This is a genomic window from Arsenicicoccus sp. UBA6765 (genome assembly GCF_002453335.1).
GTDB classification, from domain to species: domain Bacteria; phylum Actinomycetota; class Actinomycetes; order Actinomycetales; family Dermatophilaceae; genus Arsenicicoccus; species Arsenicicoccus bolidensis.
In genome coordinates this window covers 1-54,871 of record NZ_DKGR01000006.1, presented here as the reverse complement: position 1 = coordinate 54,871, position 54,871 = coordinate 1, and the positions used below count along the sequence as shown (strand labels likewise).

55 protein-coding genes (1 of these 55 cut by a window edge) are annotated in these 54,871 nt (G+C 72.7%); 27 read left to right on the top strand and 28 right to left on the bottom strand.

What is annotated here, in order from left to right; genetic code table 11:
* Window positions 1-1,000 carry the 5' portion of an ArsA family ATPase gene (locus tag B4K29_RS01465; RefSeq protein WP_286966251.1) on the bottom strand. 176 nt of this gene lie to the left of the window's left edge, so the window shows 1,000 of its 1,176 coding nt (coding positions 1-1,000); the start codon lies at window positions 998-1,000; the stop codon falls past the left edge of the window.
* Window positions 997-2,037 carry an ArsA-related P-loop ATPase gene (locus tag B4K29_RS01460; RefSeq protein WP_286960053.1) on the bottom strand — a complete coding sequence of 347 codons (1,041 nt, stop codon included), beginning with the start codon at window positions 2,035-2,037 and terminating at the stop codon, window positions 997-999. The genes B4K29_RS01465 and B4K29_RS01460 overlap by 4 nt, the downstream gene beginning before the upstream one ends.
* A 51-nt stretch (window positions 2,038-2,088) precedes the next feature.
* On the opposite strand from B4K29_RS01460, the gene B4K29_RS01455 reads away from it, so the two are divergent.
* From B4K29_RS01455 to B4K29_RS01440, 4 genes are read left to right on the top strand one after another with little or no spacing between them, the layout of a single operon-like run.
* Entirely contained in the window at window positions 2,089-2,244 is a 156-nt protein-coding gene (locus tag B4K29_RS01455; protein WP_286960054.1) for a hypothetical protein, read from the top strand.
* Between the two features lie 14 nt (window positions 2,245-2,258).
* Window positions 2,259-2,735 carry a RidA family protein gene (locus B4K29_RS01450; RefSeq protein WP_286960055.1) on the top strand — a complete coding sequence of 159 codons (477 nt, stop codon included), beginning with the start codon at window positions 2,259-2,261 and terminating at the stop codon, window positions 2,733-2,735.
* A gap of 7 nt (window positions 2,736-2,742) precedes the next feature.
* A complete protein-coding gene (locus B4K29_RS01445) occupies window positions 2,743-3,648 on the top strand; it encodes an NUDIX hydrolase (RefSeq protein WP_019285158.1) in 906 nt (301 codons plus the stop codon).
* Window positions 3,645-4,490, top strand: a complete 846-nt coding sequence (locus B4K29_RS01440) for an MBL fold metallo-hydrolase (RefSeq protein WP_376786868.1) — start codon at window positions 3,645-3,647, stop codon at window positions 4,488-4,490. Before B4K29_RS01445 ends, B4K29_RS01440 begins: the two co-directional genes overlap by 4 nt.
* Before the next feature lie 116 nt (window positions 4,491-4,606).
* Here the strand turns inward: B4K29_RS01440 and B4K29_RS01435 are convergent, their stop codons facing one another.
* Complete coding sequence (locus tag B4K29_RS01435) at window positions 4,607-5,284, bottom strand: Crp/Fnr family transcriptional regulator (RefSeq protein ID WP_029211765.1); 678 nt, start codon at window positions 5,282-5,284, stop codon at window positions 4,607-4,609.
* Between the two features lie 63 nt (window positions 5,285-5,347).
* Between B4K29_RS01435 and nth the strand changes: the two genes are divergently transcribed.
* From nth to B4K29_RS01420, 3 genes are read left to right on the top strand one after another with little or no spacing between them, the layout of a single operon-like run.
* A complete protein-coding gene (gene nth, locus B4K29_RS01430) occupies window positions 5,348-6,154 on the top strand; it encodes an endonuclease III (RefSeq protein ID WP_019285155.1) in 807 nt (268 codons plus the stop codon).
* Window positions 6,151-6,804, top strand: a complete 654-nt coding sequence (locus B4K29_RS01425) for an NUDIX hydrolase (protein ID WP_286960056.1) — start codon at window positions 6,151-6,153, stop codon at window positions 6,802-6,804. Before nth ends, B4K29_RS01425 begins: the two co-directional genes overlap by 4 nt.
* Window positions 6,805-6,810: 6 nt before the next feature.
* Entirely contained in the window at window positions 6,811-8,016 is a 1,206-nt protein-coding gene (locus B4K29_RS01420) for a MarP family serine protease (RefSeq protein ID WP_286960058.1), read from the top strand.
* 187 nt (window positions 8,017-8,203) lie between these two features.
* Here the strand turns inward: B4K29_RS01420 and B4K29_RS01415 are convergent, their stop codons facing one another.
* From B4K29_RS01415 to nhaA, 4 genes are all read right to left on the bottom strand, one after another.
* Window positions 8,204-9,133, bottom strand: a complete 930-nt coding sequence (locus B4K29_RS01415; RefSeq protein WP_286966250.1) for an alpha/beta fold hydrolase — start codon at window positions 9,131-9,133, stop codon at window positions 8,204-8,206.
* A gap of 152 nt (window positions 9,134-9,285) precedes the next feature.
* Window positions 9,286-9,882, bottom strand: a complete 597-nt coding sequence (locus B4K29_RS01410) for a phage holin family protein (protein WP_286966249.1) — start codon at window positions 9,880-9,882, stop codon at window positions 9,286-9,288.
* Window positions 9,883-10,074: 192 nt separating this feature from the next.
* Window positions 10,075-10,938: a YwiC-like family protein gene (locus B4K29_RS01405; RefSeq protein ID WP_286966248.1), complete on the bottom strand. Its 864-nt coding sequence runs from the start codon at window positions 10,936-10,938 to the stop codon at window positions 10,075-10,077.
* The gene (nhaA, locus tag B4K29_RS01400) at window positions 10,935-12,293 is read right to left on the bottom strand and encodes a Na+/H+ antiporter NhaA (RefSeq protein WP_239264269.1); all 1,359 of its coding nucleotides are present in this window, start codon (window positions 12,291-12,293) and stop codon (window positions 10,935-10,937) included. Before nhaA ends, B4K29_RS01405 begins: the two co-directional genes overlap by 4 nt.
* Window positions 12,294-12,544: 251 nt before the next feature.
* On the opposite strand from nhaA, the gene B4K29_RS01395 reads away from it, so the two are divergent.
* A complete protein-coding gene (locus tag B4K29_RS01395) occupies window positions 12,545-13,357 on the top strand; it encodes a glycerophosphodiester phosphodiesterase family protein (protein WP_286957415.1) in 813 nt (270 codons plus the stop codon).
* Window positions 13,358-13,430: 73 nt separating this feature from the next.
* On the top strand, window positions 13,431-15,056 hold the full coding sequence (locus B4K29_RS01390; protein WP_286957413.1) for a hypothetical protein: 1,626 nt from the start codon (window positions 13,431-13,433) through the stop codon (window positions 15,054-15,056).
* Here the strand turns inward: B4K29_RS01390 and acs are convergent, their stop codons facing one another.
* Complete coding sequence (gene acs / locus B4K29_RS01385) at window positions 15,057-16,997, bottom strand: acetate--CoA ligase (protein ID WP_376786869.1); 1,941 nt, start codon at window positions 16,995-16,997, stop codon at window positions 15,057-15,059. It abuts the gene before it with no gap.
* 233 nt (window positions 16,998-17,230) lie between these two features.
* On the opposite strand from acs, the gene B4K29_RS01380 reads away from it, so the two are divergent.
* Entirely contained in the window at window positions 17,231-18,358 is a 1,128-nt protein-coding gene (locus tag B4K29_RS01380; protein WP_286960065.1) for a toxic anion resistance protein, read from the top strand.
* Between the two features lie 13 nt (window positions 18,359-18,371).
* A complete protein-coding gene (locus B4K29_RS01375; RefSeq protein ID WP_286960066.1) occupies window positions 18,372-19,031 on the top strand; it encodes a hypothetical protein in 660 nt (219 codons plus the stop codon).
* Window positions 19,032-19,846: 815 nt separating this feature from the next.
* Here B4K29_RS01375 and B4K29_RS01370 read toward each other — a convergent pair.
* Genes B4K29_RS01370 through B4K29_RS01360 form a run of 3 tightly spaced genes read right to left on the bottom strand, consistent with a single transcriptional unit; the run spans window position 19,847 to window position 22,108 of the window.
* Window positions 19,847-21,172 (bottom strand): MFS transporter, encoded by a 1,326-nt coding sequence (locus B4K29_RS01370; RefSeq protein WP_239264280.1) that lies wholly within the window; start codon window positions 21,170-21,172, stop codon window positions 19,847-19,849.
* Window positions 21,114-21,425, bottom strand: coding sequence for an AzlD domain-containing protein (locus B4K29_RS01365; protein ID WP_029211544.1), 312 nt, complete (start codon window positions 21,423-21,425; stop codon window positions 21,114-21,116). The genes B4K29_RS01370 and B4K29_RS01365 overlap by 59 nt, the downstream gene beginning before the upstream one ends.
* Window positions 21,422-22,108: an AzlC family ABC transporter permease gene (locus B4K29_RS01360; protein WP_286958515.1), complete on the bottom strand. Its 687-nt coding sequence runs from the start codon at window positions 22,106-22,108 to the stop codon at window positions 21,422-21,424. Before B4K29_RS01360 ends, B4K29_RS01365 begins: the two co-directional genes overlap by 4 nt.
* Before the next feature lie 150 nt (window positions 22,109-22,258).
* Between B4K29_RS01360 and B4K29_RS01355 the strand changes: the two genes are divergently transcribed.
* From B4K29_RS01355 to B4K29_RS01340, 4 genes are read left to right on the top strand one after another with little or no spacing between them, the layout of a single operon-like run.
* On the top strand, window positions 22,259-23,497 hold the full coding sequence (locus B4K29_RS01355) for a helix-turn-helix domain-containing protein (RefSeq protein ID WP_286966246.1): 1,239 nt from the start codon (window positions 22,259-22,261) through the stop codon (window positions 23,495-23,497).
* A gap of 31 nt (window positions 23,498-23,528) precedes the next feature.
* Window positions 23,529-24,581 (top strand): lipoyl protein ligase domain-containing protein, encoded by a 1,053-nt coding sequence (locus B4K29_RS01350; RefSeq protein ID WP_286966253.1) that lies wholly within the window; start codon window positions 23,529-23,531, stop codon window positions 24,579-24,581.
* 47 nt (window positions 24,582-24,628) lie between these two features.
* Window positions 24,629-25,276 carry a histidine phosphatase family protein gene (locus B4K29_RS01345; protein WP_029211540.1) on the top strand — a complete coding sequence of 216 codons (648 nt, stop codon included), beginning with the start codon at window positions 24,629-24,631 and terminating at the stop codon, window positions 25,274-25,276.
* 56 nt (window positions 25,277-25,332) lie between these two features.
* Window positions 25,333-25,797, top strand: a complete 465-nt coding sequence (locus B4K29_RS01340) for a hypothetical protein (RefSeq protein ID WP_286958504.1) — start codon at window positions 25,333-25,335, stop codon at window positions 25,795-25,797.
* A gap of 93 nt (window positions 25,798-25,890) precedes the next feature.
* On the opposite strand, the gene B4K29_RS01335 is transcribed toward B4K29_RS01340, so the two are convergent.
* Both B4K29_RS01335 and B4K29_RS01330 read right to left on the bottom strand, forming a co-directional pair.
* Window positions 25,891-26,358 carry an SRPBCC family protein gene (locus B4K29_RS01335; protein WP_286961714.1) on the bottom strand — a complete coding sequence of 156 codons (468 nt, stop codon included), beginning with the start codon at window positions 26,356-26,358 and terminating at the stop codon, window positions 25,891-25,893.
* Window positions 26,355-27,320: a TolB family protein gene (locus B4K29_RS01330; protein ID WP_286958507.1), complete on the bottom strand. Its 966-nt coding sequence runs from the start codon at window positions 27,318-27,320 to the stop codon at window positions 26,355-26,357. The genes B4K29_RS01335 and B4K29_RS01330 overlap by 4 nt, the downstream gene beginning before the upstream one ends.
* Window positions 27,321-27,559: 239 nt before the next feature.
* Here B4K29_RS01330 and B4K29_RS01325 point away from each other — a divergent pair, with 239 nt between their 5' ends.
* Window positions 27,560-28,360, top strand: coding sequence for a LytR C-terminal domain-containing protein (locus B4K29_RS01325; RefSeq protein WP_286966245.1), 801 nt, complete (start codon window positions 27,560-27,562; stop codon window positions 28,358-28,360).
* Between the two features lie 2 nt (window positions 28,361-28,362).
* On the opposite strand, the gene B4K29_RS01320 is transcribed toward B4K29_RS01325, so the two are convergent.
* Together B4K29_RS01320 and B4K29_RS01315 are read right to left on the bottom strand one after the other, a co-directional pair.
* Window positions 28,363-29,202 (bottom strand): cytochrome c biogenesis CcdA family protein, encoded by an 840-nt coding sequence (locus B4K29_RS01320; protein WP_286958510.1) that lies wholly within the window; start codon window positions 29,200-29,202, stop codon window positions 28,363-28,365.
* Between the two features lie 9 nt (window positions 29,203-29,211).
* Window positions 29,212-29,985 carry a DsbA family protein gene (locus tag B4K29_RS01315; RefSeq protein WP_029211535.1) on the bottom strand — a complete coding sequence of 258 codons (774 nt, stop codon included), beginning with the start codon at window positions 29,983-29,985 and terminating at the stop codon, window positions 29,212-29,214.
* A gap of 185 nt (window positions 29,986-30,170) precedes the next feature.
* Between B4K29_RS01315 and B4K29_RS01310 the strand changes: the two genes are divergently transcribed.
* The 8 genes from B4K29_RS01310 (at window position 30,171) to B4K29_RS01275 (ending at window position 37,589) form a co-directional block, all read left to right on the top strand.
* Entirely contained in the window at window positions 30,171-31,277 is a 1,107-nt protein-coding gene (locus B4K29_RS01310; RefSeq protein WP_286958513.1) for an HpcH/HpaI aldolase/citrate lyase family protein, read from the top strand.
* Between the two features lie 6 nt (window positions 31,278-31,283).
* Complete coding sequence (locus B4K29_RS01305; protein ID WP_029211533.1) at window positions 31,284-32,165, top strand: HpcH/HpaI aldolase/citrate lyase family protein; 882 nt, start codon at window positions 31,284-31,286, stop codon at window positions 32,163-32,165.
* A gap of 56 nt (window positions 32,166-32,221) precedes the next feature.
* Window positions 32,222-34,519, top strand: a complete 2,298-nt coding sequence (locus B4K29_RS01300) for a helix-turn-helix transcriptional regulator (RefSeq protein ID WP_286961711.1) — start codon at window positions 32,222-32,224, stop codon at window positions 34,517-34,519.
* Window positions 34,504-34,974: a helix-turn-helix transcriptional regulator gene (locus tag B4K29_RS01295; protein WP_286961710.1), complete on the top strand. Its 471-nt coding sequence runs from the start codon at window positions 34,504-34,506 to the stop codon at window positions 34,972-34,974. The genes B4K29_RS01300 and B4K29_RS01295 overlap by 16 nt, the downstream gene beginning before the upstream one ends.
* Before the next feature lie 121 nt (window positions 34,975-35,095).
* Window positions 35,096-35,797 carry a hypothetical protein gene (locus tag B4K29_RS01290; protein ID WP_286966244.1) on the top strand — a complete coding sequence of 234 codons (702 nt, stop codon included), beginning with the start codon at window positions 35,096-35,098 and terminating at the stop codon, window positions 35,795-35,797.
* Complete coding sequence (locus B4K29_RS01285) at window positions 35,794-36,051, top strand: hypothetical protein (protein ID WP_286959131.1); 258 nt, start codon at window positions 35,794-35,796, stop codon at window positions 36,049-36,051. The genes B4K29_RS01290 and B4K29_RS01285 overlap by 4 nt, the downstream gene beginning before the upstream one ends.
* Window positions 36,052-36,117: 66 nt before the next feature.
* Window positions 36,118-36,744 carry a hypothetical protein gene (locus B4K29_RS01280; protein WP_286959130.1) on the top strand — a complete coding sequence of 209 codons (627 nt, stop codon included), beginning with the start codon at window positions 36,118-36,120 and terminating at the stop codon, window positions 36,742-36,744.
* 101 nt (window positions 36,745-36,845) lie between these two features.
* Window positions 36,846-37,589, top strand: coding sequence for a dienelactone hydrolase family protein (locus B4K29_RS01275; RefSeq protein ID WP_029211530.1), 744 nt, complete (start codon window positions 36,846-36,848; stop codon window positions 37,587-37,589).
* Window positions 37,590-37,593: 4 nt separating this feature from the next.
* Here B4K29_RS01275 and B4K29_RS01270 read toward each other — a convergent pair whose 3' ends face one another.
* The 4 genes from B4K29_RS01270 to B4K29_RS01255 form a co-directional block, all read right to left on the bottom strand.
* Window positions 37,594-37,992, bottom strand: coding sequence for a hypothetical protein (locus tag B4K29_RS01270; protein WP_029211529.1), 399 nt, complete (start codon window positions 37,990-37,992; stop codon window positions 37,594-37,596).
* The gene (locus B4K29_RS01265) at window positions 37,989-38,633 is read right to left on the bottom strand and encodes a nucleotidyltransferase domain-containing protein (RefSeq protein WP_029211528.1); all 645 of its coding nucleotides are present in this window, start codon (window positions 38,631-38,633) and stop codon (window positions 37,989-37,991) included. The genes B4K29_RS01270 and B4K29_RS01265 overlap by 4 nt, the downstream gene beginning before the upstream one ends.
* A 103-nt stretch (window positions 38,634-38,736) precedes the next feature.
* Window positions 38,737-40,113, bottom strand: coding sequence for an FAD-binding oxidoreductase (locus tag B4K29_RS01260; RefSeq protein ID WP_286966243.1), 1,377 nt, complete (start codon window positions 40,111-40,113; stop codon window positions 38,737-38,739).
* Window positions 40,114-40,164: 51 nt separating this feature from the next.
* Complete coding sequence (locus B4K29_RS01255; RefSeq protein WP_019285117.1) at window positions 40,165-41,184, bottom strand: 1-aminocyclopropane-1-carboxylate deaminase; 1,020 nt, start codon at window positions 41,182-41,184, stop codon at window positions 40,165-40,167.
* Between the two features lie 76 nt (window positions 41,185-41,260).
* Here B4K29_RS01255 and B4K29_RS01250 point away from each other — a divergent pair, with 76 nt between their 5' ends.
* The gene (locus tag B4K29_RS01250) at window positions 41,261-41,914 is read left to right on the top strand and encodes a GntR family transcriptional regulator (RefSeq protein WP_286966242.1); all 654 of its coding nucleotides are present in this window, start codon (window positions 41,261-41,263) and stop codon (window positions 41,912-41,914) included.
* Between the two features lie 79 nt (window positions 41,915-41,993).
* Here the strand turns inward: B4K29_RS01250 and B4K29_RS01245 are convergent, their stop codons facing one another.
* The 5 genes from B4K29_RS01245 to B4K29_RS01225 all read right to left on the bottom strand — a co-directional run bounded on the left by B4K29_RS01245 (window position 41,994) and on the right by B4K29_RS01225 (window position 47,474).
* Window positions 41,994-42,359: a biotin/lipoyl-containing protein gene (locus B4K29_RS01245; protein ID WP_019285115.1), complete on the bottom strand. Its 366-nt coding sequence runs from the start codon at window positions 42,357-42,359 to the stop codon at window positions 41,994-41,996.
* Between the two features lie 25 nt (window positions 42,360-42,384).
* Complete coding sequence (locus tag B4K29_RS01240) at window positions 42,385-42,645, bottom strand: hypothetical protein (protein ID WP_019285114.1); 261 nt, start codon at window positions 42,643-42,645, stop codon at window positions 42,385-42,387.
* A 28-nt stretch (window positions 42,646-42,673) separates the two neighbouring features.
* Complete coding sequence (locus B4K29_RS01235; RefSeq protein ID WP_286966241.1) at window positions 42,674-44,242, bottom strand: acyl-CoA carboxylase subunit beta; 1,569 nt, start codon at window positions 44,240-44,242, stop codon at window positions 42,674-42,676.
* 22 nt (window positions 44,243-44,264) lie between these two features.
* Window positions 44,265-45,773 (bottom strand): methylmalonyl-CoA carboxytransferase subunit 5S, encoded by a 1,509-nt coding sequence (locus B4K29_RS01230; RefSeq protein ID WP_286966240.1) that lies wholly within the window; start codon window positions 45,771-45,773, stop codon window positions 44,265-44,267.
* A 63-nt stretch (window positions 45,774-45,836) separates the two neighbouring features.
* Window positions 45,837-47,474 (bottom strand): GGDEF domain-containing protein, encoded by a 1,638-nt coding sequence (locus B4K29_RS01225; RefSeq protein ID WP_239264321.1) that lies wholly within the window; start codon window positions 47,472-47,474, stop codon window positions 45,837-45,839.
* A gap of 172 nt (window positions 47,475-47,646) precedes the next feature.
* On the opposite strand from B4K29_RS01225, the gene B4K29_RS01220 reads away from it, so the two are divergent.
* Entirely contained in the window at window positions 47,647-48,789 is a 1,143-nt protein-coding gene (locus B4K29_RS01220) for a glycerate kinase (protein WP_286961705.1), read from the top strand.
* 163 nt (window positions 48,790-48,952) lie between these two features.
* Here the strand turns inward: B4K29_RS01220 and B4K29_RS01215 are convergent, their stop codons facing one another.
* From B4K29_RS01215 to B4K29_RS01205, 3 genes are all read right to left on the bottom strand, one after another.
* Entirely contained in the window at window positions 48,953-49,915 is a 963-nt protein-coding gene (locus tag B4K29_RS01215) for a 2-hydroxyacid dehydrogenase (RefSeq protein WP_286966252.1), read from the bottom strand.
* Between the two features lie 14 nt (window positions 49,916-49,929).
* Window positions 49,930-51,126: a pyridoxal phosphate-dependent aminotransferase gene (locus B4K29_RS01210; RefSeq protein WP_029211518.1), complete on the bottom strand. Its 1,197-nt coding sequence runs from the start codon at window positions 51,124-51,126 to the stop codon at window positions 49,930-49,932.
* Window positions 51,127-51,251: 125 nt separating this feature from the next.
* On the bottom strand, window positions 51,252-52,097 hold the full coding sequence (locus tag B4K29_RS01205) for a thioesterase family protein (protein ID WP_019285106.1): 846 nt from the start codon (window positions 52,095-52,097) through the stop codon (window positions 51,252-51,254).
* Between the two features lie 45 nt (window positions 52,098-52,142).
* Here B4K29_RS01205 and B4K29_RS01200 point away from each other — a divergent pair, with 45 nt between their 5' ends.
* Entirely contained in the window at window positions 52,143-52,754 is a 612-nt protein-coding gene (locus B4K29_RS01200) for a GNAT family N-acetyltransferase (protein WP_286966238.1), read from the top strand.
* 38 nt (window positions 52,755-52,792) lie between these two features.
* On the opposite strand, the gene B4K29_RS01195 is transcribed toward B4K29_RS01200, so the two are convergent.
* Complete coding sequence (locus B4K29_RS01195) at window positions 52,793-54,730, bottom strand: serine/threonine-protein kinase (RefSeq protein ID WP_286966237.1); 1,938 nt, start codon at window positions 54,728-54,730, stop codon at window positions 52,793-52,795.
* Window positions 54,731-54,871 lie beyond the last annotated feature (141 nt).

The window sequence follows — 54,871 nt, the reverse complement described above, 5'->3', positions numbered from 1 at the left end:
GGGCCGCCCGGGCCGCCCCAGCCTCCTGACTCCCTCCCGTCAGGCGCTCCGCGGCCGCGTCCGCCCCTCGTGCGTCCAGCGTCCCCGTCGCTGGGCGCACGAGCCGGTTGAGGACCAGCGCGGCGGCCGGCATCCCCTCGGACCGCAGGCGCCGCAGGAAGTAGTCCGCCTCGCGCAGCGCCGTCACCTCGGGCGTCGCCACCACCACGAACGCCGTGCCCGGCTCCGAGAGCCGGGCATAGGTCTGCTCGGCGCGCTCGCGGAAGCCGCCGAACATCGTGTCCAGCGCCGTCACGAAGGTCTGCACGTCCCCGAGCAGCTGCGTCCCCAGCACCTTGGACAGCACCCCCGACACCAGCGCCATCCCGCCCCCGAGCGCCCGCACGCCGACCCGTCCCCCGAGTCGTGCGGGGGCGGTGAGCAGCCGGATCAGCCGTCCGTCGAGGAAGGACCCGAGCCGCTCGGGCGCGTCCAGGAAGTCCAGCGCGGACCGGCTCGGGGGCGTGTCGACGACGATCAGGTCCCACGTGCCGTCGCGCTCGGCCAGTGTGCGGAGCTGGCCGAGCTTCTCCATCGCCATGTACTCCTGCGTGCCCGCGAACGAGCTCGACACCGACTGGTAGAAGGGGTTGGCGAGGATCTGCTCGGCGGCCTCCGGCGTCGCGTGCGCCACGACGACCTCGTCGAAGGTCCGTTTCATGTCGAGCATCATCGCGTCCAGGCGCCCGCCCCGCGTCTCGTCGATGCCGACCACGGTCCGGGGGCGGTCGTCGAGCTCGGACAGCCCGAGCGACTGGGCGAGCCGGCGCGCCGGGTCGATGGTGAGCACGACCACGCGGCGCCCGGCCTCGGCGGCGTGCAGGGCGAGGGCCGCGGACGTCGTGGTCTTGCCCACCCCGCCCGAGCCGCAGCAGAGCACCACGCGGGTGGCCGGGTCCCGGACCAGGGCGGCGAGGTCCGAGGCCGTATGCCGGGCGCCGGGGCGGGGCGGGGTCGTCATACGAGCGCTCCGACCTGCGAGGTGAGCGCGGCCGCGAGCCGGGGGAGGGTGCGCGGACCGGCGCCGCCCTCGAGCGTGGGCAGCAGGACGGTGGGGAGCTCCAGGGCGTCGAGGATCTCCTGCTGCTCGCCCTCGGCCAGGAGTCGCTCGGCGTGACCGCGGGCGTGCTCGAGGAGCCGGCGGGCGGTCTCGTCGGGGTCGGGGACCTGCGCCGCGCGCAGCTCCTCGGCGATGGCCGTCAGGTCGACGTCGCCGTCGACCGCCGCGTGGAAGGCGTCGAGGTCGTCCTCGCCGAGCCCGTCGTCGCGGACCTGGTTGACCACGAGCAGACCCGTGCGCAGGCCCGCGGCCCGCAGCTCGGTGATCGCCTCGACGGTCTCGGTCACGGGCATCTCCTCGAGGACCGTCACGAGGTGGACCACGGTCTGGTCCGAGTGGACGACCGCCGTGACCGCGTCGGCCTGCGCCTTGATCGGCCCCACGCGCGCCAGGTCGGCGACCTCGGCGTTGGCCTCGAGGAAGCGGACCACCCGACCGGTCGGCGGCGCGTCCACGACGACCACGTCATAGCTCTCGGGCGTGCCGCGACGCCGCTGGTGGCGGGGGGTGCGGCGGGTGGCCTCGTAGAGCTTGCCCATCACCAGCACGTCCCCGAGGCCCGGCGCGATGCTGGTCGCCAGGTCGACGGCACCCACCTGGTCCAGCACCGTCCCGGCGGGGCCGAGGTGGTAGTGGACGCGGAGGTACTCCATCAGCGAGGCCCGCGCATCGACCGCCAGCGCGTGCAGCTCGCCGCCCGCCGGCGTCACGTGCACCAGGCGCTCGTGGTCGTCGAGCGGGCTGCACCCGAGCACGGGGGCCAACGCCTGACGCTGCTCGACCTCGGCCAGCAGCACCCGGCGCCCGGACTCGGCCAGCGCCGTGGCCATCGCCGCCGCCACCGTCGTCTTGCCGGTGCCGCCCTTGCCGGTGACCACGTGCAGCCGGGCCTCGCGCCAGGCGTCCGGCCAGAGGTCGGGGGTGGGCGCGGTCGGCATACGGCTGATGCTAGTGCTGTGACCCTCGGCCGTGGTCGCTAGAGTGCGGGCATGACCACCTGGGAGTACGCCACCGTGCCGTTGATCGTCCACGCCACCAAGCAGATCCTCGACCAGTGGGGGCAGGACGGGTGGGAGCTCGTCACCGTCCTGCAGTCGGGCGAGGGCAACCTCGTCGCCTACCTCAAGCGCCCCAAGCAGGACTGACGAGGAGTCGCGCCATGAGTGCAGTCGAGGATCGTCTCGCCGAGCTCGGGCTCAGCGTCCCCGACGTCGCCGCCCCCGTCGCGGCCTACGTCCCGGCGCTGCGCGACGGCCGGCGCATCCACACCTCCGGGCAGCTGCCGATGGTCCAGGGCTCGCTCGCCGAGACCGGCAAGGTCGGCGAGGGCGACGGGCTCGTGAGCCCCGAGCGCGCCAAGGAGCTCGCGCAGGTGTGCGCCCTCAACGCCATCGCCGCCGTGAAGTCGGTCGTGGGTGACCTCGACCAGGTCGCGCAGGTCGTCAAGGTGGTCGGGTTCGTCGCGAGCGACCCGTCCTTCACCGGCCAGCCCGGCGTCGTCAACGGCGCGAGCGAGCTGCTCGGGCATGCCTTCGGCGACCGCGGGGTGCACGCGCGGTCCGCGGTCGGGGTGGCCGTCCTGCCGCTCGACGCGCCGGTCGAGGTCGAGATCACCGTCGCGCTCGCCGACGACTGAGGACGTGATGGGCGACCAGGGCGGGGTCGTGCGCGACTTCCCCGCGGGCGGGCTCGGGACGCGCGCCCGCGCGTGGCTCGACGGCGACGCCGAGGTGCGTCGGCACCAGGTCCCGCGGTATGCCGCCACGGTGCAGCTGGTCCGCGACGCGTCCGTGAGCGGGGCCGCCGACGACGAGTCATCGTGCGGCGTCGAGGTGTTCATGCTGCGCCGTGTCGCCTCGATGGCGTTCGCCCCCCGCATGATGGTCTTTCCCGGCGGCGGGGTGGACCCGCGCGACGCCGACCCCGCCCTGGTCGCCGAGCACTGGGCCGGGCCCTCGCCCGCGTCCTGGGCGGCTCGGATGGACTGCCCCGACGACGTCGCCCAGCAGCTCGTCGTGGCCGCGGTGCGCGAGGTGTTCGAGGAGTGCGGGGTGCTGCTGGCGGGGCCCGACGCGACCACCGTCGTCGAGGACGTGCGCGACGCGGGGTGGCACGCCGACCGGGTCGCGCTCGAGGCCCGCGAGCTGTCGTTCACCGAGCTGCTGCGGCGCCGTGGGCTCGTGCTGCGGTCCGACCTGCTGTCCTATCGCGCTCACTGGGTGACCCCGGAGTTCGAGCCGCGGCGCTACGACACGGCGTTCTTCGCGGCGCTGCTGCCGGTCGGGCAGGTCCCCGACGACGCGACCTCCGAGGCCGACGCCGCGGGGTGGTGGCGTCCGGCGGACGTGCTCGCCGGCGCGCGTGACGGCTCGGTGCTCATGCTGCCGCCCACCCTGGTGGCTGTCGAGCAGCTGGCGGGCGCCGCGTCCTCGGCCTCGTTCGTCGCCGAGGAGCCCCTGGTCTGGTCGATCTCGCCCGACCTGGTCGAGGACGACGAGGGGCGGATCTGGATGCGCGCTCGGGTGCCCGACACCGGAGCCCGCTCGTGACCGCCCCTGGCACCCGCCTGGTGCAGCCGCCACCGACCGCCACGCCCTGGCTCGGCGGTGCCGTGACCTCGCGGGCAACCTGTGTCCTCGCCCCCAACCCCAGCCCGATGACCCTGGACGGCACCAACACGTGGGTGCTCGCGGAGCCGGGCAGCGGTGCCGTGGCGGTCGTGGACCCAGGGCCGCTGGACGAGCAGCACCTGCGCGCCGTGATCTCGCTCGTCGAGGAGCGCGGCGCCCGCGTCACCCACACCCTGCTTACCCACGGCCACGCCGACCACGCCGAGGGTGCAGGCAGGTTCGCCGAGCTCACGGGCACCCGGGTGCAGGCGATCGGGGACGGTCACCACGACCTGCGCGAGGGCTCGGTGCTGCACGTCGGTGACCTCGAGGTGGCCGTCCTGGCGACGCCGGGCCACACGTCCGACTCCGTGTCCTTCGTGCTCCCGGCCGACAACACCGTGCTGACCGGCGACACCGTGCTGGGTCGCGGCACCACGGTCGTGGCGCACCCCGACGGCGTGCTCGCCGACTACCTCGCCTCGCTGCGGCGCCTCCGGTCGCTGACCGGCAGCGGCGCCGTCACCCGGATCCTGCCCGGGCACGGGCCGACGGTCGACGCGGCGGACGAGGCCGTCGCCTACTACCTGCGGCACCGCGCCGACCGGCTCGACCAGGTGCGCGCCGCCCTCGCCGCCGGAGACACCACCGCCGACGAGGTGGTCGAGCGGGTGTATGCCGACGTGCCGCGCGAGGTCTGGCCCGCGGCCCGGCTCAGCGTGCTCGCCCAGATCGCTTACCTGCCCACCAGCCCTGATGCCGCGGCCGTCACCGACGGGTAGCGACCCGCGAGGGCACGTTGAACGATAAAAGGCCCGCTGAGACAGCGAGAAGTGACCTCTCAGGGCGCGTGGGGCCGAGTCAGGGGCGGGCCTCCGGCATACGGCCGGAGAAATCCTCAGCGGGCGCGGCGGTAGAGGCGCTCGATGTCCAGCAGCACGACCGAGCGGGCCTCGAGACGGATCCAGCCGCGGCCGGCGAAGTCGGCCAGCGACTTGTTGACCGTCTCGCGCGAGGCGCCGACGAGCTGGGCCAGCTCCTCCTGGGTGAGGTCGTGCGCGACGAGGACGCCGTCCTCGCAGGGGCGACCGAAGCGGCGGGACAGGTCGACGAGGGCCTTGGCCACGCGGCCGGGCACGTCGGTGAAGACCATGTCGGCGAGGGACTCGTTGGTGCGGCGCAGGCGACGGGCGAGCGCGGCCAGCAGGGTGAGCGAGACGTCGGGGCGGGCGCCCAGCCAGGTGCGCAGGCTGTCGTGGCCGAGGCCGACCAGGGAGGTCTCGGCGACCGCGGTGGCGGTCAGCGTGCGGGGGCCGGGGTCGAAGAGCGACAGCTCGCCGAACATCTCGGCCGGCCCGAGCACCGCGAAGAGGTTCTCGCGCCCGTCGCCGCTCGTGCGCCCGAGCTTCACCTTGCCGTCGACGATGATGTACAGGGCGTCGCCCTGGGCTCCCTCGTGGAACAGCACCTCTCCCCGCTCGAGGCTCACGGGGCTCATCGAGGCCCGCAGCGTGCTGGCTGCCTCGTCGTCGAGCGCCGCGAAGAGCGGAGACCTTCTCACCACGTCGTTGTCCACGTCGGTCATTGTGCCATCACGGACGTGCAGGGGTGTGACGGACCGCACGAGTAGCCTGATCGGGTGTCCACCCTCGATCCCGCCTCGCGTCCGACGCCCACCGGCGAGTCGCCGCTCGCGCTCAAGCGCCGCGCCCGACGGACCTATCGCGTCCTGCACGACACCTATCCCTACGCCATCGCCGAGCTGGACTTCACGACGCCGCTGGAGCTGTTGGTCGCGACCGTCCTGTCGGCGCAGACGACCGACGTGGGGGTCAACAAGGTCACCCCGGCGGTCTTCGCGCGCTACCCGGACGCGGCGGCCTACGCAGCGGCGGACCGCACCGAGCTGGAGGAGCTGGTCCGGCCGACCGGCTTCTACCGCGCCAAGACCGACGCCCTGATCAAGCTCGGGACCGCCCTCGTCGAGCGGTATGACGGGCAGGTCCCGGGCCGCCTCAAGGACCTCGTGACGCTGCCCGGCGTGGGCCGCAAGACCGCCAACGTCGTGCTCGGCAACGCGTTCGACGTCCCGGGCATCACGGTGGACACGCACTTCGGGCGCCTGGCGCGGCGCCTCGGGTGGACCGCCGAGGAGGACCCGGTCAAGGTCGAGCACGAGGTCGGCGCGCTGTTCCCCCGCAAGGAGTGGACGATGCTGTCGCACGTCCTCATCTACCACGGACGCCGCATCTGCCATGCCCGCAAGCCGGCGTGCGGGGTGTGCCCCGTGGCGGACCTCTGTCCGTCATACGGCGAGGGAGAGACCGACGCGACCAAGGCGCGCACGCTCGCCAAGTTCGAGCTCGCCCCCGGCGCACCCTGGCCGGAGCGGCTGGGAGAGGCCCCCTCGGGCCTGGCCGCCCGCTGGGCGCAGGAGGGCGTATGACGGTGGCCCGGCCCACCTGGCTGGACGAGCTCGTGGGCCAGGTGGAGACCACCCCGGCCCACTACTACTCAAGCTTCCTGCCGCCCGATCACGGAGCGGGACGGCGCGCCGGCGTGCTCGTCCTCGTCGGCCCCCGTGACGAGGATCCGGGCGACCACGACATCCTGCTCACCGAGCGCGCGCACGGGATGCGGACGCACGCGGGGCAGGTCGCCTTCCCCGGCGGATCGCTCGACCCGGAGGACCGCGACGTCATCGACGCGGCGCTGCGGGAGGCCCACGAGGAGGTGGGCCTGGACCGGTCCTCCATCGACGTGCTCGCGACCCTGCCCGAGCTCTACATGCCCCACCGCGACTTCGGGATCACCCCCGTCGTCGGGTGGTGGCGCGACCCCCACCCGCTGACGGCCGGCGACCCGCGCGAGGTCGCCTCGGTCCTGCGGGCACCCGTCTCCGAGCTCGTCGACCCCGCCAACCGGTTCACCGTGACGCATCCCAACGGCTACCGCGGGCCGGCGTTCGAGGTCGACGGGCTGCTCGTCTGGGGCTTCACGGCGGGGATCATCGCCAAGCTGCTGGACCTCGCGGGTCTCGCCGAGCCGTGGGACGACTCGCGTCACGAGGAACTTCCCGAGCGCATGTGGCGCTGAGCAGGCATGAGCCCAGTCGTCCTCGACGTGATCCTGCTCGTCGCCCTCGGCCTGCACGCCGCCGCGGGCTGGCGTCGCGGTCTGGTCATGTCCGCCTTCGCGACGGCGGGCCTGGTCGCCGGGGCCGTCCTCGGCCTGCGCGCCCTGCCGCCGCTGCTCGAGAACGCCCAGGCGCTGCGTGACTCCCTCCTGCTGCGGGCCGCGGTCCTGGCGCTCGGGGTCCTGCTGCTCGCGGTGATCGGGGAGGCCCTGCTCGGACGTCTCGGCGCGCACCTGCGGTCGCGCAACCGCCTGCGCCCCACCCAGCTGCTGGACGCCGTCACCGGGGCCGTGGCGTCGGTGCTGGTCCTGGCCACGATCTACTGGTTCGTCGGGGACACCCTGCGCACGGCCGCGCCGGGGAGCGTGGCCCGCACCGTCGCCGGGTCGCGCGTGCTCGGGGCCGTCGACGCGGTGATGCCCGCCCAGGTCGGGCGGGCGTTCGCAGACTTCCGGTCGCAGGTCGAGGCCAGCGAGTTCCCCCGCGTCTTCGAGGGGATGGGGGCCGAGCCGATCGCGCCCGCCGCCCCGCCGGACCCGCGCGTCGCCCAGACGGCCGGCGTGGTCGCCGCGCGCGACTCGATCGTCAAGGTCGTCGGGGACGCGCCCGTGTGCCGTCGCGAGCAGGACGGCAGCGGCTGGGTGATGTCGCCGCAGCGGGTCGTCACCAACGCCCACGTGGTCGCCGGCACCGAGCGGGTCCGGGTGCAGGTCGGTGGGCAGGGACGGTCGTATGCCGCCACCGTCGTCTCGTTCGACCCCCGCCTGGACGTGGCGGTGCTGCACGTCCCCGCCCTGCGGGCGCGACCGCTGCAGGTCGCCGACACGCTGCGCTCCGACGCGGACGCGGTGGTCGCGGGCTTCCCCGGCGGCGGGCCCTATCGCCTCGGCGCCGCCCGCGTCCGCTCGGTCATGTCGGCCCGTGGCGCCGACATCTACGGCAGCACGGGGGCCGTGCGCCAGGTCTACTCCCTCTATGCCACCGTCCGTCCCGGCAACTCGGGCGGCCCGCTGCTCACCACCGACGGACGCGTGGCGGGCACGATCTTCGCCCAGTCGGTCGACGACCCCAGCACGGGCTACGCCCTGACCAGCGCGGCCACCCGGCCCATCCTCGCGGAGGGTGTCTCCGACACCTCGCCCGCCGCCACGGGATCCTGCTCCGCCGCCTGACCGCGCACGACATGTCGTGAGCTGGGAGCTCAGTTCGGGTCGTGCGGGGCGCCGAAAGGAGGGGTCAGGCGACATGTCGTGAGCTGGGAGCTCAGTTCGTGTCGTCCGGGGCGCTGAAAGGAGGGGTCAGGCGACATGTCGTGAGCTGGGAGCTCAGTTCGGGTCGTGCGGGGCGCCCAGGGCGGGATCAGCGCGGCAAGGCGGCGAGCCAGGGGAGGAGCAGGGCGTCCACGCGGTCCGGGGCTTCCTCGGCGACGAAGTGGCCCGTGCCCGGCAAGAGGTGGGCGTCCAGGCCGGACGCGGCGTAGCGTGCCGAGCCGCCCATCGTGATCGGCAGCACGGCGCGGTCCTCGGCGCCGTGCAGGTGGAGGGCGGGCACGCGCATGGGGCGACGCAGCGCCGCGGCCCACTGCCGCCCGGAGATCCACAGCTGGGAGCGAGCCATCCAGCGGTAGTACTCCGCCGCGGAGTGCGCCACGAACGGCAGGGCCATCTGCTCGGCATACCGGGTGGTGATGTCGACGTCCAGCCAGGTCGCGCCGGGGGCCGACCACTCGGTGAGGATGCGCGCGACGTAGCCCGAGGCCGGGTCGCCGAGGCGGCGCTCCGGCACGAACGGCCGCTGCAGCCCGGCGAACGTGCGGCCCGCCTGGATCTGCGTGGGCAGGGTCAACGACGCCGTGCGCAGGGCGAGCGGGTGCGGGGCGCCGAGCGCGACCACCGCTCGGGTCGCCGGGGGCTGCAGGGACGGCATCGACCAGGCGATCCAGGCGCCGAGCCCCTGGCCGACGACCACGGCCGAGCGCTCGCCGAGGGAGCGCACCACGCTCGCGACGTCGGCGGCGGACGTGAAGGTGTCGTAGCCGACGGGCGGCTTGTCCGACGAGCCGAAGCCCCGCAGGTCCATCGCGGCCACGCGATAGCCGGCCTCGGCCAGCGAGACCAGCTGGTGCCGCCAGGCCCACCAGAACTGCGGGAAGTCGTGCAGCAGCAGCACGAGCGGGCCGTCCCCGGCCTCGGCGACGTGGAACCTCGCGCCGTTCGCGGACACGAACCGGTGCCGCCAGGGCCCCGGGACCAGGGTGCTGGCGGCGTCACGCATGGTGCCGTCGTTCATCGGCCCCATCCTGGCAAAGGACGGGCGGGGCGCACCAACGGCTCGCGGGTCGGCGGGGTGGGGTCATGACGCAGGGTCATGACGGAGGGTGGGGACGACAGCGGCCCCCTCCCTGGTGGGGAGGGGGCCGCTGGTCGGACAGGTGGTGGGGCTCAGGCGCGCGTGGCGCCGGCCTCGCTGCGGGTGTCCGGCGCGTCGGTCGTCGCGTAGGTCGACGTGGCCTCGCGTGACGTGGTCTCGCGGGCCGAGCCGTAGGCCGCGGTGCGCTGCTCGGTGACCGCCGGGCGGGAGGTGTTGGGCTTGAGGGCCTCGACCGTCTCCTGCGCGTTGCGGATGGTGCGCTCGGGCTTGACGTTGACGGTGCTCAGGGCCTTCTTGCCGACCATCGCGAGGATGCCGGCGACGACCAGCAGCACGATGGCGACGATCAGGAAGGACAGCCACGGGGCCAGGCCGAGGGCGATCAGGCCGTAGGCCGCGGCGATCAGCAGCAGGATCAGGGCGAGGAAGGCGAAGACGCCCGCGCCGGCGAACATGCCGATGCCCTTGCCGGCCTTGGCGACGTCGGTCTTGACCTCGGCCTTGGCGAGCTGGATCTCGTTGCGCATGATGCTCGAGACGTCCTGCGTCGCGTCGGCGACCAGCTGGCCGATGGTGCGAGCAGTGGTGTCGCTGTCGTAGTTGCGCGCCTCGCGGTCACGGTCGGCGCGGCGAGCGTCGTGCTCCTGCTCGGTGTAGGACGTGGACATGGGGGCGACTCCTCGTGGACTGTGGGATCGAGATCCCGGGACAGGGCTCGATCAGGTCATTCACACATTCACCCGAAACCATACCTACATCGCGGTGGCCGACGGGGGAGGTTCCGCGAGGCGGGCACGGCTCGCACCTCGGACGATGCGGTGGACGATCTGGTGAGCGATCTGGTGGGCCACGCGGACGGGTCAGGCCAGCAGGCAGGCGACGAGCACCGCCACGCTGAAGCCGATCTCCACGAGCCCTACCTGCAGCGGCGTGATCTGGCGCCCGCGCAGCGGGCCGAGGGCCGGCATCGCCCAGGCGCGTGCGGTCGCGAGGGCCAGCACCACGGTGGCCAGGACGAGAGCGGCCCCCGAGACACCGGTGGTCAGCGCCGGTATGCCGCCCAGCGCCGCCGCGAGCAGCACCGCCGTCACCGCCGCGTGATAGGCCAAAGAGGCCGCGAACCAGCGCCGGTCCCCGCGCTCGCGGATCATCGTCTTGACGTAGACGACCGTGCCGAAGAAGTAGGCCAGCTGCAGCAGCGTCACGAACGCCACGACCCTGACCTGGTCGGGCCGGCGCGCGGCGACGTCGGCGGCGGCGCTCATCGCGCCCAGGGGGAGACGGGCCGGCAGACCTGCGCCCCACAGGACCGGCGTGACCAGGCAGGCCGCGGTGACGGTGATCAGGCCGCTGAGGGTGGCGCGGTCCCGACGGCGCGACGCCAGGATCAGGGCCACCGCCAGGAGCGGGGCGGCCACGACGAGCCACCCCGCGAGCCCGGGTCCCAGCGCCAGGACGGCGACCCCGAGGAGGCCTGCGGCGGCGGCATACGCCCGGACCGGAGGCCAGTAGCGGGGCTTGCGACGAGCCTTGAGCCACAACGTGACCGCGTTGAGCAGGAAGTAGCCGACGATCGTGATCGCGAGCACCGGCAGGGCCACCCACCGCCAGCCGTGGTCGCGCACCAGCAGCACCGTGCCGGTCACCGCGGGGACCACGAGCATGGCCCAGGCGCCGTGCTGCTGGGGGACCCAGCCGGGGGCGCGCTTCCTGCCTCGGGTCATGAGGACAGCGTGCCATCCTCGCGACGCCCGTCCTGACGACCGTCCCCGACACCGTCGGGGGTGATGCTCCCGTGGGCCTCGTAGACGTCCGGGACACCGTCGAGGTCGAGGTCCTCGGCCTCGCGCGCCGCGATCCGGGCGTAGTGCCGGTTGCGGCTGCGCAGGACGACCGACGCGAGCACGGCCGCGACCAGCGAGCCCAGCAGGACGGCCAGCTTGACGTGGTCGTCCCGCGCGGAGCCGGCGCCGTAGGCCAGCTCGCCGACCAGCAGCGACACCGTGAACCCGATGCCAGCCAGCAGGGACAGGCCGGCGATGTCGGCCCAGGCGAGGTCGCTGTCGAGCTCGGCCTTAGTGAAGCGGGCCAGGAGCCAGGTCGCGCCGAGGATCCCGACGAACTTGCCGACGACCAGGCCGGCGACGACGCCCTGCGCGGCCGGGTCGCTGACGGCCTCGCCGAAGCCGCCACCCACGACCGTGACGCCGGCCGCGAAGAACGCGAACAGCGGCACCGCCACGCCCGCCGACACGGGGCGCACGACGTGCTCGAGTCGGTGGCCGACGTCGACCGGGGTGACCAGGCCGAGCAGGACGCCGGCGACGGTCGCGTGGATCCCGGACGCGTGGACCAGGCCCCAGGTGAGCAGCGCCAACGGGATCAGCAGCCACGGGGAGGTCCAGCCGCGCCGCGTCGCCAGGGCGAACGCCGCGAGGGGGACGAGGGCGGCGAGCAGCGCCAGGGCCTGCAGCGACTCGGTGTAGGCGACGGCGATGATCGTGATCGCGATGAGGTCGTCGACGACGGCCAGCGTCAGCAGGAAGGACCGCAGCGCGGACGGCAGGTGGGTGCCGATGACGGCGAGCACCGCGAGGGCGAACGCGATGTCGGTGGCGGTGGGGATGGCCCAGCCGCGCAGGACGTCACCGCCCCCGCCGCGCAGCATCCCGACACCCAGGAAGAGCAGGGCGGGCAGGATCACGCCGGCGCAGGCCGCCGCCACGGGGACGGTCGCCTTGCGGATGTCGGACAGGTCGCCGCGCGTGAACTCGTGCTTGAGCTCGATGCCGGCGACGAAGAAGAAGATCGCGAGCAGGCCGTCGGCCGCCCAGTGCCCGACCGAGAGATCGAGGTGCAGCGCCGATGGGCCGACGTGCAGGTCGCGGAGAGCGGCATACGACTCCCGCCAGGGCGTGTTGGCCCAGACCAGGGCGGCCAGGGCCGCGACGAGGAGGAGGGCGCCTCCGACGGTCTCGGTGCGCAGCGCCGCGGTGATGCGCTGGGTCTCGCGCCAGCTGCCGCGGGCGAAGAGTCGGGAGCTGCCGGTGGCGGAGGGGCGCGGGGAGTTCGCTGGCATGATGCCTTTCGCGGACGAGGTGGGGACCCGGTCGAGGGGTCGCGAGGGACGACGCCGACCAGACTTCCCGGCACACCAACGGGCATTCTATCGCGTCCGAGCGGTCGCTCGGGCGCTCTGGGAGCGCGAGAGGTCGCCCGGCCACCGGCGTCCGAGCAACGCATGGCCGGATCGGGAAGCCCCGGTGAACACCTCGTCGTGGACCCCGGGCACGGCCCCCAGCAGCCCGGCGAGGCCCTGACCATGGAGACATGGCCTACGGCGACGGTCCCTTCCCCCTGGCGCTCGCGCACCGCGGTGGCGCGCAGCTGGCCCCCGAGAACACCCTGGCGGCGTTCGAGCGATCGGCGGCGCTCGGGGTGCGCTACCTCGAGTCCGACGTGCGGCTCACCGCCGACGGACAGCTCGTGTGCTTCCACGACGAGACGCTCGACCGCATCACCGACGGCACCGGCCCGGTGGCAGGCCGCAGCCTGCGCGAGCTCCAGCGGCTGCGGGTGTGCGGGCAGGAGCAGGTGCCGACCCTGGTGGAGGCGCTCGAGGCCTTCCCCGACGCGTGCTTCTCGATCGACCTCAAGGACGAGTCCGCACTCGAGCCGCTGGTGCAGGTCCTGCGGATCCGGCGCTATCGCGAGCGGGTGTGCGTCGCCGGCGCGTGGGACGGCTGGCTGCGTCGGGTCCGCGAGGGTGCCCCGGGCGTGGCCACCTCCCTCGGCTGGCGCTCCCTGACCACGCTGATCGCCTGCTCGCGCGCCGGCGTGCCCGTGCCGCGCTGGATCGGCTCGGCGCCGTTCGCGCACGTGCCGATCCAGCTGGGGCGCGTCCCGATCTTCGTCGAGGAGGTGGTGCACCTGGCCCACTCCGTCGGGGTGCGGGTCATCACCTGGACGTGCAACGACCCGGTCGCGATGGACCGCCTGCTGTCGCTCGGCGTCGACGGCGTCATCTCGGACCGCCCCGACCTGCTGCGCGAGGTCCTGGTCGCCCGCGGCGACTGGGTGCCGATGCCTGGCGCGGTTCCGGCCGCCGACGAGCACGAGGTGGGGCTGCCGGGCAACCTGTGACAGGCTCGCTGCGTCCTCCGAGGAGCAGTCCTTCGAGCAGCTGGGACGTGCCGACGAGCCAGGGGGTGCCCGCATGGTCGACGACCTCGACGGTCTGGTGCGTCGCGCCGGCCCGCTCGTCTGGCGCTGGGCGCAGGCGATCGTGCCCCGGCCCGCCGCCCGTGAGGTGACCGAGGACGTGCTCGTCACCCTGGCCGGGCGGCGCGGTGAGGCCTCCCACGGCCAGGTGCGAGCCGTCGCCGAGCGCCGGATCCGGCTGGCCGCCCGCGAGCAGGACGTGCCCCAGCCCGACCACGACGACCTCGACGCCCTGTGGGGACGCGCCGCGAGCCTCGCCGGCGACGGGGTGTGCCCCGTCTCGGCCGACGACGTGCGGGCCCGTATGACGACCGCCCACCGTCGTCGCCAGGTCACCGCCCTGGCGGTGGCCGGAGCACTCGTGGTCGCCGGCGGGTGGGTCGCCGTCGACCGGCTGCGTGACGGCACGCCTTCGCCCACGACCACGCAGTCACCCACCGCGTCCCCGACCTCGAGCGGCGGTGCGGCGTCGCCCACGGCATACCCGCCCTCGTCCACGACCCCGTCGTGGACGCCGACCCAGAGCGGGTCGGCGCAGCCGACCCCCGTCCCGGAGCCGGACGTCCTGCCGCTCGAGGCCTACGAGGCCGCCCTCGGCACGGCGGCAGGCCGCCGGACGAGCGCCCTGCCCCGCGTCGAGCAGCAGGGCGCGGACCTGTGGCTGGTGCGCGGCTCGGGCACGACCCGCCTGGCGCGGTCCTCCGGCAGGCCGGACCTGGCGATGGTCACGCCGGTGGCCTTCGGACCGGACGGCGGCGCCGTCGTGGTCCTCGCCGACCAGGGCGGCCAGGGCGAGATGGGGACGGAGCTGCGGTGGTGGAAGGGACAGGGGGCGCCGGTCAGGGCGGCGGGTGGCGAGATTAGTGGCTTCGCCGTGTCCCCGGACGGGTCCCGGCTGGCCTACGTCGAGTGGGCGACCGACGGGGGTCCGGCGCCGTTCACGGTCCGGGTGATCGACGCCGCGACGGGCACCGAGGTCGCGCGTCAGGAGGTGCCGACCTCCGCGTGGGTGGCGTCCTGGACCACGCGCGGGGTCCTGATCATGCAGACCGTGATGCCCGAGACACCCACGCCGACCGGCACGGCCGGCCCGAGCGGCGACCCGACGCCGGCGGAGGGCCGGCAGGGCACGCTCCACTTCCTCTGGGAGCTGGGGCAGCGGATGCACCACCTGGACCTGCCCGACGACGCGGTCGTCACGCCGGACTCGCAAGGGGACCCGGCCTATGTCATGCGCCTGGACGACGAACGCGCGTGCACCTACCGGGTGCCGGTCAGCGACATCACGTCGACGTCGCACCCGTGCCTGCCGACGGAGGCCATGGCGCCGACGGCGACCAGCCCGGACGGGCGATACCAGGCCCGGACCGCGGGACCCGTGCAGGTCATGGACCTGCGCAGCGGGCGCTGGCGGGCCTATGGCGGCAGCAACCCCGCCATGCGGTCGCCGGCGACGATGATCTCGGGGTGGGAGGACGGGCGCACCGTGCTGCTGGCGGTGAGCCCGGGCGACGGCCGGGCGCCGGTCATGCTGCGCTGGGACGTCGAGACGGACGCCGTCGAGCGGGTGCCCGGCCCGCCGACGGTCCTCGTGCCCGCCCTCCGCACCTCCCCGAGGTAGTCAGCGCTGGGACATCCCCTGCTTGATGAAGTCCATGACCGAGGCGTCCGTGAGCGTCGTCGAGTCGCCGATCTCGCGGCCCTCGGCGACGTCCTTGAGCAGGCGCCGCATGATCTTGCCGGACCGCGTCTTGGGCAGCTCGGTGACGATCATGACCGACTTGGGCTTGGCGATCGGGCTGATCTCCTTGGCGACGTGGGACCGCAGCTCCTCGACCGTGGAGTCGCTCTGCTGCGCGCCCTCGCGCAGGATCACGAACGCGCACACGGCCTGACCGGTCGTGTCATCGGCCGCCCCGACGACGGCCGCCTCGGCCACCGACGGGTGCGACACCAGGGCCGACTCGATCTCGGCGGTGGACAGGCGGTGGCCCGAGACGTTCATGACGTCGTCGACCCGGCCGAGCAGCCAGATGTTGCCGTTCGCGTCGTACTTCGCGCCGTCGCCGGCGAAGTAGTACTTCTCGCCGAACCGGCTCCAGTAGGTGTCCTTGTAGCGCTCCGGGTCGCCCCAGATGCCGCGCAGCATCGAGGGCCACGGCTTGGTGAGCACGAGGTAGCCGACCTTCTCCGCCTCGGTGAAGGGTTCGCCCGCGTCGTCGAGGATCTCGGCGCTGATGCCCGGGATGGGCCGCTGCGCCGAGCCCGGCTCCAGCGAGGTGACGCCCGGCAGCGGGCTGATCATGATCGCGCCCGTCTCGGTCTGCCACCAGGTGTCGACGATCGGGCAGCGGTCTCCGCCGATGTTCTTGCGGTACCACAGCCACGCCTCGGGGTTGATCGGCTCGCCGACCGAGCCGAGGACGCGCAGCGAGGACAGGTCGAACTTCTGGGGGATCTCGGCGCCCCACTTCATGCAGGTGCGGATCGCGGTGGGGGCGGTGTAGAGGATCGTGACGCCGTACTTCTGGATGATCTCCCACCAGCGGCCCTGGTGCGGGTAGTCCGGGGTGCCCTCGTAGACGACCTGGGTCGCGCCGTTGGCGAGCGGCCCGTAGACGAGGTAGGAGTGCCCGGTGACCCAGCCGATGTCGGCGGTGCACCAGTAGACGTCGGTCTCGGGGTGCAGGTCGTGGACGACGGCGTTGGTGTAGGCCGCCTGCGTGAGGTAGCCGCCGGAGGTGTGCAGGATGCCCTTGGGCTTCCCGGTCGTGCCGGAGGTGTAGAGGATGTAGAGCGGGTGCTCGGCCGCCATCGGCTGCGCCTCGTGGTGGTCGCTCTGCCGGTCGACGAGGTCGTGCCACCACACGTCCTTGTCGGACCACTCGACGTCGGCCCCGGTGCGGCGCACGACGAGCACGTGCTCGATCGGGGAGTCCTCGCCCGACACGGCCTGGTCGACGGCGGCCTTGAGCGGAGCGGACTTGCCCTTGCGGTACTGCCCGTCGGCGGTGATGACCACGCGGGCCTCGGCGTCGGCGATGCGGGAGCGGATGGCGTCGGCGCTGAACCCGCCGAACACCACCGAGTGCGGGGCGCCGAGGCGGGCGCAGGCCAGCATCGACACGATCGCCTCGGGGATCATGGGCAGGTAGATCGCGACCCGGTCGCCCTTGGCCACACCCAGCTCGGTGAGGGCGTTGGCGGCCTGGCAGACGCGGCGCTGCAGCTCGGCATACGTGATCGTCTGGGTGCCGCCCTCGGCGCCCTCGAAGTGGATGGCGACCCGCTCGCCGTTGCCGGCCTCGACGTGCCGGTCGACGCAGTTGTGGGCGACGTTGAGCTCGCCGTCGGCGAACCACGTCGCGAACGGCGCGTCGCTCCAGTCCAGGACCTGGGTGAAGTCCTTGCTCCAGGAGACGTACTTCCTCGCCTGGTCGGCCCAGAAGCCCTCGAGGTCGGCGTCGGCCTGGTCGAACAGCTCGGCCTGCCCGACCGCCTGCTCGGTGAACGCGGGGTCCGGCGGGAACTCCTGCGCGGTGTGGTCAGAGAGGTCAGACAAGTCAGACACGGTCGGCTCCTCCTCGAGTCGGGAAGGTTGCCCCCCAGCCAACCTCACATCGGGCGCCCGTGCCAGGCCACCGGCCGCGCCTGAGACGGTCGTCGTCGGGTGGTCGGTGCCCGTCGCCGGGCGGTCACCGGCCGTATGCCGCAGCCGCGCCGCACGAGGGGCCACCGGCATACGGGCATGATGGGGTGGACGTCCGAGCCCACCCGCCACGACAGGAGCAGCCCATGACCGAGCCCACCCCGCTCGCGGCACCTGAGCCGTCGCCGATGCCGTCTCCACTGTCGGCGCCCCGGCCCGTCGCCGAGGTGACGCCGCAGCAGGCGGCCACCGCGGTGCCCGTCGACCCGGCCGTGGCCGACGCGCTGCGCCGCAACGCCGAGGGCTTCGTGCAGCAGCTGCTCGCCGTCGACGTGCACTCCCCGGTGCTCGACCAGCGCGTCCGCGACATCAGCACGATGGGCGACGCCGAGGTCAAGGCCTCCTCGCAGCTGTCCTCGCGGATGCTCGACCGTCGCGCCCGCTCGGGCTCGGTGGGGGCACGTCAGGGCGGCCCGGAGCAGGTGGCGGGGGAGCAGCTCGTGCGCCTGCGCCAGGAGGTCGAGGAGCTCGACCCCGCCGACCTCGACAAGCCGGCGCGCAAGCTCCTCGGGCTCGTGCCGATGGGGGACCGGGTCGCGGACTACGTCGAGCGCTACTACGCCAGCCAGGACCGCATCAACATGCTGATCCTGTCGCTGCGGACCCAGCAGGACGAGCTGCGCAAGGACAACGCGGCGGTCGCGGGCGAGCGGGCCAACCTGTGGCGGCTCATGGGCCAGCTGCAGGAGTACTCCGTGCTCGCGGGCGCCATCGACGACGAGATCGGGCGTGCGCTGCCGGGGCTCGAGGCGTCCGACCCGGCCCGCGCCCACGTGCTGCGCGACCAGGTGCAGCGCGCGGCCCGGCAGAAGCACCAGGACCTGCTGACCCACCTCGCGGTGTGCACCCAGGGCTATCTCGCGCTGGACCTCGTGCGGTCCAACAACGAGCTGCTCGTCCAGGGCATCGACCGGGCGGCGACCACGACGCTGGCGGCGCTGCGCACGGCCGTGGTCGTCTCGGGCGCGGTCAAGGGGCAGCGCCGGGTCGTCGACGGGGTGCAGGACCTGGACCGCCGCTCGGCGGAGCTGCTGGACGACTCGGCCCAGACCATGCGGGACACCGCGGGGTCCGGCTCGCCGGACGCGATCGCGCGCCTCAAGAGCGCCTTCGGCGAGGTCTACGCCGCGCTCGACGAGGCCGACGCCACGCGCACCCGCGGCGCCGCGGCCGAGGACGAGACCCGCCGCGCGCTGGACCAGCGGCGCCGATGACTAGGCTGGGGTCGTGGCTGGCAACGCTCTGACGCGCTACCTCGCGTCCACCAAGAACATCGTGGGATCCGTGCTCGGGCTCGGGGCCGCGGCCGTCACGGTGCCCACCGACCTCGCCGGGGACTGGTGGCCCGCCGCGGTCGTCGGGCTGTATGCCGTCGGCGCGGCCGTCGCCCCCGGAGCGCGCCGACGTGGGGGTCTTGCGACGGGCACCCAGGCCACGCAGGCGCTGATCGTCGACCTGCGCACCGAGCTGCAGCGTCTCGTCGACCAGACCGACAAGTCCTCCAACCGGCTCCCCGAGGAGGGCTACCTCGCGTTCCACCGCGTCGTGGCCGTGTTGCGCGACATCCTTCAGCGCGCGGAGCAGCTGGCCACCTCGCCGGACGACCTGCACGTGGTGCAGCGCACGGTGCGGGACTACCTGCCGACCTCGCTCCAGGCCTATCTCAACCTGCCGGGCAGCTATGCCCGTGACGCCCCGGGCGCGGAGGGTCGCACCCCCGCGCAGGAGCTGACCCACCAGATGCAGGTGCTCGAGCAGCGGCTGGGGTCGGTGCAGAGCGCGATCTATGCCGGCGACGCGCAGACCCTGACCGACCAGGGCCGCTTCCTCGAGGAGAAGTTCCACCACGACGGACCTACCTCAGGTAGTCACATCGACCGGCCTTAGTCCCCCAGGCTGATGTGACCAACCCCGGCGGGTCCGATCGTCCAACCGTATGCCGGAGCCCGGCCTAGGCCGGCCTGGCCTGGATGCGCTGCCGATCGGGCACGCGGGCGCTCAGGTCTGCGGGGTTCCGGCGTCCCGCGGGAACGGGTGGAGAACGCCACCCATGACGGTGGCGTTCTCCACCCGTTCGGTTTGCACCCGGAGCTCGCTGCACGAACTGATCCGTCGGGGCATGTCGGGTCGCCCTGGGCGCCATGAGAACGTTCAACCTGCCCCGTCGGGTCACTTTCAGCCGCCTGGGACGCCGTGAGGACGTTCGACCTGCCCCGTCGGGTCAGTTTCGGGCGCCAAGGTGCCGCGCGCGACTCGGCAAACCACTTCGCACGCAGCTCGCGGGTCGCCGCCATGACGAACGGGTGGAGAAGGCCACCCATGACGGTGGCGTTCTCCACCGTTGGCTCGCAAACCCGGAGCTGGCGGCACGAAGTGACCCGTCGGGGCGCGTTGGGTCGCCCCGGGCGCCGTGAGGACGTTCAACCTGCCCCGCCGGGTCGCTTTCAGCCGCCTGGGACGCCGTGAGAACGTTCAACCTGCCCTGTCGGGTCACTTTCAGCCGCCTGGGACGCCGTGAGGACGTTCAACCTGCCCGTCGGGTCACTTTCGGGCGCCAAGGTGGCGCGCGCGACTCGGCAAACCACTTCGCACGCAGCTCGCGGGTCGCCGCCATGACGAACGGGTGGAGAAGGCCACCCATGACGGTGGCGTTCTCCACCCGTTGGCCCCACCACGTTGGCCGGCGCTCACCACCCCGGCGCTCAGGCCGGCGGGGTCCCCGCAGCCTCGGGGCCGCCCGCCGCAGGTGACCCCCACAGCGACAGCGCGCGCTTCTCCGCCCGCGCCACCCGGCCACCGCCGACCAGCGCCAGCACGAACGCCACCATCGCCGCACCGCACGGCACGAGGAAGGCCCGCGACGCACCCAGCGCCTCGACCGCCGTCCCGCCGGCGAAGGACCCCAGCGACACCCCGATCAGCAGCCCCGTCATGACGATCGTCATGCCCTCGTTGATCTGCGACGGCGGCACGAGGCGTTGTGCCAGCATCGTCGCGGTGATCAGGGTGGGGGCGATGGCGCCGCCCGCGATCAGCACGACCACCGCGAAGGTCCACACGTGGTCGACCATCAGCACCGGCAGCAGCAGCACGAACATCGCGGCCGTGCCCCAGCGGAGGCGCCTGGCGATGGCCCCGGTGACGGGCAGGGCGCCATACACGAGGGACCCGATCAGCGAGCCGCCGGCGAACATGCCGAGCGCCACCCCGCCGAAAGACTTGGCGTCGTGCGCCTCCGCGAACGCCAGCGCCACGATGTCCATCGACCCGAAGATCGCGCCGGTGAGGGCCAGCGTGACGGCGAGCAGCAGCAGGCCCGGGGCCCGCCAGGCGCGTCCGGCGTGGTGCTCGTGCACCGCGTGGATCGGCGGCTCGGTGGAGGTCTGGACCGTGAGGCCGACCACGCCGACGGCATACAGCACGAGCGCGACGAGCAGCCCGGCCTCGGGGAAGGCCAGGGTGGCGAGCGCGCCCCCGAGCGCGGGGCCGAGCATGAAGCAGGACTCCTCGGCGACCTGCTCGAACGAGTTGGCGGTGTGCAGCGCGCGGGCGTCGCCGCCGAGCAGGTGCGCCCACCGGGCTCGGACTAGGGTGCCGACCTGTGGCATCACGGCGTTGCCGAGGTTGGCGAGGACCAGCAGCCAGACGGGTGCGCCGAGCCAGGTGGCCACGAGGAGTATGCCGAGCGCCCCGACCGACACGAGGCCGAGGGGCAGGGCGACCCGCCGCTGGCCGTGGCGGTCGATGAGGCGCCCGATGGACGGCCCGGCGAGGGCCATGCCGACCAGGCCGACCGAGGAGATGGCGCCGGCGAGGCCGTAGGACCCGCGGCGCGAGGAGAGCATGGCGATGATGCTGACGCCCATCATGGCCGCGCCGAAGCGGGCGAGGTAGGCGGACAGCATGAAGCGGCGCGCCCCGGGGATCCGGAAGAGGATCCCGTAGGCGGAGGTGAACGACGACAGAGGGCTACCCGATCCCGAGGTGGCGGAGGAGGGCGGCAGCGGCGGCGCCCAGGATGACGACAACGATGAAGGGTAGCCGCATCCACAGGGCCACCGCTGCCACCGCGAGCGCGCCCAGGCGGGCGTCGAGGACGATCGCCCGGCCGGTGACGACGGTGTTGGCGGCGACGAGGGCCGCGAGCAGCCCGACGGTCATGGTCGAGGCGATGCGGGCCACGAGGGGGTGCTCGAGGTGGTGGCTCGGCACGAGATAGCCCGACAGCTTGGTGAGGTAGCAGACGAGGGCGGCGAGCAGGACGGCGGCGGTGAGGGTCACGCGGCCTCCCCCTCGTCGCTCGCGTCGACGGCCCGTCGGGTCACCAGGGCGATGATCAGCGCGACGGCCGCGGCGAGGATGATCGGCAGCCCCGAGGGCAGGGCGGGTGTCGCGAGGACGGTGGCGAGCGCGCAGACGACCGCGACCGCCCGCCCGTCCCGGCGTCGCAGGCGTGGCCACAGCAGCCCGAGGAAGCCCGCCACCGCGGCCCCGTCCAGCCCGTAGGTCCCCGGGTCGCCGATCGCGTCGCCGAGCAGCGCGCCGGCCAGCGTGAAGGCGTTCCACAGGACGTAGATTCCGAGCCCGGCGGCCCAGAACCCGCGCCGCGTCTCGTCGGGGTCGCCCTCCTGGGCGACGGCCGTGGCGGTGGACTCGTCGATCGTGACGTGCGCCTGGAGGGGGCGCAGCGCCCACGGGGGCTTGAGCAGGGCATTCATCTGTATGCCGTACAGCGCGTTGCGGACACCGAGCAGGGCGGCGGTCGACAGCGCCGTCACGGTCGAGCCACCCGCACCGACCACCCCGATGAACCCGAACTGCGACCCGCCGGTGAACATCAGCAGCGACAGCGCGCACGTCTGCCAGATGCTCAGGCCCGCGCCGACGCCCAGCGCGCCGAAGGACAGGCCGTAGAGCCCGGTCGCGGCGGCGATGGACAGCCCCATGCGCACGGCGGGGGTCATCGTGGGCATGGCGGCACCCTCGCACAGCGGCACCGGCCTGGTCCCTCGGCGACCGTGTCGTGGGATGACACGGACGGCCGTTGACCTTAGTGTCAAGGAGGTTGACAGCCCTGGGCCCCGAACGGCCCATCCGCGGATCGGAGAGGTGCCATGACGGACGCCGACGAGACGTCCTTCGCGAGCCGGTTGCGACGTGCTCGGCTCGAGGCCGGGCTTTCTCAGGGCGAGCTGGCCGGGCAGGACCTCTCCATCAGCTATGTGTCCCACCTCGAGGCGGGTCGTCGCGAGCCGACGCCACGGCTCACCTCGCTGTTCGAGCGGCGGCTGGAGCTGCCCCGTGGCTACCTGGCGGGGGAGTCCTGGGGGCAGGGGCGCGACGAGGAGGTGCCCGAGGTGTCCACGGCAGATCTGGCAGCCCTCGCGTCACGGGTGGGGCGGATGCGGTCCGGCTCGTCGACGGAGGACCTCGCGGCCGAGGCCCGCCGCGCCGCGGAGCTGGCGCTGGGCCACGACCGGCCCGAGATGTGGTGGGCCATGACGATCGTCGAGGTCAGGGCCCTGATGCACATCGGTGACTACACGGCGGCGGCGGACGCGGCCACGGCCCTCACGGCCCACCCCTGGGTGCAGTCGCAGCCCGCGCTCGCGGCCGAGGCGCACACGCTGGCCAGCAAGACGAGCCGGCGGGCGGTCGACCGCACCTCGGCGACCCACCACGCGCACCGGGCGCTCGAGGCCAGCGCCGACGTCGGGGACCCCGCCCTGCGCGCCGAGGCCGTCATCGCGGCGCTGGCCACGCAGGCCCTGCCCGGCGACGGCCTGCTCGTCGAGCTCGAGACGCTGCACCACCGGCTCGCCGGCACCCACCTCGGTGGGCTCGTCGCCTGGACCATCGGCACGCACGCCTTCGAGAGCGGCGACGTGCGGGACGGGCTGCGGTGGCACAAGGTCGCCGCGACCGAGGTCAACCCCGACGTCGACCACCGCGACTGGGCGCGCTTCGTGGGCGCGACGTGCTGGATGCGGGTGAGCCGCCGCGTGGACGACGACGTGCCCGAGCTGATCACCCTGGCCCGCCAGCACCTGACCTGGCTGGGCTGCACCGACGAGCTCGCCGACCTCGCGCGCACCGAGGCGCAGTGGCACGAGCAGCACGACCGGCTCGTGGACGCGCGCCGGGTGCTCGACGACGCGCTGCGGCTCCCGGGGCTGGCCGGGCTCGCGCGGGGGCGGCTGCGGCTCGACCGGGCGCGGACCCTGCGCAGCGCCGGCGACCAGGAGGAGGTGGCGCTCGAGGCCCTGTCCGCGGCGCGCGACCTGACCCTGGCGGGCGACGCCGAGGGGGCCCGGGTGGCCTGGCAGCTCTACGACGAGGTGTCGACGACCTGAGCGCCGCGCCCGCCACGGCGTAGGGTCGAGGATCACGCGAGGCGAGTACAAGGTCCCAGGCGGCAAGCTGGTCGCGGTCGAGCTCGAGACCGTCGACGGGAGGATCAGCGAGGCCCACGTCTCCGGGGACTTCTTCCTCGAGCCCGACGAGGCCCTCGAGGACATCAACGCCGCCCTGGTGGGGCTCCCCGCCGACGCCAGGGCGGACGACGTCGCCGCGTCGATCGCGTCGCGGCTCCCCGACGACGCCCAGCTCATCGGCTTCTCGCCCGAGGCGGTCGGCATCGCGGTCCGACGCGCGCTGGGTCACGCCTCCCGCTGGGAGGACCACACCTTCGACCTCATCGCGCCCGTGACGCTGGACCCGCGCATGCACGTCGCGCTCGACGAGGTGCTGGCGGGCGAGGTGGCTCGCGGCGAGGCCGGGCCGAGCCTGCGCTTCTGGGACTGGGACCGGCCGCTGGTCGTCATGGGCAGCTTCCAGTCCTACCGCAACGAGATCGACGAGGAGGGCCGCCGACGGCACGGGATCGACGTCGTGCGGCGGATCACGGGCGGCGGCGCGATGTTCATGGAGCCGGGCAACTGCATCACCTACTCCCTCGTCGTGCCGGCCTCGCTCGTCGAGGGGCTGAGCTTCCAGCGCTCCTACGAGTTCCTCGACGACTGGGTGATGGGCGCGCTGGCCGAGCTCGGCATCCGGGCACGCTACGTGCCGATCAACGACATCGCCTCCGACCAGGGCAAGATCGCGGGCGCCGCGCAGCGCCGGCTCGCCGGAGGGGTCGTGCTGCACCACGTGACGATGGCCTACGACATCGACGCCGACAAGATGCTCGAGGTGCTGCGCATCGGTCGGGAGAAGATGTCGGACAAGGGGACTCGCTCCGCCAACAAGCGCGTCGACCCGATGCGTTCGCAGACCGGGCTGCCGCGGGAGCAGATCATCGACTCCTTCCTGCGCTCCTTCGAGAGCCGGTATGCCGTGACGCGCCGGACCTACACGCAGACCGAGCTGGACGCGGCCGCGACGCTCGTGGAGACCAAGTTCAGCACGCCGGCGTGGACGCACCGGATCCCCTGACCGGGGTCGACGCCACGACGTCACGTCGGGGCAGTACCGTGCGACCTATGCGTCTCATCCTCGTCCGCCACGGGCAGACCACGTCCAACGTCGACGGCCTGCTGGACACGGCGCGCCCCGGGGCGGACCTCACCGACCGTGGGCGCGAGCAGGCGGAGGCCGTCGTCCCCGCGCTCGCCGACGAGCCCGTCGACGCCATCTATGTCTCCAGCCTCGTGCGCACCCACCAGACCGCGGCCCCGCTGGCGGCCGCGCGGGGGATCACGCCGATCCAACTCGACGACCTGCGCGAGATCAGCGCCGGCGACGTCGAGATGCGCGGCGACCGCGAGGCGGTCCGGACCTATCTCGAGGTCCTCTACTCCTGGGCGCGCGGCGACCTCGACGCCGGGATGCCCGGTGCCGAGTCGGGTCACGAGGTCCTCGGCCGGTTCGACGCGGCGGTGGAGGAGGTGGCGGACTCCGGCGCCGAGTGCCCCGTCGTGGTCAGCCACGGGGCGGTGCTGCGGCTGTGGACCGCGATGCGCTGCGCCAACCTGACGGGCGAGTTCCTGGCCGACCGGCTCATCAGCAACACCGGCGTGATCGTGCTCGAGGGCGGGCCCGACCTCGGGTGGACCTGCCTGACCTGGGAGGGCGACCCGGCCGGGGGCGAGCAGCCCGGCGACGAGGCCAACGACGGCCCCACGGCGTGACCGGTGCGGGAGCGCCGCGCCGGAACGCACGCCTGCGGCGGGGCGTCATACGAGGTATGACGACCACCACCCGCCCTGCCGCCGCTGCCGTCGGCACGGCGCTGCTCGCGCTCGTCCTCACCGCCTGCGGCGCCGACACGGGCTCGCCGCCGGCGACGAGCGGCCCCACCAGCCGGCCGACCTCGACCAGCGCCACCACCAGCGCGACAGCGACCACCAGTGCACCGACCACCAGCCCGGGAGGCACCATGACCTCGCCCCTCGTCCCCACGACCGACGTCTCCGACAACGGCAAGCCCACCGCGACGCTCACCGTCACCGGCGCCGTCACCGAGGGCGTCGAGCCCCGCTGCCTCGTCCTGACCGACCAGGCCACCGGTGAGACCTACCAGCCGATGGGCGGCGGTCTCAAGGTCGGTGACCGGGTCACCGTCGAGGGGCACGAGGCCAAGGGCGTCATGACGACCTGCATGCAGGGCAAGCCCCTGCGGATCACCCGGGTGGTCAGCCGCGAGGGCTGAGCGCGCACCGGCCACCAGACGCAGACGATCCCGCCGCCCGAGGAGGGCGACGGGATCGTCTGCGTGCAGGATCCGCGTGCAGGATCCGCTCGGTCAGCCGCCGGAGACGGCGCTCGCGAGCTTCTCGAGGGACTCCTCGAGGTCGTGCTGCGGGACCAGCGGGAAGTGGATCTTCTGCAGGAGCTGCTTGTCGGTGACCTTGCTCCAGTCGTAGGTCAGCGTCACGAGGGTGCTGTCCTGGCCCTGGGGCTCGAGCTCCCACATCCACTCCCAGCCCTTGGGCTCGGTGCCGGCGGGGGCGGTCTGCCAGGCCACGAGCTTGTTGTCGAGGTAGCCCGTGACGTGGTTGTCGGTCTGGTAGTCGCCGCCCATGTGGTCGCCGTGCATGTTCATCGTGAACACCTGGCCGGTGGCGGTGATGCGGTCGGTCTTGGAGTCGCTGCGGACGAAGCCCGAGCCGTCGAGCTCGGCGTGCCGCGACGGCAGCGTCAGGACCTCGAAGATGTCCTTGGCCGGCGCGTCGATGGTCCGCTGGACGGTGATCTTCTTGTCGTCAGTCATGCGGTCCCCTTACCCACGGGATGGTCGACATACGCCAGGTGTCGCGAGTCCGGCGCCCAGCCGTTGACGTTGGTGGCGCCCTGCCCGCCGAAGATGTCGGCGAGGACGTGCACTGGCAGCGCGGGGGTGCCGACGCGGGGGTCGGCGAGGTCGAGGAGCCGCATCTGGGCCGGCAGGTTGGGGGGGTGCTGCTCCACCCCGGGCTCGTAGGCGAGATAGGCCAGCCAGCGACCGTCCGGCGACGGGTGCGGGAACCAGCTGACCCGCTCGTCGTGGGTGAGCTGTTCGAGGTCGGTGCCGTCGGGGCGGACGCGATAGACCTGGGAGTGGCCGGGTCGCGTGGCGCGCAGCTCGCTGTTGAACCACACCCGGTCGTCGTGGCCCTCGCCGGGCCCGCCGGGACCGAGCTCGGTGCCGTCGCAGGCCGTGGTGTCGGTGAGCAGGGTCAGCTCGCCCGAGTCGAGGTCCAGCAGCCCGACATTGGTCCGTATGACGTCCCCGCTGCCCAGCCGGCCGCTCAGCACGGTCAGCCCGAGCACCCGCCCGTCCCGGCTCTGCCCGTGCAGGTAGTAGCGCAGCGGCTCGGAGCCCGGGTCGGGGGTGAGCCGCTGCGGCTCCCCGCCCTGCCAGGGCACGCGATAGACGTGGCCGTCCGCGGTGAGCAGGTGGTGGCGGCCGTCGGGGGAGACGAGATGGTCGTTGTTGGCGTTGCGGATCGAGCCCGTGTCGACCTCGGCGAGCGGGCCGTCGGGGCGCAACGACCGGGTCAGCGGCAGCACGTGCAGGCGCCCGGCGGCGTTGACGACCAGGTGCCGCCCGTCCGGCGCGAAGCTCGGCGCCTCCAGCACGAGCTCGTCGCTCTCGAGCAGGACGCGACGAGTGTCGTCGACGACGTCGTGCAGCCACACGACGCTCCGCTGACCCGGCAGGAGCGCACGGCCGAACGGTGGAACGAACCCCACTGAAGACCCCCTAAGATTGACAGAAGGTGACGAGTTGGACACGGAATGATCACGCCGCGCCCGAGCGCCTTCCGTGGCCCCCGGACGGCAGGACAATCGACCTGTCACACCCGTCACTGTGACACCACACGACCGCTGTCCGCACAGGATGGACGAGCGGTCCCGAGGGACTCCGGGGGGTCAACGGCATGCACCAGCTGACCGATGCAGAGCGAATGCGTCGTCGTCGCCGTCGTCGCGTGACGGCCTTCGTGACCTTCCCCGCCGTGCTGATCGCCACCGCCGGCGTGGGCAGCGCCGCCGGCATGGGCTGGCTCGACGCCCCCCAGCGGGACACCTGCCAGCCGACCGTGGTGCCGGCACCCGCCCGAGCGTCCTTCGCGACCAACGTCCTCAACGCGTCGGGCAAGTCCGGCGTGGCCGGCCCGGTCCACGCCGAGCTCGGCAAGCGCGGCTTCAAGGTCGGTCGGCTGGGCAACGACACCGAGCTGCGCGCGGTGACCCCGGAGGGCGAGATCCGCTACGGGCGCAAGGGATACGACCAGGCGCTGCTCATCCAGCAGCAGGTGCCGGGGGCCCGCATGGTTGAGCTGCCCGAGCGCTTCGACACCGTCGTGGACGTCGTGATCGGCACGGACTTCCGCGGGCTGGCCCCGCGTCCGCCGCGTCCGCCGGCCCGCCCCGGCCAGTTCACGCTCAACGTCTACAACACGACCTACTACGAGAACCTCGCCACCAACACCATGAACGACATGGTGAGGCGCGGGTTCAAGCAGGGCGGCGTCTCCGCCGACCCGCAGAAGTCCTGGGTCACCGAGGTCGCGGTCATCCGCTACGGCGAGAACGGCGACCTCAACGCCAAGCTCGTGCAGCAGCACGTGCCCGGCAGCACCCTGCTGCGCGACGACCGCAAGGACGCCTCGGTCGACCTGCTGCTCGGCATGAAGTGGAAGGGCCTGACCCCGCAGGACCAGGTCCCCCCGATCCCGCCGGAGCCGCCCAAGGTCGTGCCCACGGTCTCCCGCCCCTGCGCGAGCTGAGGTCAGCGGCCGTGGTCGCCGCGGCTGCGGACCAGCCTCGTCGCGACGACCACGATCGCCGCGAGCACGACGGTGAGGAGCACGTGCAGGTCGGTGACCTGCGCCTGCCAGCCCTGGACGCGTGACTGCCACGCGAGCTGCGTGCCGCTGTCCGTGAGCGCCGGCAGCAGCGTCGTCCCGTCGCTGAGGACGAAGGTCAGGCCGATCAGCACGAAGACGCCGCCCGCCAGCAGGCTCGTCGTGTGCGTGCGCAGCGGCCCCAGCGTGACGGGGCGGCCCCGCAGCCAGCGCTGGTCGCGCAGCCCCGCCCGGTCCCACAGCAGCGCGAGGACGGCCAGGGGGATCGTCATACCGGCGGCATAGGTGGCCATGAGCAGGGCGCCGTATGCCGGGGAACCGCCCGCCATCGAGATGGTGAGGATGGACCCGAGCAGGGGACCGGAGCAGAACCCCGACAGGCCGTAGAGCGCGCCGAGCGCCAGGACCGACACGGTGGAGCCGGCCGGCCCCAGGCGCAGGCGACCCCTGGCGCGCTGGGCCGCCCCGAGCTCGAAGCCGCCGCCCGCAGCCACGAGCAGGCCGAGGGCGATGACGACGAGGCCACCGACGCGGGTGGCGGTCGTGCGGTGGACGGTGAGCAGGCTGCCCACCGCGCCGACACCAGCCCCGAGGGGTGCGAGGACGAGCACCAGCCCGAGGTAGAACGCGAGGACGCGGCGCAGCAGCACCACCGGACGCTCGAACGCGAGGGCGAAGAAGGACGGGAGCAGCAGCGCCGAGCAGGGGCTGACCAGGGACAGCAGCCCGCCCAGGAGGGCGCCCAGCAGTCCGATGCCGGTCACGGGTGAGGCTCAGCCCTGCTGGGCGGCGGCCGCGGCCTGGTCGATCACCTGGGTGAAGACCTCTGCGGGCTGCGCCCCCACCACGGGTGTGCCGTTGATCACGAAGACCGGCGTGCTCGTCGCGCCCAGCTGGCGGGCGACCTGGGTCTCGCGGCCCACCGCCTCCTCGACGGCGGAGGACGTCATGGCCTTCTGGAAGGCAGCGAGGTCGCGCACCCCCGCCGTCCTGGCGAAGCCGAGGAGCCTGTCGTCGGTGAGGTCAGGGTGACCTGAGGTGGGCGAGGCCGCGAACAGCGCGTGGTGGAACTGCCAGAACCTGCCCTGCGCGCCCGCGGCCCGCGCGGCCTGGGCCGCCCGCTGCGACTTGTCGCCGAAGATCACGAGGTCGTGCCACTCGATGCGCAGCACGCCGGCGTCGACGTACTTCTTGACCAGCTCGGGCTGGGTCTCCAGGGCGAACTTCGCGCAGAAGGGGCACGCGTAGTCGGCGTACTCGATCATCACGACCGGGGCGTCGACCTTGCCCAGGGCGAGCGGGTCGCCGGGGATGCGGCGGGCCGTGTCGGTGACCTTGCCCTGGGTGGTGGGGGAGGACGGCGTCGCCGGCCGAGAGCCGGCCTGCTGCGTGGCGCCCGGCTGGGCCGGGGCCGCTGCCTGCTGGGCCGGGGGACGCAGGAGCAGCATGCCGATGATCACGACGGCGACGACGAGCAGGACCGACAGGACGACGACCTCACGGCTGCGCGTGGCGGAGCGGCGCGGCGGGCTGGACTGGCTGGTCAAGAGGGCCTCCCGGGTGGCACAGATCCTCCACAGGATAGGCGGCGGCGCTCTGGGGGCTGCGGCGCCCCTCCTGCGGCGTCCCCGCGAGGCAGCGTGGCGTCCGTCATACCGGCCTGTCGGTCCTCGCTGCTAGCGTCCGCGATGAGACCGAGCCAGACCGACGACGCCGTCAGCCAAGGAGCGACATGCGCAGCGCCAAGGACTTCTTCGCCCCCCTCGCCGTGGGGGCGCCCGCACCCCTGCGGGAGGTGCCCGCGCGACCCTCGCGGGCGATCCACTTCTTCGACCCGAGCAACGCCAAGATGGCCGCCAAGATCCCCGCGATGGTGGGGCAGGTCGACGTCCTGCTCGGCAACCTCGAGGACGCGGTCAAGGCCGACAACAAGGAGGCCGCGCGCCAGGGCCTGGTGGACATCGGCAAGGCGACGGACTTCGGGCCGACCCAGCTGTGGACGCGCCTCAACGCCCTCGACTCGCCATGGTTCCTGGACGACATCACCACCCTCGTGGCCGAGATCGGCGACAGGCTCGACGTCGTCATGATCCCCAAGGTGCAGGGCGCCGAGGACATCCACTACGTCGACCGGCTGCTCGCCCAGCTCGAGGCCAAGGCCGGGCTGCAGCGCCCGATCCTCGTCCACGCGATCCTCGAGACCGCGCGCGGCATGGCCAACGTCGAGGAGATCTGCGGCGCCTCCCCGCGCATGCAGGGCATCTCCCTCGGCCCCGCCGACCTCGCCGCCGACCGCCGCATGAAGACGACGCGCGTCGGTGGCGGCCACCCCGGCTACCTCGTCCGGCAGGACCCGCCACGCGGCGCCGACGGCACCTCGCAGGTCGACGCCGACCGCAGCACCTACCAGCAGGACCTGTGGCACTACACGATCGCGCGCATGGTCGACGCCTGCGCGATGCACGGGATCTACGCCTACTACGGGCCGTTCGGCGACATCACCGACGTCGTCGCCTGCGAGGACCAGTTCCGCAACGCGTTCCTGCTCGGCTGCGTCGGCACCTGGACGCTGCACCCCAAGCAGATCGAGATCGCGCGGCGCGTGTTCAGCCCGTCGGTCGAGGACATCGCCCACGCCTACAAGGTCAAGGAGGCCATGGGCGACGGCACGGGCGCGGTCATGGTCGACGGCAAGATGGAGGACGACGCGTCCCTCAAGCAGTGCCTGGTCATGGTCGAGCTCGCCGAGCAGCTCGCGGCGATAGACCCCGACCTCAAGAGCGCGTACGACGAAGCCCGCGCCGCGTCCGTCGGCGGACCCGACCAGCAGGAGAAGTGAGATCCCATGGCTGACACCGTCTTCCGCCCCCGCCGGTCCGTGCTCTACATGCCCTCCTCCAACGCGCGGGCGCTGGACAAGGCCAAGACCCTGCCGTGCGACGCGCTGATCCTCGACCTGGAGGACGCCGTCGCTCCCGACGCCAAGGAGGCTGCGCGCGAGGCCGCGTGTGCCGCGGCACGCTCGGGGGAGTACGCCCGCCGCGAGCTGACCATCCGCATCAACGGCATCGGCATGCCCTGGCACGAGGATGACCTGCGCGCCGCCGCTGCTGCTGGGCCCGACGCGATCGTCGTGCCCAAGGTCGGCTCCGCCGACGAGGTCCGCACGCTCGTGGCGGCGATGGAGGACGCCGGGGCACCCGACCGCACCACGTTGTGGGCCATGGTCGAGACCCCGGGGGCCATGCTGCGCGTCGAGGAGATCGCCTCGGCGTCCGACCGGCTCAGCGTGCTCGTCATGGGCACCAACGACCTGGTCAAGGAGCTGTATGCCGAGCACGTGCCCGGACGCCAGCCGCTGCTGGCCGGTCTCGGGCTCGCGCTGCTCGGTGCACGCGCCGCGGGCAAGGCGATCCTCGACGGCGTCTACAACGACGTCAAGGACACCGAGGGCTTCCTCGCGGAGTGCGCGCAGGGTCGTCAGCTGGGCTTCGACGGCAAGACGCTCATCCACCCCGGTCAGGTCGCCGGCGCCAACGAGGCCTTCGCCCCGTCGTCGCAGGCGGTCGAGGACGCCCGCGGCATCCTGCAGGCGTGGGAGGACGGCCAGGGCTCCGGCGTCGTGACCTACAACGGCAGGATGATCGAGAACCTCCACGTCGAGTCCGCCCAGCGCGTGCTCACCATGCACGAGGCGATCACCGCCCTGGAGGCTGAGGCCTCCTAGATCCCGGCGCACCTCGGACCCCGCCGTCCCCCAACGGCCAGGCCTATGCTCGACGGGTGTCGTCCCCCGTCCTCGCGACGAAGCTGTTCGTGCCGGCGCGGCGCCCGAGGCTGGTCCCGCGCCCACGGCTGGCAGCGCGGCTGGACGGCTCTCTCGAGGGCGGTCATCGCCTGACGCTGGTGTCCGCGCCGGCGGGTTTCGGCAAGTCGAGCCTGCTCGCGGACTGGGCGGCGCAGCTGGCGCGGCGGGAGCCGCCGGTCCGGGTCGGGTGGATGAGCCTTGGCGACGAGGACGACGATCTCGCCGCCTTCCTCGCTCTGCTGGCGGCCTCGCTGGCGGGCCTGGACATCCAGGTCGACGGTTCGGCCCTGGGGCGGCACCGTGACGCGACGGCGGCGGCATCCGCCGTGATCGATGCCGTGGTCCGTGCCGACGCCCTCAGGCCGGGCGCCGTGCGGGTGCTGGTGATGGATGACGTCCACCTCGTGCGCGCCCCCGAGGTGCACCAGGCGGTCGCCTTCCTCGTGGACCACCTGCCCGCGGGGCTGCACCTGGTCCTCTCGACCCGCTCCGACCCGCCTCTCGCCCTGGCGCGGCTGCGCGCACGCGGCGAGCTCATCGAGCTGCGTGCGGCCGATCTCCGCTTCACCCGGGCCGAGGCGGAGGACTTCCTGGTCGCGGCGATGGGGCTGACCCTGGACGCCCACGACGTGGATGCCCTCGAGGGCCGGACGGAGGGCTGGATCGCCGGTCTGCAGCTGGTGTCCCTGGCCCTGGGTGGCCGGTCGGGTGGTGGCCAGGCCCACGACTTCGTCCGTGACTTCGCGGGCAGCCACCGCTTCGTCCTCGACTACCTCACCGACGAGGTGCTCGACCGTCAGCCCGCCCCGGTGCGGGAGTTCCTGCTGCGCACGGCAGTCCTGGACCGGCTGTGCGGCCCCGCGTGCGACGCACTCACGGGCCGGACCGACGGCACCGCGATGCTCGAACGGGTCTGGGCCGACAACCTGTTCCTCGTCTCCCTCGACGACGATCGCTCGTGGTACCGCTACCACCACCTGTTCGCCGACGTTCTACGCGCACGACTGAGCGCCCAGGAGCCTGACCTGGTGGCGGACCTGCACCGGCTGGCCAGCCGATGGTTCGCCGCCAACGGATACCTCGTGGAGGCCGTGGGGCAGGCGTTGGCGGGCTCGGACGACGAGCGCGCCGCCTACCTGGTCGAGGACGCCGTTCCCCTGCTGCGACGGAGCCGCCAGGACAGCCTCCTGCTCGGCTGGATCCGGGCTCTCCCACGGGCCCGCGTTCGCGTCAGCCCCGTCCTCTCTCTGGTCTGCGCGTGGTCGTTGATGCTGGAGGGCGACCTCGAGGGCGCCGACGCCCGGCTGGACGACGCTGACGCCGTCCTGGCTGCAGGACGAGCAGACGCATCCCTGGCGGCCGGGTGGGCCCCGACCGACGACCTGCGCTCGGCGCCCGCGACGGTGTCGGTGTATCGCGCTGCGCTCGCCCAGGCTCGCGGCGACCTGGTCGGGGCGGCCTATCACGCGCGCGGCGCCCTCGCCCTCGCCCTGCCCGACGACCACCTCACGCGCGGCGCTGCCACCGGCCTGCTGGCCCTGGCGGCCTGGGCCGCAGGGGAGATGGACGAGGCGCTGTCGACATACGGGCTCGCCCTCGACTGCCTGCGCAGGGCCGGCAACGTGGTGGACGTGCTGGACGGCGGGGTCGTGCTCGCCGACCTGCGGGTGGCGGCGGGTCACCCGGCCAGAGCGCGGAGGGTGTGCGAGGAGAGCTTGCGCGAGGCGCCCCTGCGGGGCGGCCCGCACGCCCGGTCCGTCTCCGACCTTCACGTGGCCCTGGCCGAGCTCGACCACCGCCGTGGTGCCCGTCCGGAGGCGCTGGATCACCTGGAGGTGGCTCGCGAGCTGCGCGAGCGGGCGTCGATCACCGAGAACCGCCACCGGTGGTTCGTGGTGATGGCGCAGGTGCTGGCCGCCGACGGCGACCACGAGACCGCGCTGTCGCAGCTCGACCAGGCGGAGGGGCTCTATCGGCGGGGTTTCTACCCCGAGCTGCGACCCATCCCTGCCATGAGAGCCCGGATCCGGATCGCCTCCGGCGACCTGTCCGGGGCCCAGGCCTGGGCGGACGAGACGGGCGTGCGGGTCACGGACGAGTGCTCCTACCTGGCGTCGTACGAGCAGCTGACGGTGGTCCGGCTCCAGCTGGCCCGCTGCGCGCCGACCCGTCGGACAGGGCGACCGCAGACGCCGTCCTTGCCCTGCTGGACCGCTGCGAGCACACGCTTCCCGCAGGCAGCCGGGCCGAGATCCTGGTGCTGCGGTCCCTGACCCACCTCGCGCTGGGCGACCTCCCGCACGCCGCGTCCGCCTTCGGCCGGGCCTGGAGCGAGGCGCCCGAGACCGGCAGCGACGTCCGGGTGTTCCTGGACGAGGGCGCCCCCATGTCGAGGCTGCTGGAGCACGTCGCTGCTGGTGGGGCCGGACAGGGGGCGGGGACGGTGGCGCGGGAGGCGGCTCGCGGCCTGCTCGACCGACTGCATCGGGGGAACACGTCGGGGGACGGGTCGGGCCTGGTCAGCCCGTTGAGCAGCCGGGAGCGGGACGTGCTGCGGCTCCTCGACTCCGAGCTGACCGGGCCGGAGATCGCCCGCGAGCTGTTCATCACCGTCAACACCCTGCGCACGCACACCAAGCACATCTTCGCCAAGCTCGGGGTGAGCACGCGAGCCCGGGCCGTGCGCCGGTCGCGCGAGGACGACCTGCTGGGTGACCGTCACCGCTGACCCCACCGGCCAGGGGTCACCACGATGATCACCTCGTGTGGTGACGCCAGGGTCACGTCCCGCTCCTAGGTTCAGGTCATCCCCGCAGCACGGGCTACGGGCCGACCGAACAGGAACCGGCATGAACGTCACCTCGACCGCACTCTTCCGGACCTCCGCCGTGTCGGCGGTGGTGGCGGGCCTCCTCTACGCGGGCGTCCAGATCGGGCACCCGCACGCCGACGCCACGACCGTCCTCACGACGGAGTGGGCCGTCCGCAACGCCATCAAGGTGCTGATGGCGGCCACGGCCCTGGTCGGCATCACCGGGATGTACCTGCGCCAGCGACTGGAGATCGGCCTGCTGGGGCTCGTGGGGTACGTCGTGCTGGCCATCGGCTACCTGACCATCATGTGCGTCACCTTCGCGAGCGCCGTCGTCCTCCCCGAGGTGGCCGCGGCGTCCCCGGCCTATGTCGACGACGTCGTTCGCGCAGCCACAGGCGGCCGGGCCGCGGGCGACATCGGCGCGATGCAGGCCGTCCTGGCGGTGTCCGGAGCCACCTTCCTCGCAGGTGGGTTGATCTTCGGTGCCGCGATGTTCCGGGCCCGTGTCCTGGCCCGCTGGGCCTCGGCGCTGCTCGCGCTGGCCAGCGTCCTGACCGCCTCGCTGGCACTCCTGCCCGACTCGTTCTATCGGCTGCTGGCCTATCCGGACTCCCTCGCCCTGGTCGGCCTCGGCCTGTCCTTCTGGGCGTCCGCCCGAACAGCGGGCACCAGGCAGACCGGCGCCTCTCGGCCCGCGGCTCCGGCGGGACGTCCTGCCCCTGCCCGCGCGTCATGAGCTCGGACGACAGGGCCGGCGCTCACGGCATACCGGCCCGGCCTGTCGAGGTGCAGCTGAGGATCGACGGCCACCTGGACGCCCACTGGTCCTCGTGGTTCGACGGTCTGGACATCGTCCGCGAGCCGGACGGCACCACCACGCTGAGTGGCCTGGCAGCTGACCAGGCCGCGCTCCACGGCCTCCTCGCCAAGGCCCGTGACATCGGTGCCGAGCTCATCTCCCTCGACACCCGCGCACCGACAGGGCGATGAGCCCGCACCCACCTCGGCGCACCCCGTCCGGGATCCGCCCACCCACCCACCGCACCGGAGGAAACCATGTCCCAACCCGCACCCGCGACGCTCTTTCGCGTGTCCGCCCTGGCCGGCGGCGCCAGCGCCTTCATCCTGCTCGTGAACGCAGCCAAGCGGGCAGGGGTCGTCCCGACCTCGGCCCTCACCCAGCTGGTGGCACCCCTGGCGGAGGTCCTGGCCCTCGCCCTGGTCGCCGGGCTGTACCTCGCGTTCGGCCGGCGCAGGGGCACCTTCGGACTCGTCGCCTACCTCGTCAACTCGGCTGCCCTCGCAGGGCTGGTCGGCGTCGAGCTCGTCATCAACCTGGTCTTCAGCGAGCTCCCGCGTGGCGCCGTCGCGTCGCTGCGCGCGGGCCCGCTCGGCCTTGCCCTCGTGGTGGTGTCCGTCGCGTTCCTCCTCGGCACGATGGCCTTCGTCGCTTCGTTGCTGCTGTCCCGTGAGGTGCCGGCGGTCCCGTTGGTCCTGTATGCCGTCGGAGCGGTCCCGGTCGCGCTGCGGGCCTCGGTGCCGGAGATCGCCCTGGACCTGGGGCTGCTGACCATGGCCGTGGGGATCGCTGCGCTGTCCGCCTGGATGTACTCCAGGTCGGCCGTCCTCCGCACCTGGGACGCACAGCCGGCCACGATCGGCCCGGCCCAGGCCACCGCCTGACGGTGTGGTCAGCCGAGGCGCCCGTCCCCACCCCTGGGGCCGGGCGTCCTCGGCCCTCCGGTCGAGGTGCCGCCCGCCCGGGCTCGTGACAGGGTGTCACCATGGCCGTGTTCGAGGAGCTGGACCTGCCGATGCCGGACGGGGTGTGCGACGCCTATGTCGCCCGCCCCGCCGAGGACGGACCCCACCCGCCGGTGCTCCTGATCATGGACGCCATCGGGCTGCGGCCGCGGATCCGGGAGATGGCCGAGCGCCTGGCGGACGACGGCTACGTCGTGCTGGCGCCCAACGTCTACTACCGGGCCGGGCGCCAGCCGCTGATCGACCCCTCGTTCCTGTCCGCCGAGCGGGGGGAGGAGCGGCATACGATCATCTCCCGTCTGCTCGCCAGCCTGACCCGAGAGCACTGGGAGGCCGACGGCCCCGCCTATCTCGAGCACGTCCAGGGTCTCGACGACGTCGCTGACGACGACGTGCGGGTCGTGGGTTACTGCATGGGCGGGGGGCTCGCGCTGCGGCTGGCGGCACAGTGCCCCGACGACGTGTCGGCGGTCTGTGGGTTCCACGCCGGACGGCTGGTGACCGACGGCCCCGAGAGCCCGCACCACGTGCTGCCCGACGTCGAGGCCCGCATCTACTTCGGCTTCGCCGACCAGGACCCCAGCATGACCAGGTCGCAGATCGAGCGCCTGCGGCTGGCCGCCGAGGAGGCGGACTGCGACTACGAGGGCGAGATCTATCCGGGCGCCGCTCACGGGTTCACGATGAGTGACCTCCCGGCCTACGACGAGCGCGCCACCGCGCGGCACTGGGAGGCGCTGCTCCAGGTCTTCGACGAGGCCTGACCCGTCAGCCGACGGTTCGTTCGAGCGCTGCCTCGACCAGCCTCCTTGCCGCCCGCAAGGCCCGCACACGGTCGGTGTCCGAGATGAACGCCGATCCGTAGTGCGCTCCAGGCTTGAGCCGGACGAGCTTGCTCAGCTCGTTTCCCAGGGCGCGGTCGACGCGCCCGAGGACCCGCGCGGCCTCGGCGTGGTCATCGCCGGAGTACCGCGATCCGGTCGCAGCGATGCAGATGGCATCAGAGGCAGCGATGCCAGACAGGACCGCGATCCCGATCACGACGTTGTTGGCGCCCGGCCCCTCCTCGGTGGCTGCGAGCTCTGCGACGTCGAGGTAGCGCGCGGCAATGATGCGACGGGCCTTCGCCTGACCTCGGTCGCCGGGGCTGGACCGCGTCGGTGTCATGCCGGGCTTCTCTCTGTGGCCAGTCGCGCGATCAGGGGCCCGAGGGATTCTCCCGCCAGCGTGATGGAGTCCTCGCGCCAGGACCTGATCAGCGGTTCGTCGGCCTCCACGGCTCGGCGCAGGTCCTCCTGCGTGGTGTCGAGCCAGGACAACGTGTTGCCCGTCCACTGCCAGACGAGGCGCTCCAGCTCGGCCAGCTGATCGCTCCACGCCTCGGCTTGTGCCTCGTCGAGGTGCGGAGGGCGGACGACCAGGACGTCGATGTCCGAGTCCGAGCCGGCCTCTCCTCGCGACAAGGAGCCGTAGAGAGACGCGTGGAGGCAGGGCACCCGCCACCCCTCGATCTGCTTGGTGAGCCTCGAACGCACCTCGGAGGCCGCCTTGGACGCCGCGAGCACGACAGGGGCGAGAAGGTGCTCACGGTTGAGGCGGTAGAGGTGGGCGCGACCGGCCGGCTCCACGATGACGAGTCCCTGGTGGGCAAGACGTCCGAGGGCCTGCGTCATCGCCGTGTGGCTACCTCGTCGTGCGAGCTCGGCGATGCCTCGGCCGGTGAGAGCGCTCTCGGTCCCGGCGAGGACAGTCAGGGCCTCGCCCTCGAGCGACGGCGTGATGGCGCTCAGGGGATGTGACAGGTCCATGAACCAATGATGGCAGGTCAACGCTCCATGTGGAAGCCTTGGACGCCATACGGGCCTCTGGCGCCTTGCCCCAGGCGACGAGTGGCGTGGGAAGTCGGGTCGTTCAGGGACGAAAGACCTTGCCGGGATTCATGATTCCGTGCGGGTCGAGCGCCGCCTTGATGGCTCGGTGCAGGTCCACGACCGGTTCGCCGAGCTCGGCGTGCAGCCCGTCCCGCTTGAGGGTGCCCACGCCGTGCTCGCCGGAGATGGTGCCGCCGAGCTCGAGGCAGGCCGCGATGATCTCCTCGAAGGCCCGGTGCGCTCGCTCGAGCTGCTCGGCGTCTCCCGGGGTGGTGACGAGCAGCGGGTGCAGGTTGCCGTCGCCCGCGTGGGCGGCGTTGGCGATCGTGGTGCCGTGGCGCACGCCGATCTGCTGGATGCGCTCGAGCATCGGGACCACCTGGTCCTTGGGCACGCAGACGTCCTCGGTGAGGATCGTGCCGAGGCGCTCGGCGGCGGGATAGGCGAGGCGGCGCGCGGCGAACAGCAGCTCGCCCTCCTCCTCGTCCTCCGCCACCGCGGCGTCGACCGCCCCCGCGGCGCGGAACACCTCGGCCATGGTCTCGGCCTCGGCGTCGCCCCGCTCGCCGGGGGTGTCGACGCGGCCGAGCAGCATCGTGTCGGCCTCGGTGGTCAGGCCCATGTGCTGCCAGTCGTCGACGGCCCGCAGCAGGGTCCGGTCCATCAGCTCGAGCAGCGAGGGCGTGAGCCCGGCCTCCGCCACGGCGGTGACGGCCCGCCCCGCCGACAAGAGGTCGGGGAAGAAGCCCGCGACGGTGCGCTCCGGCTCGCGGGCCGGTCGCAGCCGCACGGTGACCTCGGTGATGATGCCGAGCGTCCCCTCCGAGCCCGTCATCAGTCCGACGAGGTCGTAGCCCACGACCCCCTTGGCGGTGCGCCGACCGACCCGCACGATCTCGCCGGTCCCCGTGACGACCTCCAGCGCCAGGACGTAGTCCCTGGTCACGCCGTACTTCACGCAGCACATGCCGCCGGCGTTGGTCGCGACGTTGCCGCCGATGGTCGACCAGGGCGCGCTGCCTGGGTCCGGGGGATACCAGAGCCCCTGCTCGGCGGCGGCAGCGCGCAGCCGGTCGTTGACCACGCCGGGCTGGACGACGGCGAGCCGGTCCAGGGTGTTGATCTCGAGGACCTGGTCCAGGCGCTCGAGGCTGAGCACGATCCACCCGGCCTCGGCGTTCGCGGCGCCGGACAGGCCGGTCCCCGCTCCTCGGGCGACGACCGGGGTGCCGTGCTCGAGGCACGCCTGCACCGTGGCCTGCACCTCGCTCGTCGACCGGGCTCGCACGACGGCGGCCGGCGATCCCCAGGCTCCCCACTCGGCCTGGTCACGGGCATAGGCGATCATCGCGCCGGGGTCGGTCATGACCCGGTCGGCGGGGAGGCGCGCGAGGAGGGAATCAACGATCGAGGTCACGGTCCGACCCTAGGGGAACCGCTCGACCGGCGCGGCACAGGGTGCCATCGGTCAGGGCACCACCGCGGTGTAGGCGTTGAGCGCCAGCTGCCCGCCGAGGTGGGCGTAGAGGACGGTGCTGCTCGCCGGGATCTCCCTGCTGGAGACGAGGTCGACCAGGCCGGCCATCGACTTGCCCTCGTAGACGGGGTCGATGATGACGCCCTCCAGCCGGCCGGTGAGGCGGATGGCCTCGATCGTCGACGCGACCGGGATGCCGTACTTGTCGCCGGCCCACCCCGCCAGCACGGTGATCTCGTCGTCGCGCAGGTCGCGCTCCAGGCCGAGGAGCCCTGCCGTGTGCCGGGCGATGCGGCCCACCTGGTCGCGGGTCTTGTCGAGGGTGGCCGACGCGTCGATGCCGATGACCCGGCGCGGCCGTCCGCCTGCAGCCTCGAGCTCGGCGAAGCCCGCGATCATGCCAGCGTGGGTCGAGCCGGTGACGGTGCACACGACGATGGTGTCGAAGAAGACGTCGAGCTCCGCCTCCTGCTGGGCGACCTCGTGAGCCCAGCCGGCGAAGCCCAGTCCGCCGAGGGGGTGCTCGGACGCCCCGGCCGGGATGGGGTAGGGCTTGCCGCCCCGCTCCTCGACCTCCCGCAGCGCGTCCTCCCAGCTGCTGCGGATGCCGATGTCGAAGCCGTGGGGGTCGAGGCGCACGTCGGCGCCCATGATCCGCGAGAGCTGGATGTTGCCGACGCGGTCGTTGAGGGGGTCCGGCCAGTCGACCCAGGTCTCCTGCACGAGGAGGGCCTGCAGCCCGAGGTGGGCGGCGACGGCTGCGACCTGGCGGGTGTGGTTGCTCTGGTAGCCCCCGATCGAGACCAGGGTGTCGGCGCCGGAGGCGAGCACGTCGGGGACGATGTACTCAAGCTTGCGAGTCTTGTTGCCGCCGAAGGCGAGTCCGGAGCTGACGTCCTCCCGCTTGGCCCACACCTGGGCGCCACCGAGGTGCGCGCTGAGGCGCCTGAGGGGATGGATCGGGCTGGGTCCGAAGGTGAGGGGATGGCGGTCGAAGTCGGCGATGCCCATCGGGAGCTCCTTTGCTCGGGTGAAATCCAATATATTGCCGAGCGGCCTCCTCGGCAACGGGTCCTATATTCAGACCATGCCGATCCCCGAGTCACCGGGCCTGCCGAAACGGTCCCTGCTGCGTGACCACGCCTACGAGGCCATCCGGGACGCCATCGTCGCCGGGACGCTCGCTCCGGGGGAGCGGCTGCGCGATCCCGAGCTGGAGGGGTGGCTCGGCGTCAGCCGCACCCCGATCCGTGAGGCGCTGCTGCGCCTCGAGCGGGCCCGCCTGGTGGTGGCGACGCCCGGCCGGGCCACGATCGTCGCACCGGTCGATCAGGAGTCGACGCGGGACGCCCAGCAGGTCGCGGCGGCCATGCACGAGCTCGCGGCGCGGGTCGCCACGCCTCGCCTGGCGGCGTGGGACCTAGAGCAGCTCGAGGAGGTCAACGCGGCGTTCGCGGAGGCGCTGCACGCCCTCGACGCCGAGCGAGCCATCGAGGCGGACGACGCCTTCCACGGGGTCTTCGTCGCCCGGAGCGGCAACGTCGTCGTGCCCGAGGTGCTCGAGCGGGTGGTCCCGGTCCTGCGGCGGGTGGAGCGGATGCGGTTCACGACCTACGCCGGCCGCGGCAGCGCCGACCAGCACGCCGCCATCATCGCGGCCGCCCGCGCGGGCGACGCGGAGCGCGCCGCGACCCTGAGCCGCGACAACTGGCTCTCCCTGCGCTTCACCTTCTCGGGCTGATGAGGGCCGTATGACGAAGGAGCGGCCCCCCGTCATACGGGGAACCGCTCCTCGCTGTGTCCGTGAGACCCGAGGCGGGTCAGGCCTCCCACTCCACGAGGACCTGGCCGCCCTGGACGGCGTCGCCGACGGCCACGTCGACCGCGGCGATCCGGCCGTCCTTGGGCGCCGTGACCTCGGTCTCCATCTTCATGGCCTCGAGGACGAGCAGGGTCTCGCCCTCCTTGACCTCCTGGCCCGCCTCGACGAGCACCTTGACGACGGTGCCCGCGATGTTGGCGGTGAGGGCGTTGGACGCGCTGGCCGGGGCCTTCGCGCTGGTGGGGGCCACGCCGTGGGCGGACATGCTGCCCACGAGGACGGCACCCAGGCTCGGTCGGGGCTCCTCCTCCACCTCGACGTCGACGTCGTAGACCGATCCGTTGACGGTCACCTTCAGCTTCATGTCAGTCCTTCGGTTGCGTCGGCGGTCAGCGCACGCCGTGCTGGATCGTGTGCGAGTGGTGGATGTCCGAGCGGCCCTGGGACGCCCACGCCGAGCCGCGACGCAGGTGGACCTGCTTGACGGTGGCGCGCTTGCCCAGGTAGGCCGCGACGGCGGCGGAGATCGCGAGCAGCACCTCGGGGCTGACCTCGTCGTCCCGGGCGGAGACCTTGGCCTCCAGGGTCTCGAGACGGGCGGTGAGGTCGGCGACCAGGGCCTGCAGCTCGGCGACGGTGGGTTCGCTCATGATGTGTCCTTCCGTGGCAGTCGGTCGATCAGAGCGGGATGAGGCCGTGCTTCTTGGCCGGACGCATGTCGCGCTTGCCGGCGAGCATCTCCAGCGAGCGCGCGATGTGACGGCGCGTGTCCGCCGGCTCGATGATGTCGTCGACGAGGCCGCGCGAGGCGGAGACGTACGGCGTGGAGAAGGCGTCGCGGTAGAGCTGGACCAGCTCAGCCCGCTTGGCCGCCGGGTCGTCCGCCTCGGCGATCTCCTTGCGGAAGACCACGCCCGCGGCCCCCTCGGCGCCCATGACGGCGATCTCGGCCGTCGGCCACGCGAACACGCGGTCCGCGCCGAGGTCCTTGGAGCACATGGCGAGGTAGGCGCCGCCGTACGCCTTGCGCAGGACCACGGTGATCTTGGGGACCGTCGCGGAGGAGTAGGCGAAGAGCATCTTGGCGCCGTGGCGGATGATGCCGCCGTACTCCTGCTGCACGCCCGGGAGGAAGCCCGGGACGTCGACCAGGGTGACCAACGGGATGTTGAAGGCGTTGCAGAAGCGCACGAACCGCGCGCCCTTGTCGGAGGAGTCGATGTCGAGGACGCCGCTCATCACGCTGGGCTGGTTGGCGATAATGCCGACCGTACGTCCCGTGATGCGGGCGAAGCCGACGACGATGTTGGGCGCGAAGCCCGCGTGCACCTCGAGGAAGTCGGCGCCGTCCACGAGCGAGCCGATGACGTCACGGACGTCATACCCCTTCTTGGGGTCCTCGGGGATCACGGTGTTGAGCGACTCGTCGGGCTCGACGTCCTCGAACCCGTCGACCAGCGGCGGCTCCTCGGTGTTGTTGCTCGGCAGGAAGCTCAGGAGCTTCTGGGCGATCAGGACCGCCTGCTCGTCGTCCTCGGCCATGAAGTGGGTGACGCCGGAGCGCGCCATGTGCGCCGCCGGGCCGCCCAGCTCCTCGGCCGTGACCTGCTCGCCGGTGACCTGCTTGATCACGTCGGGGCCGGTGATGAACATCCGGGAGCTCTTGGTCTGGATGATGAAGTCGGTGAGGGCGGGGGAGTATGCCGCTCCACCGGCGCACGGCCCGGCGATGATCGAGACCTGCGGGACCACGCCGGACAGCGCGACGTTCTGGAAGAACACCTTGCCGTAGCCGGACAGCGAGTCGATGCCCTCCTGGACGCGGGCGCCGCCCGAGTCGTTGATGAAGACGAACGGCGTGCCGTTCTCCAGGGCTGCGTGCAACGTCTTGGCGACCTTGGTGGAGTGCATCTCGCCGGCGGAGCCACCCGCCACCGAGAAGTCCTGGCTCGCCACGTGGACCGGGCGGCCGAAGACCGTGCCGGTGCCGGTCACGACGCCGTCCGCCGGCATGACGGCCTTGTCCATCCCGAACAACGTGGTCCGGTGCTGGGCGAACAGGCCCATCTCCTCGAAGGAGCCGGGGTCGACCAGGTCCGCGACCCGCTCGCGCGCGGTCTTCTTGCCGGCCTCGTGCTGCTTGGCGTGGCGCTTCTCGCCGCCGCCGGCCTCGACCGCGGCGCGGCGCTCGCGGAGCTCCGTGAGGCGGTCGGCCATCGTCTTGGGTGACTGGGGTGCCTTGCTCATAGTGAGGTTCCCTCTCCTGCCGTCAGGCCGGCTTCACGGCGACGGAGTGCTTCTTGCCGTCGATGGTGATCTCGTAGGTGATCGGGCCACGCACCGGGCCGGTCTTGCCGTCGCCCTGGGCGGCCGCGGCCTTCTCGGCCTCGAGCTCGGCGGGGTCCTTGCCGACGTTCTTGGGGCCCTCGGCGCGGCTGGTGAAGAAGCCGGGAGCGACCTTGGGGAACATCGCGTAGGTCAGGACGTCCTCGTCGCTACCGTCGAAGCCCTCGAGCGCGGCGGCGTCGGTGCGCAGCTGGTCCCACTCGTCCTCGATCAGGTCGGCGGGCCGCACGTCGATCGGCTCCTTGCCGGTCTGCTGCTTGGCCTTGTCGACGACCTCCTGGTCGAGCTCGCCCATGACCGAGCCGTAGTAGCCGAGCATCAGGTCGGCGAACTCGGCGGTCAGGACCTTGTAGCGGCCCATGAGGACGTTGAAGACGGCCTGCGTGCCCACGATCTGGCTGGACGGGGTGACGAGGGGCGGGTAGCCGGCGTCCTTGCGCACGCGCGGCACCTCCTCGAGCACCTCCTTGAGCTTGTCCCCGGCGCCCTGCTGCTTGAGCTGGGACTCCATGTTGGAGATCATCCCGCCGGGGATCTGGCTGTCGAAGATGTCCGTCTCGACGTTGAACGACGACATGAACTGCGTGTAGCGGGGCCGGATCTCGGCGAAGTGGTCCTTGATGCGACCGAGCCGCACCTTGTCCAGGTCGGCGATGTAGCCCGTGCCCTCGAGCATCTCCTGCAGGGACTCCGTGGGGTTGTGCCCCGGGCCGAGGGACAGCGAGGAGATGGCGGTGTCGACGACGTCGGCGCCCCCCTCGACGGCCTTCATCAGCGAGACGAGCGTGACGCCCGTGGTCGCGTGGCAGTGCACGTTGACCTGCATGTCCGGCATCTCGGCCTTGATCGCCCGGACCAGGTCGTAGGCCGGCTGCGGCTTGAGCAGCGCCGCCATGTCCTTGATGGCGATGGAGTCCACGCCGACGTCGCGCAGCTCGCGCGCCTGCCGGAGGTAGACGTCCACGTCGTGCAGCGGGCTGGTGGTGTAGCAGATGGTGCCCTGCGCGTGCTTGCCGGCCTTCTTGACCGCGGCGATCGCGCGCTCGACGTTGCGGGTGTCGTTGAGGGCGTCGAACGTGCGGAACACGTCCATGCCGTTCTCGGCGGCCTTCTCGACGAAGTGGTCCACCACGTCGTCGCCGTAGTGGCGGTAACCGAGGAGGTTCTGCCCCCGCAGGAGCATCTGGAGGCGGGAGTTCGGCAGCAGCCGGCGGAAGGTCCGCAGCCGCTCCCACGGGTCCTCGTTGAGGAAGCGGATGCAGGCGTCGAACGTCGCCCCGCCCCAGCACTCAACGCTCCAGTACCCCGCGTTGTCGATGTCCTCGCAGGCACCGACCATGTCCTCCAGGGCCATGCGGGTCGCCATCAGACTCTGGTGCGCGTCCCGCAGGGCCAGCTCCGTCACGCCGATCTGTCGCTGCTGTGTATCCACGCCTGCAATCCTGCCCCACGGGCCGCGGCGCGGCATCAGCGGGGTGGGTCTTAGCGGGGATCCTCAGGTGGTGTCGGCGGCGGTCATGACGCGGTCCCGGCCTGCGGCCTTGGCGGCATACATCGCCCGGTCCGCCCGGCGCAGCAGGTCGCGGGGCGTCTCCCCGCCGGAGGTGCTCGCGACGCCCGCGCTCACTGTCAGGTTGAGGGGGACCCCGACGATCTGCAGCCAGTCCAGCGCCGCGATCCGTGCTCGCAGTCTCTCGGCCAGCACGGTGGCCGCGTCGAGGTCCGTGCCCGGCTGCAGCACCGCCAGCTCTTCCCCGCCGTAGCGGGCCGCCACGTCCGACACCCGCACCTCGGTCTGCAGCATGCGGCCGAGGGCGTGGAGCACCTGGTCGCCGACCACGTGGCCGTGCGTGTCGTTGACGCGCTTGAAGTGGTCGAGGTCGAGCAGGATCAGGCTGACCGGGTGGTCCGCGTCGGCGGCGCGCACGTCGACGCGGAGGCGGTCGTTGAGCAGTCGGCGGTTGTGCAGGCCCGTGAGGTCGTCGCGGATCGAGATCTCCTGCACCATGCGGTGCTCGGACTTGAGCTCGCTGAACTCCGCCTCCAGCCGCTGCTGGCGCTCGCGGGCGCGGGCCGCCTCCCGCTCGACCATCTGCACGCGGTGCAGCACGACCAGGGCCGAGGCCCGGCGGCGGGCCATGGCGTCCTCGTGGGCGTCCTTGAGCTCCAGGTGGGACCGCAGCGTCCAGTAGGCCGACTCGTGGTCGCCCCGCCCGGCGTAGGCCTCGGACAGGATGTCGGTGAGCGCCAGCGTCTGCCGATCGGTGAGCGCGGACCTCGTGAGCAGCGGCTCGAGCAGCAGCACGGCCTCGTCCGGCCGCCCCAGGGCGGTCCACGCCCGGGCGACCTCGATGGTCACGTCGATCCGCACGGGCTGGCGGGCGGACTCGATCCGGTGCTGGGCGTCGGCCAGGAGCGCCTCGGCCTGCAGCGGGTGCCCGAGGTGGGCCGATCCGTAGGCCTGGAGCGCCACGGCGTGGGCCACCACGTCGTTGGTGTGGGCGCGGGCTGCGTGGTGCTGCGCGCGCCGCGCCTCGACGGTGGCCTCCAGCAGACGCTGCTGGTCGACCAGGGCGTGCGCGATGTCGAGGTGGGCATAGGCCTGGCCCTCCGCGTCGTCGATGCCCTCGAAGATCGCCAGGGCCCGTCGGAAGTCCCGCACCTGGTCGACCACGTCGACCCGGTCGAGGGCCGCGTTGAGCAGGCACTGCGCGACGAGCTGCACGTCGTTGGCCTGCCTGGCGATGCTGACCGCCTGGTTGAAGAAGCCGGCGGCATGGGCGGGCTCGCCGATCTCGGCGCTGACGTTGCCGAGCACGAGCTGGAGCCGGCCGAGCCAGACGTCCTCGAGCGAGGTGAGCGTCACGAGTCCCTCGTTGGCGAGGGTGAGGGCCTGCTCGTAGTCCTGGACCGCGAACCGGCAGGCCGCCTGCACCACGCGGGCGCGTGCCTCGAGCAGGTGGTCGTCCGTGGCGACCGCGTGACGGGCGGCCCGGTCGGCCAGGGCGGACGCGGTCTCCTGGTCCCGGTGACGGGCGTGCCAGGCCCGCTCGACCATGGCGCTGTGGTCGATGGCCGGTCCGCCGCCGGGCACGGGCAGAGCGTTCCGGGGCAGGCAGGGCTCGGTGGGCACCGGCCTCACCTCCGTCTCCGACCCTCGGCCGGCTACTTCCTCGTACTTCCTCGGCGCAGGCATCATGACAAAGCGTGGCCGCCCCCGCCAGGGTCCGACGCGCGCCGAGGCTGGAATCCGGCCGGTGCTACCTTGAGGATCCCGTCCGGACCCTCGCCGAGGAGCGCCCGTCATGACCGTGCCCGAGCCCGTCGTCCTCGTCGCCTGCGACAAGTTCAAGGGCTCGCTGGTCGCGACCGAGGTGGCCGAGCGGATCACCGTCGGGGTTCGTGGCGTCCTGCCCGGCGCCACCGTGCGCACGCTGCTGGTCGCGGACGGCGGTGACGGCACCATCGAGGCGGCCCTCGTCGCCGGCTACGAGGGGCGGACCACCACGACGTCGGGTCCGACGGGCCGACCGCTCCAGGCCCGGTATGCCGTGCTGGGGGCCACCGCCGTCGTCGAGCTCGCCGAGACCTGCGGGATCGTGCACCTGCCCGGGGGCCGGCTCGAGCCCCTCACCTCCACCAGCCGCGGGGTCGGCGAGGCGGTGCGTGCGGCGCTGGACGAGGGGTGCGCCGAGATCGTCCTCGGGATCGGGGGCTCGGCCAGCACCGACGGCGGCACAGGCATGCTGTCCGCCCTCGGCGTCCGCTTCCTCGACGCCTCGGGCCACGAGATCCCCGACGGCGCAGGGGGGCTCGCGTCCCTCGCCAGCGTCGACCTGTCGGGTCTGCACCCTGGCCTGGCCGACGCCCGCGTCGTCGTGGCGTGCGACGTCAACAACCCGCTGCTGGGCGACCGGGGCACCGCCGCCGTGTTCGGCCCGCAGAAGGGGGTCACCGCCCAGCTCCGTCCCCAGGTCGACGCCGGGCTGGAGCGCCTCGCGGACCTGCTCGCCGAGGCGATCGGCCGCGACTCGCGCGACGAGCCGGGTGCAGGCGCGGCCGGTGGCGTCGGGTATGCCGCCCTGCAGGTCCTCGACGCCGAGATGCGGCCAGGCGTCGAGCTGGTCCTCGACCTCGTCGGCTTCGCCGAGCAGGCCGACGGCGCAGACCTGGTCATCACCGGGGAGGGCTCCCTGGACGAGCAGTCGCTCATGGGCAAGACACCCGTCGGTGTCGCCGAGGCGGCAGCGCGCGTGGGTGTGCCCGTCGTGGCGGTGTGCGGGCGCTCCCTGCTCGCCGACGGCCAGGCGGAGGCGTCGGGCATCCGCCGCGTCTACGCCCTGACGGACCTCGAGCCGGATCCCGCGCGGTGCATGAGCGAGGCGGGGCCGCTGCTCGAGGCGCTGGCCGGCACCGTGGCGCGCGACCTCGCCGACGGCGGTCTCTGACGCGTCGCCGCCCCTGCATCGTTGGCGGCTGCCGTCCGCTGGCGCCGTTGGCGAGGGTGTCTCGGGTTGCAGGGTGAGACGGGTGGGGTGGGGCGAGACGGCGCGCACGACGCCCCCCGACCCCGCGTCGCGGCGGGGCCAGGGGGCGTCATACGAGCCGGGGTCAGGCCTGGGTGACCGGGGTGACCGGGCGCTTGCCGGCCAGGACGTCGAGGACGTTCTGCGCCGCGAGCTCGGCCATGGCCGTGCGCGTCTCGACCGTCGCCGAGCCCAGGTGGGGGAGCAGGACGACGTCGTCGCGGTCGATCAGACCCTCGTGCACTGTCGGCTCCGCCTCGAAGACGTCGAGCCCCGCACCCGCGATCTCTCCGGCCTCGAGCGCCGCGACGAGCGCGGCCTCGTCGACGATGGGTCCGCGGGCGGAGTTGATCAGGTAGGCGGTCTTCTTCATCCGCTTCAGCGCGTCGACGTCGACGAGGTGGTGCGTCGAGTCCATCAGCGGGCAGTGCAGCGAGACGACGTCCGAGGTCTCGAAGAGCTCGTCCAGCTCGACCTTGCGCGCACCCAGCTCCCCGGCCACGTCCGCGGCCAGCTCGTAGGCGTCGGAGTAGACGACGTCCATGCCGAAGGCCTTGGCGCGACGGGCCATGGCGATGCCGATCTGTCCCATGCCGACGATGCCGAGGGTCTTGCCCTGCAGGCCCATCCCGAGCAGGTAGAACATGCCCCACTGCCACGGCATGCGGGAGCGGATGACCCGCTCGCCCTCGCCGAACCGCCGCGTGACCATCAGCATCAGGCCGAAGGCCGTGTCCGCCGTGGTCTCGGTCAGGACCTTCGGGGTGTTGGTGGCGATCACGCCGCGGCGCTCGCAGGCCGGGACGTCGATGTTGTTGTAGCCCACCGCGACGTTGGCGACGACCTTGAGCTGGTCGCCGCACGCGTCCAGGAACTCGTCGTCGACCTTCTCGGTCAGCAGGGTGACGACGGCGTCGGCGCCGCGGACGGCCTCGAGGCAGGCCTCACGCGTGATGCAGTCGTCGGCGTCGTGGTAGAAGACGTCGTGCTCGGCCCGGAGGGCGTCGACGGCCGACTGCGGGATCTTGTTGGTGATGACGACCTTCATCGCGTTGTCCCCGCTCACTTGCTCTCGATCCAATCCTTGAGCTTGCCGAGGCCCTCGCGGATGCGGTCCTCGCTGATGCCGGAGTAGGCGAACCGGATGTAGTCGCGGTCCTCGCCCGGCTGACGGCGTCCGAAGTGGTTGCGCGTGCAGAAGGACACGCCCGTGGCGTGCAGCGCCTGCGTCGCGAAGTCGTCGACGTCCGCGGCGCCCACCTGCCGGACCGCCTCGGTGACGTCCGGGAACAGGTAGAACGTCGACTCCGGGGTCGCCACGTCCACGCCCGGGATCTGGTTGATGACCTCGCACGCGGCGTCGCGACGGCCGCGCAGGACGTCGAGCATGTCCTGGACCGGCTGCTGGTCGCCGGTGAGGCCGGCGATCCCCGCGTGCTGGATGAAGTGGGTCGTGCACGACTCGTTGTTGGTGTTCATGGTCGAGAACACCTGGGCCACCTCGACGGGAGCGATCCCCGCGCCGAGCCGCCACCCCGTCATCGCGAACTTCTTGGAGAAGGTGTAGAGGATGACGGTGCGGTCCGCCATCCCGTCGATCGACGAGATCGAGTGCGACTCACCGGAGTAGCGCGTCTCGAAGTAGGCCTCGTCCGACAGCACCCACAGGTCGTGCTCCTGCGCGATCGCGGCGATGGCCTCGCGCTCCTCCTGGGTCGACTCGGCGGAGATGGGGTTCTGCAGGTCGTTGTAGATGATCGCCCGGGTCCGGGGCGTGATCAGCGAGCGCACCTGCTCCAGGTCGATCGCGAAGCCGCGCTCGGTCGGGAGGTAGCGGTAGGCCTTGGCCACGCCGCCGAGGTACTCGATCTGCGACTCGTAGATCGGGAACCCCGGGTTGGGATAGAGGACCTCGTCGCCCTCGTCCATCACGGCCTGCAGGAACTTGGTGATCACCGGCTTGCCGCCGGGCTGGATCGCGACGTTTTCGGCCGTGTATGCCGTGCCGCGGAGCCGGTTGATGTCGGCGGCCATGGCCTCGCGCAGGGCCGGGATGCCGGGGCCGGGGCAGTAGCCGGTCTTGCCGTCCGCGATCGCCCGGTTCATGGCCTCGGTGATGTGGGCCGGGGTGGCCAGGTCGATGTCGCCGAGGTGGAAGGGGTAGATGTCGTTGCCCTTGGCCCCCCAGGCCGCCGCCGCGGCCGAGACGGCGAAGGCCGTCTCCGTGCCGAGGCGAGAAAGTCGTCGTGCCAGCGCCATTGCTGAATCTCCCTACGAGTGGTGTGTCGTCGGTGACGTGGATCGACCCCGGGTGCGGGACCGTCCTCCCTCGCACTGTAGCGACCCGGGGGCCGGACCCCACATCCCGGCTGCCACGGGACCAGTCAGGGCAGTCGGCGCACCGTCAGGATCTGCTCCGCCCGACCGATGGGTCCGTGCTCGTCGTAGAGGTCGGTCGAGGTCAGCCCGAGACCCGTCTCGCCGAAGGTGACCTCGGTGTCGAGGCCCAGCCAGCCGTGCGTGGGCGTGCGGAACAGGTGCACCGTGAGGTCGACGTTGGGGAACATCCACTCCCCGGGGTGCTGCCGCACCGCCACGCCGTTGGCGGTGTCGACCAGGCCCAGCAACCGCGCCACGTCCGAGGTCTCCTCGCCGCTGACGAGGTCCAGGTCGGTGCTGATCCACACCCGCCCCCGGCCGGGCTCGCCCCCGTCGACGGACCGGAAGTGCAGCGACCCGATGAAGCCGCCGCCCCAGACGCCCTCATAGCTGCGGGCCGCGACCTCGTCGTGGTGCGGCATCCCGGCGTGGAAGCCCCCCGCGACCTCGGCGGTGTCCTGCCGGACCAGCCGCCAGGCGGTGGCCCGCACCACGGCCTTGCTCCCGGCATACAGGGTCGCCTCGACGAGCTCGATGGTCCGCCCCGGACGCACCGTCTCGCACCGGACCTCGACCTCGGAGGCGGGGATCACGCCGAGGATGTCGTAGGTGATGCGCGCCAGCTGCATGTCCTCGCGCGGGGCGTGCCGTTCGACGGCGTGCGCGAGCAGGCCGGCCACGGGTCCCATGTGCTGCTCCCAGGGGTTCCAGGCGCCCTGGGCGTGCAGCGTGGGCTGGTACCTCCCGTCGCCGAGGGCGAGGTAGTAGGCGGGGGTGGTGGAGTCGAGAAGTGAAGGGTCCGGGCGGGTGGGTCCCGCACTGTCCGGGTGGGCGGGTGGCGCGGGCGTCATACGGCCACGCTAGACGGGCGAGGGGGCCTCTGACACCCTGTGGCCATGCCGGAGACCGAGCCCCGACGCCCCACCCCCGAGGGGTTGACCATCCGACCCGAGGACACGCGTGACCACGCCGCCGTGCGCGACCTCGTGGCGCGCGCCTTCGTGGAGGAGCCCACCGTCGCGGACCTGGTCAGCCTGCTGCGCGCCGACTCGGCGGCCGAGGCGGGGCACTCCTACGTCGCCGAGATCGGCGGCGAGGTGGTGGGGCACGTCATGATGACGCGGGCCTGGGTCGACGCCCTGCCGCGACTGGTCCGGGTCCTGGTGCTGTCACCCCTCTCGGTGGCCCCGGAGTGGCAGTCCCGCGGGATCGGCGGCGCCCTGGTCGAGTTCGCGCTCGCGGAGGCCAGCGGGGGCGACCACCCCCTGGTGTTCCTCGAGGGATCCCCGCTCTACTACACGCGATTCGGCTTCCAGCGTGCCTCGCGGCTCGGCTTCGTGGCCCCGTCCCGACGGATTCCCGACCCGGCCTTCCAGGTGGTCACCCTGCCGGCCTACGAGGACTGGATGACCGGCGCCCTCGTCTATCCGGACGTGTTCTGGCGCCTCGACGCCGTGGGGCTCCGCGGCGAGCAGCTCGCCGACGTCGAGGCCGCGCTGGGGGAGTAGGCCCTCTGCGTGCGCCCAGGGGTCTGGATCCGCTGGCGTCAGTGCGGCGGCGTCAGCTGCCGCGGGACGCACGCGTTGGCCCGCGCCTTGCCGGTCAGGTCCGGGAACAGGCGGGTGCAGGCGGCCTTGGCGGCGTCGACCGAGTCGAGACCGCCCGGGTCAGCCAGCGTCGCCCACACAGCACCGTGCGAGGTCACCGTGTTGTGCCCGAAGTCACTGGCCTTGAGGAGGAGTGTGGTCACCCCCTGCTGGGCCATCGCGCCGCTGAGCTGCTGGTGGCGCGACAGGATGTCGCGGGCCCGGAACGTGTGGGAGCCGTCGCCGGCAGTCTGGTAGGGATCGGTGATCCCTTCCCACTTGCTGTCCAACTGCAGCACGTAGCGCCCGTCCGTGCTGGTCGAGGACAACGATCGGGAGCGCAGATCTGCCAGCTCGCCGCGCGCCTGGTCGTCCACGGAGTCCTGCGTCGCCGCCTCGGGCTGCGGGGCGGCGACGGCGCCGCCGGGCAGGGGCCCGTTCGCCGGCCCGCCGGGATCGGCCGGCACCTGGGAGGGCGACGGGCGATTGGTCAGGGGCGTCGCCGACGACCCGGCCGCCTGCGACTGGGGCTGGGTGGCTCCGACACCCCCTGTGGCGGAGGTGGCTGCCGGTGACGCGGTCGCCGTGGCGGTCACGGTCGCGACCGCGGCGGCCGGTGATCCGCTGCTGCGCTGGGAGATGACGTATGCCGCGCCTACGGCGAGGGCCAGGGTCGCCGCTCCCGCCGCTATCGGCACGGCCTTGCTGCGGCGACGCGCGGGGTAGGGCGTCGCACCTGCTGGGGCCCCGGGCGGGAAGGCGCCGGGGTGCCCGGGATAGGCGATCCCGGGCTGCGGGGTTCCGGGGTAGGGCGTTCCGGGGTACGGGGTTCCGGGATAGGACGCTCCCGGGTAGGGGGCACCGGGGTAGGACCCTCCAGGGGAGGACGCGCCGGGATATGAACCACCGGGGTACGGCGTGCTGCGCGGGATCGCGCTCGCCGGCACGGCCATGGTGCCGACGGCGTCCTGCCCGCTCAGCCTGGGGTCGGCGACCATGACACCGGCCACCGTCGTGGTGGCGGGACCGGCGACAAGACTGCCGGCCGGAGGCTCGGTCAGTGGGGCGATGGCCGCCACCTCGGCCAGGTCGGACGTCAAGGGTTCCAGGGCCGCGGCGAGGTCACGGGCCGAGCCGGGACGCTCTGCGGGCTGCTTGTGCAGGAGCCAGGTGACGACGTTCCACAGGCCGTTCGGCATACCGCCCGGCCGGCCGGGCGCGCGCTCGGCGTGACCACGCAGCACTGCCATGGTCGAGGGGCCCTGGAACGGCGTTACGCCGCAGGACAGCTCGTAGAGCATGATCCCCAGGGCGTACAGGTCCGACTGGACGCTGGGTGAGGCGCCCTCCGCCAGCTCGGGGGCGAGGTAGTGCGGCGTGCCCACCAGGGCGGTGGAGGAGGACGCGGCGTCACCAGCCAGCTTGGCGACCCCGAAGTCGGTGATCCGTGGGGTCGGGGGTGTGGTGGAGGTGTCGAGGAGGATGTTCTCCGGCTTGATGTCGCGGTGAAAGATGCGCCTGTCGTGGATGGCCGCCAGGCCACCGGCGACCGCGGCGCCGATCCGGCAGACCTCTGCGGGAGGCAGCGTCCCCGACTCCTCGAGCGCCCGGCGCAGGTCGGTGCCCGGGACGAGCTCCATGACGATGGCCAGCGTCGAGCCCTCGGCTACGAGGTCCTCGACGGTCACGACGTGCTGGTCCCGCACGCTCGTGAGCAGCCGCTTCTCGCCGATGAACCGGCTCACCATGTCACCGTTGTCGGTCAGGTGCCGGTGGAGGACCTTGAAGGCCAGGTCCCGTCCCTCGTCGTCGACCCCCTTCCACACCTCACCCATGGACCCCCGCCCGATCAGCTCCGCGAGCTGGTACCGGCTTCCGAGAGCGCGTTCCTTGTCCATCTCTCCCCCTGGACGGCACCGTTCGTGGTTGGCCGCTTTCGTCGAGCCTATAGACATCGCCGGACGGCATGGTCCGGAACCGGGAGCGGGCGCGGAAATCGATGCGTGCACTGACCCAATGTAAGAGTCCCGTGGAGTGGT

Bases quoted from the DNA above. Each gene is read 5' to 3' on its own strand.
- B4K29_RS01460 (WP_286960053.1), bottom strand. From the start codon at position 2,037: ATGCCGACCGCGCCCACCCCCGACCTCTGGCCGGACGCCTGGCGCGAG.
- B4K29_RS01455 (WP_286960054.1), top strand. From the start codon at position 2,089: ATGACCACCTGGGAGTACGCCACCGTGCCGTTGATCGTCCACGCCACC.
- B4K29_RS01450 (WP_286960055.1), top strand. From the start codon at position 2,259: ATGAGTGCAGTCGAGGATCGTCTCGCCGAGCTCGGGCTCAGCGTCCCC.
- B4K29_RS01445 (WP_019285158.1), top strand. From the start codon at position 2,743: ATGGGCGACCAGGGCGGGGTCGTGCGCGACTTCCCCGCGGGCGGGCTC.
- B4K29_RS01425 (WP_286960056.1), top strand. From the start codon at position 6,151: ATGACGGTGGCCCGGCCCACCTGGCTGGACGAGCTCGTGGGCCAGGTG.
- B4K29_RS01420 (WP_286960058.1), top strand. From the start codon at position 6,811: ATGAGCCCAGTCGTCCTCGACGTGATCCTGCTCGTCGCCCTCGGCCTG.
- B4K29_RS01415 (WP_286966250.1), bottom strand. From the start codon at position 9,133: ATGAACGACGGCACCATGCGTGACGCCGCCAGCACCCTGGTCCCGGGG.
- B4K29_RS01410 (WP_286966249.1), bottom strand. From the start codon at position 9,882: ATGTCCACGTCCTACACCGAGCAGGAGCACGACGCTCGCCGCGCCGAC.
- B4K29_RS01405 (WP_286966248.1), bottom strand. From the start codon at position 10,938: ATGACCCGAGGCAGGAAGCGCGCCCCCGGCTGGGTCCCCCAGCAGCAC.
- nhaA (WP_239264269.1), bottom strand. From the start codon at position 12,293: ATGCCAGCGAACTCCCCGCGCCCCTCCGCCACCGGCAGCTCCCGACTC.
- B4K29_RS01395 (WP_286957415.1), top strand. From the start codon at position 12,545: ATGGCCTACGGCGACGGTCCCTTCCCCCTGGCGCTCGCGCACCGCGGT.
- B4K29_RS01390 (WP_286957413.1), top strand. From the start codon at position 13,431: ATGGTCGACGACCTCGACGGTCTGGTGCGTCGCGCCGGCCCGCTCGTC.
- B4K29_RS01380 (WP_286960065.1), top strand. From the start codon at position 17,231: ATGACCGAGCCCACCCCGCTCGCGGCACCTGAGCCGTCGCCGATGCCG.
- B4K29_RS01360 (WP_286958515.1), bottom strand. From the start codon at position 22,108: ATGACCCCCGCCGTGCGCATGGGGCTGTCCATCGCCGCCGCGACCGGG.
- B4K29_RS01355 (WP_286966246.1), top strand. From the start codon at position 22,259: ATGACGGACGCCGACGAGACGTCCTTCGCGAGCCGGTTGCGACGTGCT.
- B4K29_RS01345 (WP_029211540.1), top strand. From the start codon at position 24,629: ATGCGTCTCATCCTCGTCCGCCACGGGCAGACCACGTCCAACGTCGAC.
- B4K29_RS01340 (WP_286958504.1), top strand. From the start codon at position 25,333: ATGACGACCACCACCCGCCCTGCCGCCGCTGCCGTCGGCACGGCGCTG.
- B4K29_RS01335 (WP_286961714.1), bottom strand. From the start codon at position 26,358: ATGACTGACGACAAGAAGATCACCGTCCAGCGGACCATCGACGCGCCG.
- B4K29_RS01310 (WP_286958513.1), top strand. From the start codon at position 30,171: ATGCGCAGCGCCAAGGACTTCTTCGCCCCCCTCGCCGTGGGGGCGCCC.
- B4K29_RS01305 (WP_029211533.1), top strand. From the start codon at position 31,284: ATGGCTGACACCGTCTTCCGCCCCCGCCGGTCCGTGCTCTACATGCCC.
- B4K29_RS01290 (WP_286966244.1), top strand. From the start codon at position 35,096: ATGAACGTCACCTCGACCGCACTCTTCCGGACCTCCGCCGTGTCGGCG.
- B4K29_RS01285 (WP_286959131.1), top strand. From the start codon at position 35,794: ATGAGCTCGGACGACAGGGCCGGCGCTCACGGCATACCGGCCCGGCCT.
- B4K29_RS01280 (WP_286959130.1), top strand. From the start codon at position 36,118: ATGTCCCAACCCGCACCCGCGACGCTCTTTCGCGTGTCCGCCCTGGCC.
- B4K29_RS01275 (WP_029211530.1), top strand. From the start codon at position 36,846: ATGGCCGTGTTCGAGGAGCTGGACCTGCCGATGCCGGACGGGGTGTGC.
- B4K29_RS01270 (WP_029211529.1), bottom strand. From the start codon at position 37,992: ATGACACCGACGCGGTCCAGCCCCGGCGACCGAGGTCAGGCGAAGGCC.
- B4K29_RS01265 (WP_029211528.1), bottom strand. From the start codon at position 38,633: ATGGACCTGTCACATCCCCTGAGCGCCATCACGCCGTCGCTCGAGGGC.
- B4K29_RS01255 (WP_019285117.1), bottom strand. From the start codon at position 41,184: ATGGGCATCGCCGACTTCGACCGCCATCCCCTCACCTTCGGACCCAGC.
- B4K29_RS01250 (WP_286966242.1), top strand. From the start codon at position 41,261: ATGCCGATCCCCGAGTCACCGGGCCTGCCGAAACGGTCCCTGCTGCGT.
- B4K29_RS01245 (WP_019285115.1), bottom strand. From the start codon at position 42,359: ATGAAGCTGAAGGTGACCGTCAACGGATCGGTCTACGACGTCGACGTC.
- B4K29_RS01240 (WP_019285114.1), bottom strand. From the start codon at position 42,645: ATGAGCGAACCCACCGTCGCCGAGCTGCAGGCCCTGGTCGCCGACCTC.
- B4K29_RS01235 (WP_286966241.1), bottom strand. From the start codon at position 44,242: ATGAGCAAGGCACCCCAGTCACCCAAGACGATGGCCGACCGCCTCACG.
- B4K29_RS01220 (WP_286961705.1), top strand. From the start codon at position 47,647: ATGACCGTGCCCGAGCCCGTCGTCCTCGTCGCCTGCGACAAGTTCAAG.
- B4K29_RS01215 (WP_286966252.1), bottom strand. From the start codon at position 49,915: ATGAAGGTCGTCATCACCAACAAGATCCCGCAGTCGGCCGTCGACGCC.
- B4K29_RS01210 (WP_029211518.1), bottom strand. From the start codon at position 51,126: ATGGCGCTGGCACGACGACTTTCTCGCCTCGGCACGGAGACGGCCTTC.
- B4K29_RS01205 (WP_019285106.1), bottom strand. From the start codon at position 52,097: ATGACGCCCGCGCCACCCGCCCACCCGGACAGTGCGGGACCCACCCGC.
- B4K29_RS01200 (WP_286966238.1), top strand. From the start codon at position 52,143: ATGCCGGAGACCGAGCCCCGACGCCCCACCCCCGAGGGGTTGACCATC.
- B4K29_RS01195 (WP_286966237.1), bottom strand. From the start codon at position 54,730: ATGGACAAGGAACGCGCTCTCGGAAGCCGGTACCAGCTCGCGGAGCTG.